The sequence below is a fragment of the Clostridium sp. AF32-7AC genome (assembly GCF_003477925.1).
Taxonomy (GTDB): Bacteria; Bacillota; Clostridia; order Lachnospirales; family Lachnospiraceae; genus Otoolea; species Otoolea fessa.
This window is the reverse complement of sequence record NZ_QUEG01000003.1, coordinates 78,255-135,925: the sequence shown is the minus strand read 5'-3', so window position 1 is coordinate 135,925 and position 57,671 is coordinate 78,255. Positions and strand designations below refer to the sequence as shown.

The 57,671-nt window shown below is 50.5% G+C and carries 55 protein-coding genes and 1 riboswitch (1 of these 56 only partly in view); of the genes, 50 read left to right on the top strand and 5 right to left on the bottom strand.

Features of this window, described 5'->3' with window-relative positions; translation table 11 throughout:
- The 7 genes from atpA to DWZ45_RS06270 form a co-directional block, all read left to right on the top strand.
- Positions 1-1,984: the 3' portion of a F0F1 ATP synthase subunit alpha gene (gene atpA / locus DWZ45_RS06300; RefSeq protein ID WP_118468164.1), read on the top strand. Its footprint begins 86 nt before the window's first position; only the last 1,984 of its 2,070 coding nucleotides appear in the window; its start codon lies off the left edge, out of view; its stop codon occupies positions 1,982-1,984.
- A gap of 14 nt (positions 1,985-1,998) precedes the next feature.
- Positions 1,999-2,901: an ATP synthase F1 subunit gamma gene (gene atpG, locus DWZ45_RS06295; RefSeq protein ID WP_107000517.1), complete on the top strand. Its 903-nt coding sequence runs from the start codon at positions 1,999-2,001 to the stop codon at positions 2,899-2,901.
- Positions 2,902-2,942: 41 nt separating this feature from the next.
- Positions 2,943-4,343 (top strand): F0F1 ATP synthase subunit beta, encoded by a 1,401-nt coding sequence (atpD, locus tag DWZ45_RS06290; RefSeq protein ID WP_117796308.1) that lies wholly within the window; start codon positions 2,943-2,945, stop codon positions 4,341-4,343.
- A gap of 6 nt (positions 4,344-4,349) precedes the next feature.
- Positions 4,350-4,763 (top strand): ATP synthase F1 subunit epsilon, encoded by a 414-nt coding sequence (gene atpC, locus DWZ45_RS06285; RefSeq protein ID WP_107000516.1) that lies wholly within the window; start codon positions 4,350-4,352, stop codon positions 4,761-4,763.
- A 94-nt stretch (positions 4,764-4,857) separates the two neighbouring features.
- Positions 4,858-5,817 (top strand): LysR family transcriptional regulator, encoded by a 960-nt coding sequence (locus tag DWZ45_RS06280; protein ID WP_118468162.1) that lies wholly within the window; start codon positions 4,858-4,860, stop codon positions 5,815-5,817.
- Between the two features lie 533 nt (positions 5,818-6,350).
- Positions 6,351-7,184 carry an RNA methyltransferase gene (locus tag DWZ45_RS06275; RefSeq protein WP_118468160.1) on the top strand — a complete coding sequence of 278 codons (834 nt, stop codon included), beginning with the start codon at positions 6,351-6,353 and terminating at the stop codon, positions 7,182-7,184.
- A 105-nt stretch (positions 7,185-7,289) separates the two neighbouring features.
- Positions 7,290-8,390: a zinc ribbon domain-containing protein gene (locus DWZ45_RS06270; RefSeq protein ID WP_118468158.1), complete on the top strand. Its 1,101-nt coding sequence runs from the start codon at positions 7,290-7,292 to the stop codon at positions 8,388-8,390.
- Positions 8,391-8,392: 2 nt separating this feature from the next.
- On the opposite strand, the gene DWZ45_RS06265 is transcribed toward DWZ45_RS06270, so the two are convergent.
- Positions 8,393-9,286 carry a polysaccharide deacetylase family protein gene (locus tag DWZ45_RS06265; RefSeq protein WP_243015233.1) on the bottom strand — a complete coding sequence of 298 codons (894 nt, stop codon included), beginning with the start codon at positions 9,284-9,286 and terminating at the stop codon, positions 8,393-8,395.
- A 296-nt stretch (positions 9,287-9,582) separates the two neighbouring features.
- Here DWZ45_RS06265 and DWZ45_RS06260 point away from each other — a divergent pair, with 296 nt between their 5' ends.
- From DWZ45_RS06260 to DWZ45_RS06160, 21 genes are all read left to right on the top strand, one after another.
- The gene (locus DWZ45_RS06260) at positions 9,583-10,869 is read left to right on the top strand and encodes an aminotransferase class I/II-fold pyridoxal phosphate-dependent enzyme (RefSeq protein ID WP_118468156.1); all 1,287 of its coding nucleotides are present in this window, start codon (positions 9,583-9,585) and stop codon (positions 10,867-10,869) included.
- A gap of 81 nt (positions 10,870-10,950) precedes the next feature.
- A complete protein-coding gene (locus DWZ45_RS06255; protein WP_118468332.1) occupies positions 10,951-11,388 on the top strand; it encodes a GtrA family protein in 438 nt (145 codons plus the stop codon).
- A 105-nt stretch (positions 11,389-11,493) separates the two neighbouring features.
- Positions 11,494-14,349, top strand: a complete 2,856-nt coding sequence (locus DWZ45_RS06250) for a YfhO family protein (protein WP_118468154.1) — start codon at positions 11,494-11,496, stop codon at positions 14,347-14,349.
- A 32-nt stretch (positions 14,350-14,381) separates the two neighbouring features.
- Positions 14,382-14,906, top strand: a complete 525-nt coding sequence (locus DWZ45_RS06245) for an adenine phosphoribosyltransferase (protein ID WP_022359322.1) — start codon at positions 14,382-14,384, stop codon at positions 14,904-14,906.
- Positions 14,907-15,183: 277 nt separating this feature from the next.
- Complete coding sequence (locus DWZ45_RS06240; RefSeq protein WP_022359323.1) at positions 15,184-17,469, top strand: bifunctional (p)ppGpp synthetase/guanosine-3',5'-bis(diphosphate) 3'-pyrophosphohydrolase; 2,286 nt, start codon at positions 15,184-15,186, stop codon at positions 17,467-17,469.
- 68 nt (positions 17,470-17,537) lie between these two features.
- A complete protein-coding gene (locus DWZ45_RS06235; protein WP_022359324.1) occupies positions 17,538-18,182 on the top strand; it encodes an MBL fold metallo-hydrolase in 645 nt (214 codons plus the stop codon).
- Positions 18,179-19,630 carry a coproporphyrinogen dehydrogenase HemZ gene (hemZ, locus tag DWZ45_RS06230; protein ID WP_118468152.1) on the top strand — a complete coding sequence of 484 codons (1,452 nt, stop codon included), beginning with the start codon at positions 18,179-18,181 and terminating at the stop codon, positions 19,628-19,630. The genes DWZ45_RS06235 and hemZ overlap by 4 nt, the downstream gene beginning before the upstream one ends.
- A gap of 148 nt (positions 19,631-19,778) precedes the next feature.
- A complete protein-coding gene (gene hisS, locus DWZ45_RS06225; protein ID WP_107000509.1) occupies positions 19,779-21,041 on the top strand; it encodes a histidine--tRNA ligase in 1,263 nt (420 codons plus the stop codon).
- A 53-nt stretch (positions 21,042-21,094) separates the two neighbouring features.
- Positions 21,095-22,903 carry an aspartate--tRNA ligase gene (gene aspS, locus DWZ45_RS06220; protein WP_107000508.1) on the top strand — a complete coding sequence of 603 codons (1,809 nt, stop codon included), beginning with the start codon at positions 21,095-21,097 and terminating at the stop codon, positions 22,901-22,903.
- 407 nt (positions 22,904-23,310) lie between these two features.
- Entirely contained in the window at positions 23,311-23,988 is a 678-nt protein-coding gene (locus DWZ45_RS06215) for a response regulator transcription factor (protein WP_022359328.1), read from the top strand.
- A complete protein-coding gene (locus tag DWZ45_RS06210; RefSeq protein WP_118468150.1) occupies positions 23,985-25,742 on the top strand; it encodes a HAMP domain-containing sensor histidine kinase in 1,758 nt (585 codons plus the stop codon). Before DWZ45_RS06215 ends, DWZ45_RS06210 begins: the two co-directional genes overlap by 4 nt.
- A gap of 384 nt (positions 25,743-26,126) precedes the next feature.
- On the top strand, positions 26,127-26,846 hold the full coding sequence (locus tag DWZ45_RS06205) for a C40 family peptidase (protein WP_022359330.1): 720 nt from the start codon (positions 26,127-26,129) through the stop codon (positions 26,844-26,846).
- 264 nt (positions 26,847-27,110) lie between these two features.
- Entirely contained in the window at positions 27,111-27,335 is a 225-nt protein-coding gene (locus tag DWZ45_RS06200) for a hypothetical protein (RefSeq protein ID WP_118468148.1), read from the top strand.
- Between the two features lie 343 nt (positions 27,336-27,678).
- Complete coding sequence (locus DWZ45_RS06195) at positions 27,679-27,990, top strand: rhodanese-like domain-containing protein (RefSeq protein ID WP_022359332.1); 312 nt, start codon at positions 27,679-27,681, stop codon at positions 27,988-27,990.
- A 141-nt stretch (positions 27,991-28,131) separates the two neighbouring features.
- A complete protein-coding gene (locus DWZ45_RS06190) occupies positions 28,132-29,298 on the top strand; it encodes a class I SAM-dependent RNA methyltransferase (RefSeq protein WP_118468146.1) in 1,167 nt (388 codons plus the stop codon).
- On the top strand, positions 29,288-31,003 hold the full coding sequence (locus DWZ45_RS06185) for a lectin like domain-containing protein (protein ID WP_118468144.1): 1,716 nt from the start codon (positions 29,288-29,290) through the stop codon (positions 31,001-31,003). Before DWZ45_RS06190 ends, DWZ45_RS06185 begins: the two co-directional genes overlap by 11 nt.
- Positions 31,004-31,112: 109 nt before the next feature.
- On the top strand, positions 31,113-31,715 hold the full coding sequence (gene rdgB / locus DWZ45_RS06180) for an RdgB/HAM1 family non-canonical purine NTP pyrophosphatase (RefSeq protein ID WP_107000503.1): 603 nt from the start codon (positions 31,113-31,115) through the stop codon (positions 31,713-31,715).
- Positions 31,712-32,209: a metallophosphoesterase gene (locus DWZ45_RS06175; protein WP_117796169.1), complete on the top strand. Its 498-nt coding sequence runs from the start codon at positions 31,712-31,714 to the stop codon at positions 32,207-32,209. Before rdgB ends, DWZ45_RS06175 begins: the two co-directional genes overlap by 4 nt.
- A 134-nt stretch (positions 32,210-32,343) precedes the next feature.
- The gene (locus DWZ45_RS06170) at positions 32,344-32,973 is read left to right on the top strand and encodes a DUF3877 family protein (protein WP_182426639.1); all 630 of its coding nucleotides are present in this window, start codon (positions 32,344-32,346) and stop codon (positions 32,971-32,973) included.
- A 16-nt stretch (positions 32,974-32,989) separates the two neighbouring features.
- On the top strand, positions 32,990-33,850 hold the full coding sequence (locus tag DWZ45_RS06165; RefSeq protein WP_118468140.1) for an SseB family protein: 861 nt from the start codon (positions 32,990-32,992) through the stop codon (positions 33,848-33,850).
- Positions 33,851-33,865: 15 nt separating this feature from the next.
- Positions 33,866-34,861 carry an aldo/keto reductase gene (locus tag DWZ45_RS06160; protein WP_107000500.1) on the top strand — a complete coding sequence of 332 codons (996 nt, stop codon included), beginning with the start codon at positions 33,866-33,868 and terminating at the stop codon, positions 34,859-34,861.
- Between the two features lie 69 nt (positions 34,862-34,930).
- Here DWZ45_RS06160 and DWZ45_RS06155 read toward each other — a convergent pair whose 3' ends face one another.
- Together DWZ45_RS06155 and DWZ45_RS06150 are read right to left on the bottom strand one after the other, a co-directional pair.
- Positions 34,931-35,275: a NusG domain II-containing protein gene (locus DWZ45_RS06155; RefSeq protein WP_181357182.1), complete on the bottom strand. Its 345-nt coding sequence runs from the start codon at positions 35,273-35,275 to the stop codon at positions 34,931-34,933.
- Positions 35,256-36,281, bottom strand: coding sequence for an FAD:protein FMN transferase (locus DWZ45_RS06150; RefSeq protein ID WP_118468138.1), 1,026 nt, complete (start codon positions 36,279-36,281; stop codon positions 35,256-35,258). The genes DWZ45_RS06155 and DWZ45_RS06150 overlap by 20 nt, the downstream gene beginning before the upstream one ends.
- Before the next feature lie 287 nt (positions 36,282-36,568).
- Between DWZ45_RS06150 and DWZ45_RS06145 the strand changes: the two genes are divergently transcribed.
- The 3 genes from DWZ45_RS06145 to DWZ45_RS06135 all read left to right on the top strand — a co-directional run bounded on the left by DWZ45_RS06145 (position 36,569) and on the right by DWZ45_RS06135 (position 39,640).
- A complete protein-coding gene (locus tag DWZ45_RS06145) occupies positions 36,569-37,102 on the top strand; it encodes a Gx transporter family protein (RefSeq protein ID WP_022359343.1) in 534 nt (177 codons plus the stop codon).
- Between the two features lie 167 nt (positions 37,103-37,269).
- Positions 37,270-38,775: a UDP-glucose--hexose-1-phosphate uridylyltransferase gene (galT, locus tag DWZ45_RS06140; protein ID WP_118468136.1), complete on the top strand. Its 1,506-nt coding sequence runs from the start codon at positions 37,270-37,272 to the stop codon at positions 38,773-38,775.
- A gap of 10 nt (positions 38,776-38,785) precedes the next feature.
- Complete coding sequence (locus tag DWZ45_RS06135) at positions 38,786-39,640, top strand: RelA/SpoT domain-containing protein (RefSeq protein ID WP_265104151.1); 855 nt, start codon at positions 38,786-38,788, stop codon at positions 39,638-39,640.
- A 222-nt stretch (positions 39,641-39,862) separates the two neighbouring features.
- Here the strand turns inward: DWZ45_RS06135 and DWZ45_RS06130 are convergent, their stop codons facing one another.
- The gene (locus DWZ45_RS06130) at positions 39,863-40,885 is read right to left on the bottom strand and encodes a PTS sugar transporter subunit IIC (RefSeq protein ID WP_022359346.1); all 1,023 of its coding nucleotides are present in this window, start codon (positions 40,883-40,885) and stop codon (positions 39,863-39,865) included.
- 236 nt (positions 40,886-41,121) lie between these two features.
- On the opposite strand from DWZ45_RS06130, the gene DWZ45_RS06125 reads away from it, so the two are divergent.
- From DWZ45_RS06125 to DWZ45_RS06080, 10 genes are all read left to right on the top strand, one after another.
- Complete coding sequence (locus tag DWZ45_RS06125) at positions 41,122-41,592, top strand: hypothetical protein (RefSeq protein WP_117796165.1); 471 nt, start codon at positions 41,122-41,124, stop codon at positions 41,590-41,592.
- 166 nt (positions 41,593-41,758) lie between these two features.
- Entirely contained in the window at positions 41,759-42,619 is an 861-nt protein-coding gene (gene metF, locus DWZ45_RS06120) for a methylenetetrahydrofolate reductase [NAD(P)H] (RefSeq protein WP_107000494.1), read from the top strand.
- Positions 42,619-43,272, top strand: a complete 654-nt coding sequence (locus DWZ45_RS06115; RefSeq protein WP_118468134.1) for a vitamin B12 dependent-methionine synthase activation domain-containing protein — start codon at positions 42,619-42,621, stop codon at positions 43,270-43,272. Before metF ends, DWZ45_RS06115 begins: the two co-directional genes overlap by 1 nt.
- 31 nt (positions 43,273-43,303) lie before the next feature.
- The gene (locus DWZ45_RS06110) at positions 43,304-45,781 is read left to right on the top strand and encodes a homocysteine S-methyltransferase family protein (RefSeq protein ID WP_118468133.1); all 2,478 of its coding nucleotides are present in this window, start codon (positions 43,304-43,306) and stop codon (positions 45,779-45,781) included.
- A gap of 74 nt (positions 45,782-45,855) precedes the next feature.
- Positions 45,856-46,131 carry an HPr family phosphocarrier protein gene (locus tag DWZ45_RS06105; RefSeq protein ID WP_022359351.1) on the top strand — a complete coding sequence of 92 codons (276 nt, stop codon included), beginning with the start codon at positions 45,856-45,858 and terminating at the stop codon, positions 46,129-46,131.
- 128 nt (positions 46,132-46,259) lie between these two features.
- Positions 46,260-46,694, top strand: a complete 435-nt coding sequence (locus DWZ45_RS06100) for an acyl-CoA thioesterase (RefSeq protein ID WP_107000491.1) — start codon at positions 46,260-46,262, stop codon at positions 46,692-46,694.
- A gap of 90 nt (positions 46,695-46,784) precedes the next feature.
- A riboswitch (THF riboswitch) is annotated at positions 46,785-46,889 on the top strand.
- 63 nt (positions 46,890-46,952) lie between these two features.
- Positions 46,953-47,516, top strand: coding sequence for a folate family ECF transporter S component (locus DWZ45_RS06095; RefSeq protein WP_022359353.1), 564 nt, complete (start codon positions 46,953-46,955; stop codon positions 47,514-47,516).
- Between the two features lie 127 nt (positions 47,517-47,643).
- Entirely contained in the window at positions 47,644-48,228 is a 585-nt protein-coding gene (locus tag DWZ45_RS06090) for a biotin transporter BioY (protein WP_022359354.1), read from the top strand.
- Between the two features lie 312 nt (positions 48,229-48,540).
- A complete protein-coding gene (locus tag DWZ45_RS06085) occupies positions 48,541-49,368 on the top strand; it encodes an Mrp/NBP35 family ATP-binding protein (protein WP_022359355.1) in 828 nt (275 codons plus the stop codon).
- Positions 49,369-49,405: 37 nt separating this feature from the next.
- On the top strand, positions 49,406-50,119 hold the full coding sequence (locus DWZ45_RS06080) for a GTP pyrophosphokinase family protein (protein WP_107000490.1): 714 nt from the start codon (positions 49,406-49,408) through the stop codon (positions 50,117-50,119).
- A gap of 65 nt (positions 50,120-50,184) precedes the next feature.
- Here the strand turns inward: DWZ45_RS06080 and DWZ45_RS06075 are convergent, their stop codons facing one another.
- Positions 50,185-51,066, bottom strand: a complete 882-nt coding sequence (locus tag DWZ45_RS06075) for a GNAT family N-acetyltransferase (RefSeq protein ID WP_181357181.1) — start codon at positions 51,064-51,066, stop codon at positions 50,185-50,187.
- Positions 51,067-51,346: 280 nt separating this feature from the next.
- Here DWZ45_RS06075 and DWZ45_RS06070 point away from each other — a divergent pair, with 280 nt between their 5' ends.
- The 9 genes from DWZ45_RS06070 (at position 51,347) to DWZ45_RS06035 (ending at position 57,645) form a co-directional block, all read left to right on the top strand.
- Positions 51,347-51,712 (top strand): CidA/LrgA family protein, encoded by a 366-nt coding sequence (locus tag DWZ45_RS06070; RefSeq protein WP_107000488.1) that lies wholly within the window; start codon positions 51,347-51,349, stop codon positions 51,710-51,712.
- Positions 51,709-52,401: an LrgB family protein gene (locus tag DWZ45_RS06065; protein WP_107000487.1), complete on the top strand. Its 693-nt coding sequence runs from the start codon at positions 51,709-51,711 to the stop codon at positions 52,399-52,401. The genes DWZ45_RS06070 and DWZ45_RS06065 overlap by 4 nt, the downstream gene beginning before the upstream one ends.
- 121 nt (positions 52,402-52,522) lie before the next feature.
- Entirely contained in the window at positions 52,523-53,287 is a 765-nt protein-coding gene (locus tag DWZ45_RS06060) for a nitroreductase family protein (protein WP_333489839.1), read from the top strand.
- Between the two features lie 276 nt (positions 53,288-53,563).
- The gene (gene pyrF / locus DWZ45_RS06055; RefSeq protein WP_022359361.1) at positions 53,564-54,481 is read left to right on the top strand and encodes an orotidine-5'-phosphate decarboxylase; all 918 of its coding nucleotides are present in this window, start codon (positions 53,564-53,566) and stop codon (positions 54,479-54,481) included.
- 10 nt (positions 54,482-54,491) lie between these two features.
- On the top strand, positions 54,492-55,256 hold the full coding sequence (locus DWZ45_RS06050) for a dihydroorotate dehydrogenase electron transfer subunit (RefSeq protein WP_107000486.1): 765 nt from the start codon (positions 54,492-54,494) through the stop codon (positions 55,254-55,256).
- The gene (locus DWZ45_RS06045; protein WP_022359363.1) at positions 55,253-56,158 is read left to right on the top strand and encodes a dihydroorotate dehydrogenase; all 906 of its coding nucleotides are present in this window, start codon (positions 55,253-55,255) and stop codon (positions 56,156-56,158) included. The genes DWZ45_RS06050 and DWZ45_RS06045 overlap by 4 nt, the downstream gene beginning before the upstream one ends.
- 14 nt (positions 56,159-56,172) lie before the next feature.
- Complete coding sequence (gene pyrE, locus DWZ45_RS06040) at positions 56,173-56,847, top strand: orotate phosphoribosyltransferase (RefSeq protein ID WP_107000484.1); 675 nt, start codon at positions 56,173-56,175, stop codon at positions 56,845-56,847.
- Positions 56,848-56,921: 74 nt separating this feature from the next.
- Complete coding sequence (locus DWZ45_RS14495) at positions 56,922-57,071, top strand: hypothetical protein (protein ID WP_022359365.1); 150 nt, start codon at positions 56,922-56,924, stop codon at positions 57,069-57,071.
- A gap of 106 nt (positions 57,072-57,177) precedes the next feature.
- Entirely contained in the window at positions 57,178-57,645 is a 468-nt protein-coding gene (locus DWZ45_RS06035; RefSeq protein WP_107000974.1) for a VanZ family protein, read from the top strand.
- The last annotated feature ends 26 nt before the right edge of the window (positions 57,646-57,671 follow it).

Here is a 57,671-nt window from a genome sequence, read left to right as displayed (position 1 = left end):
TGCGACACCGCAGCTTCCGGCAGAGCTTGAAAATCCGGATTTGACCCGTGAGAAGCGGGAAGATCTGGTTCGTAGCCTGTTTCCGCTGGCAGTCCGGGGAATCATCGAGGTGCTGGCACAGGATCAGACAATGAAAATGATGCCGGATCTGATTAAGGAAGCGGAGACGTTTGAAAAGCCGGATAAATATCTGCGCTGTGTGCTGGAATATGTCAAAGAGCCGGATGAAAAACAGGCAGCCGGAATCCGGAAATTTCTCTCGGAGAAATATCCGGGACGGGAACTCCGGATTGTGAAGGAAGAAAAGCCGGAGCTTGGAAGTGGTTTTATCCTCCGGGTCGGAAGTGAGGAATATGACTGGAGCACGGAGGGAAGAAAACGGGCACTGGCAGATAAATTAAAGAATCTGGTAAAAGAGCCGGATTCGGGTGATTTCCTTACCCAGAAGGGAATCATCGGGATTCTGAAAGGAAATCTGGATGGAATCGACATTTCAGCCCGTGAGATCGGTACGGTCAGCCGGGTGGGCGACGGCATCGCCTATGTGGATGGAATCGACCATGCGATGTACGGTGAGATTGTGGCGTTTGACGGCGATGTGAGAGGCATGGTACAGGATATCCGGTCGAAGGAGATCGGCTGCATCCTCTTTGGACATGCGAACACCATCGGAGAAGGAAGCCGCGCGATGCGGACCGGCAAGATGGCAGGTATCCCGGTTGGCGAGGGATTCTTAGGGCGTGTTGTAGATGCGCTGGGCAATCCGATCGACAATAAAGGGGAGATTGAGGCAGCCGGATACCGTCCGGTGGAATCACCGGCGCCGGGTATTATCGAGCGTCAGTCAGTTGATACCCCGATGGAGACCGGTATCCTCTCGATCGATTCGATGTTCCCGATCGGACGCGGACAGCGTGAGTTGATCATTGGTGACCGCCAGACCGGTAAGACCTCGATCGCGGTAGATACGATGCTGAACCAAAAGGGAAAAGACGTGATCTGCATCTATGTGGCGATCGGTCAGAAGGCTTCAACGGTATCGAGACTGGTTCATACACTGGAAAAACACGGGGCGATGGAGTACAGCATCGTGCTGGCAGCGACGGCGAGTGATCCGGCGTCCTTACAGTATATCGCGCCGTATGCAGGAACGGCGCTGGCAGAATATTTTATGCATCAGGGAAAAGATGTTCTGATTGTCTATGACGATTTATCGAAACACGCGGTTGCGTACCGTGCACTGTCTCTTCTGATGGAACGTTCCCCGGGACGTGAGGCATATCCGGGCGATGTATTCTATCTGCATTCCCGTCTGCTGGAGCGCTCGGCGCGGCTTTCGGATGAGCTGGGCGGTGGTTCAATCACAGCGCTGCCGATTGTCGAGACACAGGCGGGCGATGTGTCGGCGTATATCCCGACCAACGTTATTTCCATCACAGATGGACAGATTTTCCTGGAAAGTTCGCTGTTCTTCGAGGGCATGCGCCCGGCGGTCAATGTAGGGCTTTCGGTATCGCGTGTCGGCGGCGCAGCGCAGACCAAGGCTATGAAGAAGGCAGCCGGAAGCGTACGTATCGACCTGGCACAGTACCGCGAGATGGAAGTATTTACACAGTTTAGCTCCGATCTGGATCCGGCAACTAAGGCACAGCTTACCTACGGCAGCGGTCTGATGGAGCTGTTAAAACAGCCGCTTGAGCATCCGCTCTCGATGGAAGAACAGGTTGTGATTCTGTATGCGGCGACGAGCCATCTGCTGGTAGATATTCCGAAGGAAAAGCTGAAAGCATTCCAGGGCGGGCTCTACGAATATATGAGAAGTTTCTACCCGCAGGTGGGCGATGCACTCCGCACGACGAAGACACTCAGCGATGATATCCAGCGAGAGATTGCGAAGGCGGTGGGCGAGTACAAGGCAAAATTCCTGAAAGCACAGGGAAATGCGCCGGAGGCAGCAGCGGATGCAAAACCGGATAAGCAGTAAGGCGGTGATGGAAGATGGCAGGACTCAGAGAGATCCAGAACCGGATCCGGAGTATTCAGGATACGCGCAAGATCACGAATGCGATGTACCTGATATCTTCGACAAAATTAAAGAAAGCCAGAAAAGAACTGGCAGAGACGGAGCCGTATTTCTATGCATTGCAAAATGTCATCCGGCGTATCCAGAGGCATCTGCCAAACATGGAAAGCCCCTATTTTGAAAAAGAAGGACACCAGTCGAAAAAAACGGGGCTGCTGGTTATTTCCGGTGATAAAGGGCTGGCGGGTGCTTATAACCATAATATCATGAAGATGGCGGATACATTTTTAAAGGATCCTTCCCGCGAGGTACATCTGTTTGTCATCGGTGAGACGGGGCGGCAGTTTTTTGCCTCCCAGCACATCCCGATTGAAGAAAATTTCCAGTATACGGCGCAGGATCCGACGTTTAACCGGGCAAGGTGGATTGCTGGAATGCTTCTGGAACGATATTTGTCGGGTGATTTGGATGAGATCCATGTCCTGTATACAAGAATGGAAAATGTGATGCAGAGTGTGGCGAAGGATAAAAGAGTGCTTCCGATTACCAAGCCGGATATGCATGGAATGGCGATTCCGGTCGATGTGCGGCTGGAGGAGTTTTCCCTCCGGCCAACGCCGGAGGAAGCGATGAATGCGATCGTTCCGAACTATGTAGCCGGATTTATCTACGGCGCTCTGGTTGAGTCGTTCTGCAGCGAGCAGAATGCCCGTATGATGGCGATGGATGCGGCGACGGATAATGCGGATGCACTTTTAAAAGATTTGAATACGATGTACAACCGGGCGCGGCAGGCGGCGATCACACAGGAGATCACCGAAGTATGCGGCGGCGCGGCTGCACAGAGACGAGAACGAGAAGAGGAGATGAGAGTGTGATGGGAGAACAGGCGGCAAAGACAAAAAAGACCGAAACCAGCCTGCCGGAAGGCAAGATTGTCCAGGTTTCCGGTCCGGTTGTCGATGTGAAATTTGAGAGCGGTCCCCTTCCGGAGATCCGGGACGCGCTCACAGTAGAAAATCAGGGAAAGACGTGTGTGATGGAAGCTGCCAAGCACATGGGAAATAATATCGTCCGCTGCATCATGCTGTCGGCAAGCGAGGGCTTGAGCCGTGACATGAAGGTAACACCGACGGGAGAAGGCATTTCCGTTCCGGTTGGCGAAAAGACGCTTGGACGTTTGTTTAATGTTTTAGGTGAGACGGTAGATGGAGGACAAAAGCTGGATGGTGAGGAGCACTGGTGTATTCACCGGGATCCGCCGCCATTTGAGGATCAGAGCCCGGTCGCGGAGATTCTGGAGACGGGCATCAAGGTTATTGATCTTCTGGCGCCGTATTCCAAGGGCGGAAAAGTCGGTCTGTTTGGCGGCGCGGGCGTCGGAAAAACAGTCCTGATTCAGGAGCTGATCCGGAATATTGCGATGGAGCAGGGCGGTTATTCTATCTTTACGGGTGTCGGTGAGCGTTCCCGTGAGGGCAATGACCTCTGGAGTGAGATGAAGGCATCCGGTGTTCTGGAAAAGACAGCGCTCGTGTTTGGACAGATGAACGAGCCGCCGGGAGCTCGTATGAGAGTTGCAGAGACCGGGCTTACGATGGCAGAATATTTCCGTGACAAAATGCACCGGAATGTGTTACTATTTATCGATAATATTTTCCGCTATGTACAGGCAGGTTCGGAGGTTTCAGCGCTGCTTGGGCGTATGCCGTCGGCGGTTGGTTATCAGCCAACGTTAGCGAATGAGATGGGCGAGCTGCAGGAGCGGATTGCCTCGACGAAAGATGGTTCGGTCACTTCAATCCAGGCAGTCTATGTACCGGCGGATGATTTAACCGATCCGGCACCGGCGACTACCTTTACCCATCTGGATGCGACTACGGTTCTTTCCAGAAAGATCGTAGAACAGGGTATCTACCCGGCGGTCGATCCGCTGGAATCCTCGTCCCGTATTCTGGAACCGGATGTGGTCGGAGAAGAACACTATGAGACGGCCAGACGGGTGCAGGAGATTTTACAGAAATACAAGGAATTGCAGGATATCATTGCAATTCTGGGTATGGACGAGTTGTCTGAGGAAGATAAGCTGACCGTCGGTCGCGCAAGAAAGATACAGCGTTTCTTATCCCAGCCGTTCCACGTGGCGGAGAACTTTACCGGTGTACCGGGCAAGTATGTGCCGTTAAAGGATACCGTCAAGGGCTTTAAGGCAATTCTGGATGGTGAGATGGATGCGTACCCGGAGGCAGCATTCTTCAATGTCGGAACGATCGAGGATGTAGTGGCAAAGGCGAAGGCTTTAGAGAAACAGGAGGCGTAGGAACGGATGGCAGATTTTCATGTAAAAATCATATCCAGCAACCGGACATTCTATGAGGGAGTCTGCCACTGTCTGATCCTTCCGGCGGTGGACGGTGAGATGGCTGTCATGGCGCACCATGAGAGCGAGATCGTGGCAGTCAAAGCGGGAGAAATGCGTTTCCAGGTGACAGAGGACGGTCCGTGGGAGGCGGCAGTCGTCGGGCAGGGCTTCTGTGAGATCGCCAACAACCGTGTTATGTTGCTGGCAGATACGATCGAGAAACCGGAGGAGATCGACCGGATCCGGGCGCAGGAGGCATTAGAGCGTGCGAAAGAGCGGCTGCGCCAGAAACAGAGTATTTCCGAGTATTACAGCACCCGCGCGGCGATGGCGAGAGCGCTGGTTCGTCTGAAAGAGACGGAAAAATTTGTGGACTAGGTGCGTTAGAGGCGGATTTGAGCCTGATGTAATTTTGTGGCAGATGCGGTTCAGAAAGAAATGACAGAAAATCAGTAAGAATGGAGAACAGGGCATGACATTACTTCAGTTAAAATACGTGGTGGAGGTGGCGGCAGCCGGAACCATCAGCGGGGCGGCAAAAAAACTTTATATTGCACAGCCGAGCCTCACGGCGGCGATCAAGGAACTGGAGCATGAGATTGGATTTTCCCTGTTTACCCGCACGAACAAGGGCGTGGTGATTTCCCCGGACGGGGAAGAATTTCTGGGGTATGCGAGACAGGTGATCGAGCAGGCAAACCTGATCGAGGAGCGCTATTTTGGCGCTGTGCCGCAGAAACGCCAGTTCTGCGTCTCCACCCAGCACTATTCCTTTGCCGTTGAGGCGTTTGTCGATCTGATCCGCGAGTACGGCGGAGAAGAGTACGATTTCCGTATCCGCGAGACGCAGACGTATGAGCTGATTGAGGATGTGGCGAAGCTTAGGAGCGAGGTTGGCGTGCTGTATCTGAACCGTTTTAACGAGACGGTGATCCGCAAGACGCTGCGGGAACACGACCTCAAATTTACGCGGCTTTTTATGGCAAAACCGCATGTATTTATCGGTGCAGCCAATCCGCTTGCAAGCCGCAGTTCCATCACCCTGTCGGATTTGGAACCTTATCCGCGTCTGTCCTATGAGCAGGGCGAGCACAATTCCTTTTATTTCTCCGAGGAGATCCTAAGCACTCTGGACAGCCGCAAGGACATCCTGGTGTCCGACCGCGCGACCCTGTTTAATCTTCTGATCGGGCTGAATGGGTATACGATCTGCAGCGGTGTCATCAATGAGGAACTGAACGGACCGAATATTGTAGCGATTCCGCTTGATGTGGACGATTATATGGAGATCGGTTACATTACCCACAATCGCGTGACACCGGGACGGTTTGCGGGGCTATATATTGAGGCGTTGAAGCGGAGAGTGGGAGTGCCGGTTTCCAAAGTGTCTACCCGTGAACCAATAACCAGAATTCCTGTTTCCGACAGGTGATTTTTTGGTTTGACTTTTTTTAAAACAGGAAATATAATAATACCGAAACGAGTAGCAAACGAGCGTAAATCCAGTTTTTGCTGCTCTTTTTTTATTATTCCATAAAGAATGTGACAAGGTGCATTTTTTATTAAATTTCATAAAAATGCCATTAAAAAGTGTGTTGCAAAATAAATGCTTTTGAAATAAAGTCTTCCGGAATGGGAAAACATGAGTCAATCCGAGAGTCTTACAGAAAATATTCAAGGAATGTGCATAACCTATATTTGCTGTCACAGAAAGATGTGGGGAAAGAGGAAAATTTATTGTTGAAACCGTTTTATTTGATGCCATTTTTAACGTGACAAATCGAAATTTTTTGCCGAAGATAGATTTGTATGAAAATAGGAACGAAATCGGAAAGAGGATGATAGAATGCGGCAGAATAGAGGAATGATTTCATGTCAGCGTCCATAATCGGCACTTCCTTTTTGTAAGAAATGTGGTATACTCGATAGAACATGAAAACCATATTAAAAAAGGTGAAAAGCAGAATGAATCATATTTCAATTACAACCCTGGAAGCGCCAGAGCTGGATATCTACGCCCGGCTGAGCGAGGGGCAGTTATTTCATTATAATGAACCAAAGGAAGGTCTTTTCATTGCGGAAAGCCCTAAGGTCATCGGGCGGGCGCTCGACGCGGGATATGAGCCGGTTTCTTTTCTGATGGAAGAACGCCATATCGAGACAGAAGGGCGGGAGATTCTGGAACGCCCGGTGTGTGCGGGAGTGCCTGTGTTTACGGCACCATTTGATGTGCTGACGCGCCTGACCGGCTTTAAACTGACGCGCGGGATGCTGTGTGCGGTGAAACGGAAGAAAATGCCGGGGATCGAGGAAATCTGTGCAGGTGCCAGACGGATCGCGATTCTTGAGAATGTAGAAAATCCTACGAATGTGGGGGCGATTTTCCGGTCAGCGGCGGCGCTCTTTATGGATGCGGTGCTTCTGACACCGGGATGCAGTGACCCGATGTACCGCCGCGCAAGCCGTGTCAGTATGGGAACAGTGTTTCAGGTGCCGTGGACGTACATTCCGAAGGGCGACTGGGCGGAGAACAGTATGGAAACGCTTAAGAAGCTGGGATTTTGCACGGCGGCGATGGCGCTCAGTGACCGTTCCGTGAGTATCGCGGATCCGGCGCTTTCGCAGGAAGAAAAATTAGCAATCATTCTCGGAACCGAGGGTGACGGGTTGGCGGCATCGACGATCGCGGCGTGCGATTACACCGTGAAAATCCCGATGTCACACGGCGTGGATTCGCTCAACGTGGCAGCAGCGAGTGCAGTGGCGTTCTGGCAGCTGGGCATGGGAAACAGGAAATAAAGTTCTGGCTGTGTAAAAAATGTACATTGCTTAAATGTGTTTCAAATGCCAGAAATGAGTGCGGAAATGGATGGAAAGAATCGTTTGGAGGAAGGAGAAAATAGAATGAAGTGTCCAAAATGCGGACAGGAAGCAGTTGGAAATTTTTGCAGTAACTGCGGAACTCCGCTTGTAAATGATACAGTACGCCGAGAACAGGAAACGGTGGGAAGAAAGCTGGAAAATAGCTATGACGACGGTGATTCAGAACAGCGGAATCCAGCTCGGATGGAATCGGATGAGAAAAAGGCGGAATCTGGCTCTGGATCGAAACGAAACAGTCAGGAAAAGCGGAGCAGCCAGAGTCAGGACGCACAGAAGCGTGAGGAAGAGCGCCGCGACAATGAACGCTGCCAATCCCAGGCACAGGAGGATGCCCGCCGCGACCGTGAAGCGGCATCGCGCAGACGACAGGACGCGAGACGTTCTTCTTCCAGCGCGAAAGAGGATAAGCGGGATGCAAAACAGCAGAAGCAGATGGAAAAACGCCTTCATGCTCTGGAGTCGGAGCGGGAGCGCTCAGAGCGTCAGAAAAATCGGATGGAGCGCAGCCACCAGCGGGAACTGGAACGCCAGTCCCGGGAGGCAGAGCGCACCAGACGGGCGGCGGAGCGCAGTGAGGCGCATACGCAGAGTGACTCAAATGACGGTCCGTCCGTGCTGGATGTGACGGCAGCCGGAGTAACCGGCGTGGTTGTGCTGATGGCGCGCGTGATGCAGGCAGCCAGTTTTCTTCTGATGGCGGGAATCACCTGGGCGAATGCGAAGGCATTTCGGTATGGCGGCGACGATCTGGGCTATATCGGAACTATGATTACCGAGGAAAATTATGGTCTGGGGCTGTATGTAGGGATTGGCGTATTTCTGGTACTGATGGGCGCGATTTGGTGCCTGTGGATTCTTTCAGGCAAGCACGCGGGTGGTAAAGTACGGCTGCAAAAATACGATACGGGGCGCGGATTTATCCCGTTTATAATCATCCTTGTTCTGGTATTAGTAGCCGGTCCGGCAGCGTACCTGATGCCGAAGAATGCGGGCAGCTTACAGCCGATTGTGGACGGCGGCTATGCGGCGCTGGAGGCGATCAATGCGAACCACGGATTTCTGCTGTTCTGCAGCATCGGAGGCGCGATCCTTTCGTTTATCCGGAAAATGCTGCTGGTATAATTTTATAATTCATCTAATTGCCCGAACTGATACCCCATTTCCTCCCATTTTGCCAGAAGTTCATCGAGAATCTGAGCGTTGGTCTGCGAAGTGCTGTGCAGAAGGACGATCGCGCCGGGGTGGATGCGCGTCAGAAGCTTGGAAAATGCTTCTTCTTTGGATGGCTGCTGATCCTGCATCCAGTCCACATAGGCGAGACTCCAGAAAAAGGTCTTGTAGCCGAGCTCCTTTGCCATCTGCAGGTTCGATTCACTGTATTTGCCCTGTGGCGGACGGTAATATTTTTTCATTGTCTGCCCGGTGACGGACTGGTAGAGTGTTTCCAGGGCAGTCAGCTCCTTTTCAAATGCTGCTTTGTCGGAAATGCGGGACATATCGGGATGGTGATACGTGTGGTTGGCGACGGTGTGACCCTCTGCGATCATCTGTTTTACCAGTTCAGGACTGGTTTCGAGATAGTTGCCGACGACGAAAAAGGTTGCCGGGACATGGTGTTTTTTCAGTGCTTCCAGAATGGCAGGTGTGCAGCCGTTTTCATATCCGGCGTCGAAGGTCAGATAGATGACGGGCTTGGAGGTATCGCCTACATAGAAAGCATCAAAATTTTTTAAAGTGTCGGCGGAGGCATTGCCGACCGGTGTCTGCCCTGGACTGGGAAATCCAAGTCCCCAGTTTCCATCTGCGGAAACCGGAATCGAATCGGAATCAAAGGCAGGCGGGAGCGAGCCACAGGCGATAACAGGCGCTGAAACCGTGTGCCCGGATGGACGGCGCAGGAAATGTGCGGCAGTCTGCCCGGCGAAGAAAGAAATGGCAAACAGGGCGGGAACCAGCAGCGGGGAAATGATGTGCCGGAAACGTGATGGAACAAAATGCATGGGAAAATGAATGAACATGATGTGACCTGAAAGATATATTTTCATAAATATATGAAAGAAGGGGGAACATCATGTTTTTATTATAATTTGGTGTCCGTGAAATGCACCGAATCGGAAAAACCAAGCGGTACCATATAACAAATTTTATGTGCTGACATAACAAATTAATGCTTGTCATGCCCTTTGTACCTATGTTATTATTATAACGATGCTTAGATGAGATGCTCCGAACCCTTGAACAAGGGGAGCTGGATGAAAAGCAGATTATGAAATTATGATGAAATAAATAAGAGAAACAAGGAGGATGTTGAAGGATGAAGCCTTATAGCGAGATGACGAAAGAAGAACTTCTGGAGCTTAAGCGTGATCTGAGCGATCAGTACCGGGAGTTTCAGGGCAAGAATCTGACGCTGGATATGTCACGCGGTAAGCCAAGTGCAGAGCAGCTTGACTTATCGATGGGAATGATGGACGTACTGAGCAGCGACAGTGATCTGACCTGCGAAGATGGGACAGACTGCCGCAATTATGGCGGCCTGGACGGTATCAGCGAGGCGAAGGAGCTGTTAGCGGATATGATCGAGGTTCCGGCTGACAATATCATTATCTATGGAAACTCCAGCCTGAACGTAATGTACGACACCATCTCCCGTTCTATGACTCATGGCGTTATGGGAAATACCCCGTGGTGCAAGCTTGACAAGGTTAAATTCCTGTGCCCGGTACCGGGATATGACAGACATTTCTCCATTACTGAATATTTTGGTATCGAGATGATCAACATTCCGATGACCGCAGATGGTCCGGATATGGATCTGGTGGAGAAGTATGTGACCACCGACCCGACCGTAAAGGGAATCTGGTGTGTTCCAAAATACTCCAACCCGACCGGCAATTCCTACTCCGATCAGACGGTACGCCGTCTGGCACGCATGCATCCGGCAGCTCCGGACTTCCGTATTTACTGGGACAATGCTTATGGCATCCACCATTTATACGATGATGAGCAGGATCATGTGCTGGAGATTCTGGCAGAATGTAAGAAAGCCGGCAACCCGGATATGGTTTACAAATTCTCTTCAACCTCCAAGATTACGTTCCCGGGTTCCGGCATTGCGGCAATCGCAACCTCCCACAATAACCTGGATGATATCAAGAAGCAGTTAAAGATTCAGACTATCGGTCATGATAAAGTGAATCAGCTCCGCCACGTGCGTTTCTTCAAGGATATCCACGGCATGGTAGAGCACATGAGAAAGCATGCCAACATCCTGCGCCCGAAATTCGAGGCAGTTGAGAACATTCTCGACCGTGAGCTGGGCGGACTGGAGATCGGTACCTGGACAAAACCGCACGGCGGCTACTTCATTTCCTTTGATTCACTGAATGGCTGTGCGAAGGATATCGTTGCGAAGTGCAAGAAAGCAGGCGTTGTCATGACCGGAGCCGGTGCAACTTATCCATATGGCAAGGATCCGGAGGATCGCAACATCCGTATTGCTCCATCTTATCCGCCGCTGCAGGATCTGATCACTGCAACCGAGCTGTTTGCACTCTGCGTCAAGCTGGTCAGTGTCAACAAGTTGTTAGAGGAAATGTAATATTAAACCAAGAAGTACAGGAATTGTATGGGTATGTCGAAGGACCGCTGCCCATACAATTCTTTTTTCGGAGAAAAAGTGATGATAAAGGAAAAGTTATCCCTGATCTGGGGGAAGTTTGTAAACAGGGAGACGATATCGTATCTGATATTCGGCGTTCTGACGACGCTGGTGGACTGGATTTCCTATGCGGTTTTTCGCCACAACGGCATGAACTACCGTATGGCGACGATCTGCTGTCAGGCGGCGGCGATCCTGTTTGCATATGTGACAAACAAGATCTGGGTATTCCGAAGCTACAATTTCCACCCTGTATATCTTCTTAAGGAAATGGCTTCGTTTTTCTCCTGCCGTATTCTCACATCGGTGTTCACGTATGTGGCGATGATCGTGATGGTAGACGGCATGGGAATCAAACAGGATATGATCTGTAAGATTGTGGTATCAGCGATCTCGCTGGTGCTGAATTATATTTGCAGTAAATTATTTATTTTCAAAAAGAAAGAATCCTCGAAATAGGGCTGTGTGGAGAAATGACAGCGGAAATGGATGCTGTAGTCAGACCGGAAAAGCCGGAAAGAGTAGAGAAAACGCCGCCTGAACAGGATTCTGGATGGAGGGAAGATGGAGCAAAGAGAACGAGACGAAAGTTCCAGTAAACTGGAAGAAGCACTCAGGGAGCTTACGGGAGCGGAAACAACGGGGAAAATAGAGGAGTATGGGAACGAGCGGGAAGGTGCGGACGTGGATTCGGAGACCGCTTGTACAGATATGAGACGTGCTGAACGAATGCCGGCCTGGAGACAGGAAGAAGATGCCAGAAAATCTAAACTTTCAGAGTCCAGAGCAGATGTCATTAAAGAGTTGAATGATGATGACTGGGAGCAGGAAGAATTAGATGAATTAGATGAGTGGGATGAACCAGAGAAATCACCCCGCGGAATGGGCCGCCTGGCTGCGGTTTTCCGTCCGTCGGATGATCTCCTGGCGGCATTTTTCCTGCCGGTGGTGATTTTGATCCTGATTTTTGCATACCGCGGTATTTTCCCTTTTGGGCAGGAAAGCTTCCTGCGGACGGATATGTACCACCAGTATGCGCCATTTTTCTCGGAATTCCGGCATAAGCTTTTAAGTGGCGAGAGCCTGCTTTACAGCTGGGATGTCGGCATGGGCGTAAACTTTGCCGCGCTCTATGCGTACTATCTGGCGAGCCCGTTCAACTGGCTGCTGCTGTTATGCCCGTCGTCCCTGATTATCGAATTTATGACCTACATGATCGTGTTCAAGAGCGGTCTGGCGGGTCTTTCGATGGCGTGGTATCTGAAAAAGCACACGGGTTCGCAGAAGTTTGGAGCGTGCTATTTCGGCGTATTCTATGCGCTGTCCGGCTATATGGCGGCGTATAGCTGGAATATCATGTGGCTGGACTGCATCGTGCTGCTGCCGCTGATCCTGCACGGCCTGGAGCGGCTGGTGCGCGAAAAAAAAGGGCTTTTTTACTGCCTGATGCTGGGACTTTCAATCCTGTCCAACTACTATATATCAATTATGATATGTCTCTTCATGGTGATTTACTATGTGGCGCTCTTGTTTTTGGAGAAACGGCCGGGATGGAAAGATTGTCTGCACAGCTTTTTCCTGTTTGGTGTGTATTCGCTTCTGGCGGGTGCGCTGGCGGCTGCGGTGCTTCTTCCGGAGATTGCGGCGCTGCAGAGTACGGCGTCTGGCGATTTTAATTTTCCGACCACACTGGAAATCTACTTCCCGATCTTTGATATGATCGCGCGGCACATCGGAAATGTACAGGTGGAGACGGGACTCGACCATTGGCCGAACCTCTACTGCGGCGTGGCAGTCTACATTTTTATGGGGTTGTATTTTTTGAACCGCCGGATTGCGATCCGGGAAAAGGTTGTGTACGGTGTGCTGCTGCTCTTTTTCTATGCCAGCTTTTCGTTCAATGTGCTGAATTTTATCTGGCATGGCTTCCATTACCCGAACAGCCTGCCGTGCCGCCAGTCGTTTATCTATATCGCGCTGGTGCTGACGATGTGTTTCCGGGCGTATCTATATCTGGATGAAATATCCAAACGGCAGTTTGCCGGGGTGACATCCGCCACGATTGGCTACGTGATTCTGGCAGAAAAGCTGGTGACGGACGATGCGTTTGAGCCGGTTGTCTGGTATGTGGCAGTGGTGCTTCTGCTGCTGTATCTGGGCGTCTTTTATTTCTATCAAAATAAAGAACATTTCGCGTTCACGGCGGCGCTTCTGGCGATGGCGCTGGTAAGTGTGGAGGCGCTTGCCAATATGGCGGCAACGAGCATTCCGACGACGAGCCGGACTGATTATGTGGCAGACAATCAGGATGTTGCAGCGGTGACAGAGCCGCTCAAAAAGACGGAATTTTACCGGATTGATAAAACGAATGCGCGCACGAAAAATGATGGCGCGTGGATGCATTTTCCATCCGTATCACTGTTTTCATCGGTGGCAAATGCCGGGGTGACGGATTTCTTCAAACAGATGGGCTGCGAAGGTTCGACGAACGCATACAGCATCGTGGGAAGTACGCCGCTGGTGGATTCGTTATTTTCAATCAAATATGCACTCTATGAGGGCAAGCAGGACAATCCGCGCCTGTCGCTCTATGCATTTTCAGGTGACACGTACCTCTATGAGAATCCGTGGACGCTGCCGCTCGGCTTTATCCTGCCGGACATAGTAGAAACGGGCTGGAAGCGCGATCTTTCTTCGCCAGCGGATGTCCAGAATGATTTATCGGATGTGCTGGGCGTGCCGGAGTGCCTGATTTTCACGGACGGGGAGGAGCAGGGGAATCGTTTTTCCTTTACAGCACCGGAAGATGGGGAGTATTATATAAGTGTCGCAAACCGTCAGATTGATTCGGTTAAACTGGATGTCGGCGGGGAGAGCCGCAGCATTGATACGTTGAAACGCGGGTATCTGGTGGAAACCGGATATGTGAAGGCAGGCACATTGATTCTGCTGGAGAGCAATGACAGTGCCGGAAGCATGGACGCGAGCGCGTACCGCTTTGACGAAGCCGGGCTGCGTGCGCTCTATGAGCGCCTCAACCAGCATCCATTTGAACTGGAAACATTGGGCGAGGAGGCGATGAAGGGCACGATCGACGCGGGCGAGGGCGGAACGCTGTTCCTCACGATCCCGTATGACGAGGGCTGGACGGTCACGGTGGATGGAAAAGAAGCTATCACGCGTCCGGTCTGGAAGGCATTTACCGGCGTGGAACTGACGGCGGGAACCCATACGGTGGAACTCAGGTATTATCCGCAGGGACTGCATGAGGGACTGCTGATCAGCGGAGGTGCGCTGTTTGTGCTGGCGGTGATTGTGGCTTCTATGTATATAAGGAAGAAGAAGCAGGGGAAAACTTCTGCAAAAATGAGAAGAACGGTGGAAAAAGAGCCGGATGGAGATTTGAAACTGAGAAATTGAGATACAAAATTTATAGAAAAGAGGTTAAAATCATGAAAAAGCTGGAAGAATATGTAAGAAGCATTCCGGACTTCCCGGAGCCGGGTATTATTTTCCGCGATATTACTACGATTTTACAGGATGCAGACGGACTGCAGCTTGCGATCGACGGAATCCAGAAATCTTTAGAGGGCGTGGATTATGATATCGTGGTTGGTCCGGAGTCCCGCGGGTTTATTTTCGGCGTGCCGGTTGCATATGCGATGCACAAGGGATTCGTGCCGATCCGCAAGAAAGGCAAACTGCCGTGCAAGACGGTATCTGTAAGCTACGATCTGGAGTATGGCAGCGCGGTTCTGGAGATGCATGAGGATGCCATTAAACCGGGACAGAAGGTAGTTATCGTTGACGACCTGATCGCAACCGGCGGAACGACCGAGGCGATTGTCAAGCTCATCGAGAAGATGGGCGGCGAGGTTGTAAAAATCTGCTGCGTGATGGAGCTGGCAGGCTTAAAGGGACGCGAAAAACTGAACGGATATGCGGTGGATGCCCTAATTACCTATGAGGGGAAATAGATAACGGTTCACGGGTAGGCACTTTTGGAACCGAAAGTGCCGTAAGAAAACGTGGCGACAGCAGGAATTTGCCGTATTTAAATGCGAAGCCACGGCAAATTCCGTTACTGGGCATGTATGCGTGAACAGTAACAAAATAGTTTGCCGTTGCATTTTTTGTCAAATATTCGTATAATAGGTGTATTCTATATAATATTTTATTTCATTTGCGTGAACCGCTTTCCGGATTCCGAACGGCAGGCGTTTCAGTTATCTACGGAAGGGTCAGGAGGCATATATGGGAAATTTGGATAAAATAAAAAAGCTGGATCAGGAAATTGAAGCGCCGGCGGATTTTACGAGTCCGGAGGTACTGTATAATGAGTTGATTGCCGCCATTCGCAAGTACCATCCGTCGGATGACATCAGCATGATTGAGAAAGCGTACCAGATCGCGTATGACGCACACAAGGACCAGAGGCGTAAATCAGGTGAACCGTATATCATTCATCCGCTCTGTGTGGCGATCATTCTGGCGGATCTGGAGCTGGATAAAGAGACTCTGGTGGCAGGTATCCTGCACGATGTCGTGGAAGATACGGTCATGACAGAGGAGGAGATCACGGCGATCTTTGGCGAGGAGGTAGCACTTTTAGTAGACGGCGTTACCAAGCTGACCCAGATCTCGTGGACGATCGATAAAGTAGAGATTCAGGCGGAAAACCTGCGTAAGATGTTCTTAGCGATGGCGAAGGACATCCGGGTTATCCTGATTAAGCTGGCAGACCGTCTGCACAATATGCGGACGCTTCAATATATGAAGCCGGAAAAACAGAAAGAAAAGGCGCGTGAAACGATGGATATCTACGCGCCTATTGCTGATCGTCTCGGTATTTCCAAGATCAAGACCGAGCTGGATGATTTGTCTCTCAAATATCTCCAGCCGGAGGTTTACAAAGAATTGTCCGAAAAACTGGCGCTCCGTAAGGACACCAGGGAGGCGTTTATCCATAAGATTATGGATGAAGTCAAGAAACATATGGACGATGCGGGCATCGAAGCCAAGGTAGACGGCCGTGTGAAACATTTCTTCAGCATCTATAAAAAGATGGTAAACCAGGACAAGACGCTGGATCAGATCTATGATATTTTTGCGGTCCGGATTATCGTGGAGAGCGTGAAGGACTGTTATGCGGCGCTCGGTGTCATCCATGAGATGTACAAACCGATTCCGGGACGTTTTAAAGATTATATTGCCATGCCGAAACCGAATATGTACCAGTCGCTGCATACGACTCTGATTGGCAGCAGCGGACAGCCGTTTGAGATTCAGATCCGCACCTATGAGATGCACCGTACCGCTGAGTATGGTATCGCGGCACACTGGAAATATAAGGAGAGCGGCAGCAGCAAGGCGGCGATCGACAGCGCCGAGGCAAAGCTTTCCTGGCTGCGTGAGATCCTGGAATGGCAGCGGGATATGTCCGATAATAAAGAGTTCTTAAGTCTCTTAAAGAGTGATCTGGACCTCTTTACGGATGATGTATACTGCTTTACCCCGACGGGCGATGTCAAGAACCTGCCGAGCGGTTCCACCCCGATCGATTTTGCGTATTCGATCCACAGTGCGGTCGGCAACAAGATGGTTGGTGCCCGTGTCAACGGAAAACTGGTCAACATCGATTATGTCATTAAAAATGGTGACCGTGTCGAGATTATTACCTCCCAGAATTCCAAGGGACCGAGCCGCGACTGGCTGAAACTGGTTAAGAGCACACAGGCGAAGAATAAGATCAACCAGTGGTTCAAGAGCGAGCTGAAAGAGGACAATATTCTGCGCGGCCGTGCGCTTCTGGATAAATATTGTAAGGCGAAGGACATCAATTATTCAGAGTTAAATAAACCGGAATATATGGAAAAGGTCATGAAGCGCTATGCGTACCGTGACTGGGATTCCGTTCTGGCATCGATCGGACATGGCGCCCTCAAAGAGGGACAGGTCATCAACAAGATGCTGGATGAGCGCAACAAGAAGTTAAAGAAGGAAGTAACCGACACGACGATCCTCGATAACATGGCGTCGGATGGAAACAAGGTTCCGGTGATCGCAGCCGGGAAGTCGAAGAGCGGTATCGTTGTCAAGGGAATCCACGATCTGGCGGTTCGTTTTTCGAAGTGCTGCAGCCCGGTTCCGGGCGATGAGATCGTCGGATTTGTCACAAGGGGACGCGGTATCTCGATCCACCGGACGGACTGCATCAATGTGATGAATCTGCCGCAGGAAGAGCGTGAGCGCCTGATTGAAGCCGAGTGGCAGCAGCCGGAAGCACAGACGGGCACGGAAAAATACTCCACCGAAATCAAGATCTATGCGAACAACCGCATCGGCATGTTTGTGGATATTTCCAAGGTATTTACCGAGCGCCAGATCGACATTACCTCGATGAATGTGCGGACAAGTAAGCAGGGCAAGGCGACGATCGTCATGACGTTCGATATTCACGGAATTGAGGAATTAAATAAATTATCTGATAAACTCAGACAGATTGAAGGAGTATTAGATATAGAGAGAACTGCCGGATAAGCGGTTCTCTCTATATTTCACAGGTACTTACACCCTGTGAAAGTTTCACATATTATTAGGAGGAAAAGATGGAGATAAAACGGCTGATCGTGGGAATGGTCCAGACGAACTGTTATATTGCGGTGCATCCGGAGACGAAAGAAGCTGTGATTGTCGATCCGGGCGATGAGGCGGCGCGGATTGAGGATGCACTGGCGCAGACCGGAGCGAAGGCAAAGGCGATTCTGCTGACTCATGGACATTTTGACCATGTGACGGCGATGGAAGAGCTGAGACGGGATCTGGGCGTGCCGGTCTATGCCTGTGAGCAGGAGCAGGCGGTCTTGGCGGATCCGGATAAGAACCTGTCCGTCCAGTTTCAGGGCGGCGGTCTGCATCTGAAAGCGGATATGCTTTTGAAGGATGGAGAGACGTTCGAGGCAGCGGGCTACACGTTCCAGATGCTTCATACACCGGGACATACAGAAGGTTCCTGTTGTTATTATGTAAAATCAGAGAAGGTGCTGTTTTCGGGAGATACCTTATTTGAAGGTTCTTACGGACGCATCGATTTCCCGACTGGAAGCGGACGTCAGATGATTCATTCGGTGGCAGATATCCTTCTGAACCTGCCGGATGATACGAATGTATATCCGGGACACATGGGATATACGACGATCGCCGACGAAAAACAGTACAATCCGCTGGCGGGATACAGGGGGCGCGAAGCATGATAGCGATTTTGTTAAATGACGCGTCCTTTGAACAGGATATCCGTGAGCTCCTGATGGCATTTTATCCGGGCGAGACATTTACGCACAAGGAAGAGGAAGCCGGGGAGACGGAGCTGATTGTACGGGGAGTCCGGGACGGAAACTCGTTTTCACTGGATGTGACGCCGGTGAAGAAAGAAGCTGTTCACTTTGCTTTGATTTATCCGGATTTTTCCAACCGTTTTCAGACGAAAAATGAGATCAAACAGACGTTATACCGTCTTTTGAGTGCCCAGACCGGCAGAGAGCTTCCGTGGGGGACGCTTACCGGCATCCGTCCGACGAAGATTGCGCTCACGAAGCTGTATGATGGCTGGACGGACGAGCAGATCGAGACCTATATGCGCGAGACGTATTTCACCAGCAAGGAAAAGATCGATCTGAGCATCGACGTGGCGGAGCGCGAGAGACGCCTGCTGTCCACGATCGATTATGAGAATGGGTACAGCCTGTATGTGGGAATCCCGTTCTGTCCGACAACCTGCCTGTACTGTTCGTTTACGTCGTTTCCGATTGTGAAATGGGAAAAACGGATGGACCTCTACAAAGAGGCGCTTTTTAAGGAAATGGAATATGTGGCGGAGCAGATGAAGGATCGCCCGCTTTCGACCATCTATTTTGGAGGCGGCACACCGACCTCGTTAAATCCGCAGGATCTGGATGAGATCCTGACAAAGGTGGAAGAATTATTCCCGGTGGAACAGGCAGTTGAATTTACCGTTGAGTCGGGACGTCCGGACAGCATCACGCGCGAAAAGCTGCAGGTGCTCCGGAATCACGGCATTTCCCGTATTTCCATCAATCCGCAGACGATGAAGCAGGCGACGCTTGACCTCATCGGACGCCGTCATACGGTGGAGGATGTGAAGGAAAAATTCCTGCTGGCGCGGGAGTTGGGATTTGACAATATCAATATGGACCTGATCGTGGGTCTGCCGGAGGAGACGATCGACGATGTCCGCCAGACAATGGAGGAGATCAAGGCACTCAGACCGGACAGCGTGACGGTGCATTCGCTGGCGATCAAGCGCGCGGCGCGCCTGAATATCTATAAGGAGCGCTACGGAAATCTGAAGATTGTCAATACACAGGAGATGATTGACCTGACCGCGCAGTATGCCGAGGAGATGGGACTGAAACCGTACTATCTCTACCGCCAGAAAAATATGGCGGGCAATTTTGAAAATGTCGGTTATGCGGTTCCGGGCAAGGAATGTCTCTATAATATATTGATTATGGAAGAAAAACAGACGATCGCCGCCTGCGGTGCGGGAACGACCACCAAGGTTTATTTCCCGGCAGAAAACCGGATTGAGAGGGCGGAGAATGTCAAGGAAGTTGAGCAGTATATCGACCGGATCGATGAGATGATCGGGCGGAAAGAGAAGCTGCTTGGACGAAGAGAGTAAAAACGAAAAATTCACAGATACAGGGTGTCAGATGCAGAAAAACACTTTGTAACAGAGAAACATAAAAATCCAGTTTCCAGCATGGAAAAGTGAAGTTTCCTTTGCACAGGAAATATGGTTGCAGAAAGACATAGAAGGAGTTTGACACATGGCTTTAAAGAAAAAACCAGTTACAGGCATGAAGGACATTCTTCCGGGCGAGATGGAGATCCGGGATTATGTGCTGAATATCATCAAAGATACCTACCGCGGATACGGCTTCTCGGCGATCGAGACTCCGTGCGTGGAGCACATTGAGAACCTGACCAGCAAGCAGGGCGGCGACAATGAGAAGCTGATCTTCAAGATTTTAAAGAGAGGCGAGAAGCTGAACGTCGAGGCAGCACAGACAGAGGCAGATGTTGTAGACGGTGGTCTCCGCTATGACTTAACTCTGCCGCTCAGCCGTTATTATGCAAACAATTCTGCTAATTTATCAGCGCCGTTCAAGGCGCTGCAGGTCGGAAGCGTATGGCGTGCCGATCGTCCGCAGAAGGGACGTTTCCGTCAGTTTGTACAGTGTGATATCGATATTTTAGGTGATGCGACAAACCTGGCTGAGATCGAGGAGATTCTGGCGCTTACCAAGGCGCTGAAGCGCATCTGCCCGGACAAGGCATACACTGTCCGCGTCAATGACCGTGCGATCTTAAAGGGCATGGCAGATTACAGCGGATTCCCGGAAAATGAGACCGATAAGGTATTTATCATTCTCGATAAGATGGATAAGATCGGTCTGGACGGTGTCCGCGAAGAGCTGCTTGCAGAAGGTTATGCGCCAGAGGCGGTTGAGAAATACACCGGACTTCTGGCGGAGATTCAGAACGATGCGGCAGGCGTCCGCGCGCTGGGCGAGAAGCTCTCCGGCGTGATGGATCCGGCAAAGGCGGAGAATCTGGCAACGATCATGGAGACTGTTAAAGCGGTTGCAGACATCGAATTCGGTCTTGAATTTGACCCGACGCTGGTGCGCGGCATGGGCTACTATACCGGAACGATTTTTGAGGTTTCCATGGAAGGCTTCGGCGGCTCCGTTGCAGGCGGCGGACGTTACGACAAGCTGATCGGCAAATTTACCGGCGTCGATACACCGGCGTGTGGATTCTCCATCGGTTTTGAGCGTATCATCACGATCCTGATGGATTCCGGTTTCAAAGTACCGGAGGCAGCCGGCAAGAAAGCATTCCTGTATGAGAAAGGTTTAAGCGGCGAGCAGTTCCGTGCCGTCTTAAAGAAAGCACAGGAAGAGCGCGCTAACGGCACCCGCGTGGCAGTCGCACAGATGAACAAGAACAAGAAATTCCAGAAGGAGCAGCTGGCGAAGGACGGCTACGAGGAGATCGTGGAATTTTACAAAGACAGTTTGAAGTGATTCAGTTTTTGAATTTTTCAGATAAAACTATAATAAACGGAGGAAATATTATCATGGCAGAATCTATGGCAGGACTGAAACGTTCCCATCGCTGTACCGAGCTGGGAACTGCCAATATCGGTGAGAAAGTAACCGTTATGGGCTGGGTTCAGAAGAGCAGAAATAAAGGCGGCATTATTTTCGTGGATCTGCGGGATCGTTCCGGTATCCTGCAGCTGATCTTCGAGGAAGCTGACTGCGGCGCTGAGAGCTTTGCAAAGGCAGAAAAGCTGAGAAGCGAGTTCGTTATCGCCGTAACCGGACGCGTAGAGGCACGTTCCGGTGCAGTAAATGAAAACTTAAAGACAGGTGCGATTGAGATCCGCGCGGATTACCTCCGCATTCTGGCAGAGTCTGAGACACCGCCGTTCCCGATCGAGGAGAACTCCAAGACCAAAGAGGATCTTCGCCTGAAATACCGTTACCTGGATCTGAGACGTCCAGATATCCAGAGAAACCTGATGACAAGAAGCCGCGTGGCTATCCTGACCCGTGCATTCTTAGCAGAGGAAGGCTTCCTTGAGATTGAGACTCCGACTCTGATTAAAAGTACTCCGGAGGGCGCGAGAGACTACCTGGTACCGAGCCGTGTACATCCGGGCAGCTTCTATGCACTGCCGCAGTCTCCGCAGCTGTTAAAACAGCTTCTGATGTGTTCTGGATATGACCGCTACTTCCAGCTGGCACGCTGCTATCGTGACGAGGACTTAAGAGCCGATCGTCAGCCTGAGTTTACCCAGATCGATATGGAGCTTTCCTTCGTTGACGTTGAGGACGTTCTGGATGTCAATGAGCGTCTGTTAAAGAAGCTCTTCAAGGAGATCTGCAATTACGATCTGCAGCTTCCGATCCAGCGTATGACCTGGCGCGAGGCAATGGATCGTTTCGGTTCCGATAAGCCGGATCTGCGTTTCGGCATGGAGCTGAAAAACGTATCGGATGTAGTAAAAGACTGCGAGTTCGTTGTATTTAAGAGTGCACTGGAAAATGGCGGCTCTGTCCGCGGTATCAACGCAGAAGGACAGGGCGCTATGCCGAGAAAGAAGATCGATGCGCTGGTTGAGTACGCAAAAGGCTTTGGTGCAAAAGGTCTTGCATATCTGGCAATCCATGAGGACGGTACCTACAAGTGCTCCTTCTCCAAGTTCATGAAGCCGGAAGAGCTGGATGCACTGGTGGCTGCTATGGGCGGTAAGCCGGGCGATCTGCTTCTGTTCGCAGCTGACAAGGATAAAGTTGTATTTGATGTACTTGGAAACTTACGTCTGGAGATCGCTAGACAGCTTGACCTCTTAAAGAAGGATGATTTCAAGTTCCTGTGGGTAACCGAGTTCCCGCTGCTTGAATATTCAGAGGAAGAGGATCGCTACGTAGCTATGCACCATCCATTTACCATGCCGATGGAAGAGGATCTTCCGCTGATCGATACCGATCCGGGCAAGGTACGTGCAAAAGCATACGATATCGTCCTGAACGGTACCGAGATGGGCGGCGGTTCTGTCCGTATCCATCAGGCAGACATCCAGGAGAAGATGTTTGAGGTACTTGGATTCACGAAGGAGAAAGCACAGGAGCAGTTCGGCTTCCTGTTAGACGCATTCAAATACGGAGTACCGCCGCACGCTGGTCTGGCTTACGGTATGGACCGTATGGTTATGCTGATGGTCGGCGCAGACAGCATCCGCGACGTCATCGCATTCCCGAAGGTAAAAGATGCTTCCTGCCTGATGATGGAAGCACCGTCTCAGGTTGATCCGAAACAGCTTGAAGATCTTTCCATTGGTGTGGTCGAGAGCGATGAAGCGGAGAAGACCGAAGAATAAAATATAAGATATGGAACAGCCTGGGAAGACTGTGAAATAGAAAGCAAACAGGGCTGGATGAGAAATGCAGGGAAATACTGGATTTTGTCGGACAGTCCTGTTTTGCGTGTGAGATGAAAAAGTTCCATTTGTCCTTGGCAACTGAATATATAAATTGCTTGCATTGGGGAGCCCAGGAGGATGGAAAAGGATTTTGTCTACAGTCTGAGAATGTGCCAAGGCACATTCTTTTTTATAATAGGCGCTTTTCTATATGTGGCAGAAACTATGAATCTTTTGTGAACCTATGGAATCTCCCACCCGAATCTGCTAAAATACAGACAGATTGAGAATGTAATCAGGATATGACAGCGTGGAAAGAGGTTCTGTCATACACGGCAGAGTAAAATAAATGAGGTGAAGATTTTATGGATAAGATTAAAATACTGGTCGTGGACGATGAGGCGAGGATGCGGAAGCTGGTGAAGGACTTCCTTTCGATTAAAGGGTATCAGGTGCTGGAAGCCGGGGACGGCGAGGAGGCGGTGGATCTGTTTTTCCAGCAGAAGGACATTGCGCTGATTCTTCTGGATGTGATGATGCCGAAGATGGACGGCTGGGAGGTTGTGAAGACGATCCGCAAGTATTCGCAGGTGCCGATCATCATGCTGACGGCGAGAGGCGAGGAGAGCGACGAGCTGCAGGGCTTTAATCTGGGCGTGGATGAGTATATTTCCAAACCGTTCAGTCCGAAGATCCTGGTCGCACGTGTGGAGGCGATCCTGCGCCGCAGCAACGGCGGCAGCCAGGATGTGATCGATGTGGGCGGCATCCACATTGATAAGACGGCACATCAGGTCAGTGTGGATGGAAAACCGGTGGATTTAAGCTACAAGGAATTTGAGCTGATGACGTATTTTGCAGAGAATCAGGGAATTGCGCTTTCGAGAGAAAAAATTCTGAATAATGTATGGAATTATGATTATTTCGGCGATGCGCGGACGATCGATACGCATGTGAAGAAGCTTCGGAGTAAGCTGGGCGAGAAAGGCGAGTACATCAAGACGATCTGGGGCATGGGCTACAAATTTGAGGTAAGCGAATGAAACGTTCGGTCCGATGGAAATTTACAATCATATTTGCCGGGTTGATGACGGTTGCAATCGCGCTTATCTGGTGTATCAATAACTGGTTTCTGTCCGGATATTACCAGAATTATAAGATTCATACGCTGGAAAAGGGATATCGGGCGATTGACGCGATTATCCAGGATGAGGTCCGGAATGGCGAGAGTTCGCTGGAGGACGCACAGGCGGAGCTGAATTCGGGTTGGAAAGAGTACCAGAAGTCGAAAGATGGAAGTTCTGATATGGACAGTGCGGATGGCGGTTCGGCTCAGTCTGGTAAAAATGGAACCGGTGATAGGGCTGGCGATGAGACACAGGATGCGCTGGGTGAATATGCGGAAGGTGACACGGTGGTGCTGGAGGATGACTCGGAGGATGCATCGGCGGATGTACTGGATAGGGAGGAAGCTTCGAGCGGCGGTGTCCGGCTGGCAAATGTGATCCGCGAGCTGCGTGACCGGTCGAATATTTCCCTGCTTTTATATGACAGCGAGAGTGACCAGACACTCGTCTCCTCGGCGCGGGATGTGGAAGTCATGCGTGACCGGGTGCGGCGCTATATCGTCGGTCATGCGGGGGCGAAGCGGGATGTATTGCGGGAATATGACAACTACATGATTCAGAAGACGTTTGACCCGCTCAGCAAGACGTTTTATCTGGAAAGCTGGGGATTTTTCTCGGATAATGCGACCATTTTCATCATGACGATGCCGATGGAGAGCATCCATGAGAGCGCGGCTATCTCAAACCGGTTTCTGATGTTTGTTGGAATCGTGGTAATTCTGGCGGGAAGTATTCTGATTTATTTTATTACCCGGCACATTACAATGCCGATCAAACGGCTGTCGGAGCTGTCGGAAAAGATGTCGAACCTGGATTTTGATGCCCGCTATGAGACAAGCCGCCGCTCGACGGAGGAAATTGATACGCTTGGAAACAGCATGAATGTGCTTTCGGAGCGCCTCAAGACAACGATCGGGGAACTGAAAGAGGCGAATGCACAGCTTAAAAAGGATATTGACGAGAAAGTGCAGATCGATGAGATGCGGAAGGAGTTCATTGCGAATGTGTCGCATGAGTTAAAGACGCCGATCGCGCTGATTCAGGGCTATGCGGAAGGACTCGTCGAGGGCATGGCGGAGGACAAGGAGAACCGCGATTATTACTGCGGCGTTATCATGGACGAGGCTGGAAAAATGAATCGGATGGTGCGCCAACTTCTGACCTTGACGGCGCTGGAATTTGGGGGAGAACGGCTGTCTGTGGAGCGGTTTGACCTGACGGAGCTGATTGCCAGTGTGATTTCTTCTTCCGGTGTGCTGCTTAAGCAGAATGAGCTGACTGTGGATTTTGACGGGAAGGAACCAGTCTACGTCATGGGCGATGAATTTAAAATAGAGGAAGTCATCACCAATTACCTGACGAACGCGATTCATCATGTGGGTGGCAGGGAGAAGAAGATTCAGATTCGGATTGACCACCGGCGCGATGGAAAAGAGGTTTGCGTGGAAGTATTTAACACGGGAAATCCGATCCCGGACGAAGCGCTTCCGAACCTTTGGACGAAGTTTTACAAGGTAGATAAAGCGAGAACGCGGGAATATGGCGGCAGCGGCATCGGGCTTTCGATCGTCAAGGCGATCATGGAGATGCACCATAAGGCGTGCGGTGTGAAGAACCATGAGAACGGTGTGGAGTTCTGGTTTACGCTGGACACGGCTGGTGAAAAATGAAAATAAAATTTTGCCAGAGACAGAATCTTAGAATTATGAAATATGTTTCAGAATCGTGATTTGCATTATATATGAGATGATATAAAAAACACTTGAAAATACAGGGAATTTCGGCAGCCTGGGGCAAAAATATTTTGTCCCAATATGGTTGAAATTCCCTGTATTTTTGCGTTTTTTTGTCCGAAATTAAAATCTTAAATAAATATAAAAGATCCGTCATTTCCTTGACAACGAAAAGAAAAGAAAATATAATAATAACGTAACAAGATTTAATAATTATGTAACATTTCGACCGATAGATAACACCACAGCGATTGGGACTCGATTCTTTTGTTTCAGCAATATCTGCGGGAATCACAAAATCTAATTAAGGAGTTTTGAAGCATGAATTTAAATAGAACAAAGAAACTTTTCAGTATGGTATGCGTGTGCTCAATGCTGACCATTGGCAGCGCGCAGGCAGCTTTTGCGGGGCCGTCTACAGGTTATGAGAGCGACATGGTGGCAACCGTGGCAGCAGACCTTTCGATCTATGCGGATGAGGATGAAAACTCAGAAGTAGTAGCGATGGCTGAAAAGGGCGAGTCCTATGACGTAGTTGGAAAGGCAGATGACAGCTGGATCAAGGTAGCGGCCGGTGAGATGGAAGGCTATTTGAAGGTTCAGAGTAGCGTTATGCTCAGCAAGGCAGAGGAAGCAGCTGCAGTCGCAGATGCATTTGTCGCAGAGCAGAGCAATCTCTCGACCAGAGAGCAGTTAGTCAATTATGCACTGCAGTTTGTAGGTGGACGTTATAAATTTGGCGGCAGCGACCCGCACACAGGGGTTGACTGTTCTGGTTTTACGAAATATGTGATGCAGCACGGTGCCGGTGTGAGCCTGAACCGTTCTTCAACTTCCCAGTCCAAGCAGGGTACAGCAATCAGCGCTGACCAGATGCAGCCGGGCGACCTGATTTTCTACGGAAGCGGAAGAGGTATCAACCATGTAGCGATGTATATCGGCGACGGCAAAGTGGTACATGCTTCAACTGAAAGAACTGGCATCAAGACTTCCCCATGGAACTACCGCACACCGGTTAAGATTGTGAACGTGCTGGGTTAAGAATGAATTTACGAAACATCTGCATTGAACCTTTTCATGAAAAAAGGGTTGGATGCAGATGTTTTTTGATTTCATAGGAAATTGCGTCCGATGAAACAAAAAAATATTACTGGCATAAAAAGTAAGAATTACCCTGCATACTTTCGCAGTAAAATTCCATACTAAGACCTGTAACAAGAAAGTGACGGTTAAGCGGCTGTTCACAGGAAGCCGGAACCGACACGTAGAAAACCTGACAGGGCAGGAATTTAGGAGGAATGACTTATGTCAAGCAAAAACAGTTACAGCAACTATGATAACAGTGCCGAGAAAAACAGCACCAAAAATGCATCCAAGAACAGCTCTAATTATGGTTCCAACCAGAGCCAGAACCGCATGCAGAACCAGAGCCAGAACCGCATGCAGAACCAGAGCCAGAACCGTTCCAGAAATAGCTCTAAAAACCAGTATCAGGACAAGACAGAGGATGATTACAGCGATTGTGACTGATGAGATAGGCAGATAAGAGAAAAAATAGTGAATGCCGGGAATGCGGAATATCCACCGTTTCCCGGCATTTGTTCGTTTCATAGGAAATTACGTCCTATGAAACAAAAAACGCTCCGCTAGGATGTGCACTTGCGCAAAGCAGAAACATGTCGCAAGCGACCGCGCGAGACACCCGGATGTGCCAAGGCACAGTCTTTTGTACTTTCGTGCCAATGGAAGAGGCTGCCGCATCTCCTCCGACACCTGTCCGCCGGACAAAGCATATATTAATATTACATAGAGTTAAAAAAGAAATCGGGTTCTGTCAGAAACCGTTTTTGTATAAAATGAGGAGGGATGACGGATGTATCAGACCATACCGGTGCGGTATCTGGACGCGTGGCTGGAGCAAGGGTACACGGGACGGCTGATTGACCTTCGGACGCCGGAAGAATATAATGTGTCTCACCTCTGCGAGGCGGAAAATATTCCATTTTTATGGCTTCAGGATAACCGGCAGACACTTACAGGTGAACGTCCGCTTCTGTTTTACTGTGCGCGGGGGAGTGAAAGCCTTCTGGTGTGCGGCTGGTATGACCGGATGGGATATGAAGTTTATAATCTGGGCGGCGGTTACCGCTTTTATCAGGGGAAGTATCAGTGCAGCCTGAGATAGACACTTTTGCCGCGGCTTTTCATTGACAGATGCAGACCAGTCAACTAGAATAAAAATGGTGAAGACTGTAATGAAAATAAAAGGATTCTTTGCATGAAATGATTTGGCAATGAATCCACAGAGAGATAAGAGGAAAAAAGATTGGAACGATATGAACTGATTGCTCCCTGTCATTTTGGACTGGAAGCAGTGTTAAAAAAAGAGGTAGTGGATCTGGGCTATGAGGTTACCGAGGTGGAAAATGGTCGCGTAACCTTTATCGGCGATGCGGAGGCGATCTGCCGTGCGAATATTTTTCTGCGGACGGCGGAGCGCGTCCTTTTAAAAGTGGGAAGCTTCAAGGCAGTGACCTTTGACGAGCTGTTTGAGGCGACTCGTGCGATTCTGTGGGAGAAATATCTTCCGAAGGACGGTAAATGCTGGGTTAAAAAGGCGTCGTCTATTTCGAGTAAGCTGTTCAGCCCGTCGGATATCCAGAGAATTATGAAAAAGGCGATTGCCCGTCATATGCAGGAATATTACGATCTGGACCGGATGCCGGAGACGGGCAATGAATATCCGCTGCGCGTCTTTTTCTATAAGGATCAGGTGACAGTCGGTATCGATACGAGCGGCGAGTCGCTGCACAAGCGCGGTTACCGTCAGATGACGAGTAAGGCGCCGATCACGGAAACACTGGCAGCGGCGCTGATTCTTCTGACTCCGTGGAAAGCGGACCGGATTCTGGTCGATCCGTTCTGCGGAAGCGGTACTTTCCCAATCGAGGCGGCGATGATCGCGGCCAATATGGCACCGGGCATGAACCGTTCCTTCCTGTCGGAGAGCTGGACAAACCTGATTCCGAAGAAATGCTGGTACGACGCGATCGATGAAGCGACCGAGATGGTGGATGATACCGTAAAGGTAGACATTCAGGGCTACGATATTGACGGCGAGGTAATCAAGGCGGCGCGGGAAAATGCGGAGAGAGCCGGAGTGGATCACATGATTCATTTCCAGGAGCGCCCGGTGGCGCAGCTGAGCCATCCGAAGAAATATGGCTTTATTATCACAAACCCGCCTTACGGCGAGCGTATCGAGGAGAAAAAGAACCTTCCAGCGCTCTATAAGACGATCGGTGAACGGTTTAAGGCGCTGGATTCCTGGTCGATGTACCTGATTACCGCGTATGAGGACGCAGAGCGCTATATTGGCAGGAAAGCGGACAAGAACCGGAAAATCTACAATGGTATGATGAAGACGTATTATTATCAGTTTATGGGTCCGAAGCCGCCGAGAAGAAAAACGGGGGATCAGGTTGAAGCGTAATGTTTTCTATGGGGCGCTTCTGGTGCTTCTGCTGGGATTTCTGGTACGCGAGAACCGTCTGATTCATATTCCGAAGCAGGTGGAAAAGACGGAGGAGAGCGCCGAGTGGCAGCCGGAGTGGTATGAGCAGATGGCCGAGGAGATTAATGACAGCCCGATCACGCTGGAAGTCGATGGAACAATGGTCGATCCGCAGCTTGGAAGCTTGAGAATGTCGCAGGACGGGCAGTTTATGATACCGTATGGGATGCTGCCGGACGCGCTTTCCTGTGCGGCGCTTCTCTACGATGGAAACCGGCTTGTGATGGAGCGCGGCAATACTCATGCGGAGATGACGGTCGGAAGCCCGGAACTTTTGCTTGGGGAGGAGAGCCAGACGATTGCAGCACCCCCAGAGTGGGAAAATGGAATCCTGTATGTGCCGCTTGAGGCGGTGACGGAGGTATTTTCCTATGAAGAAAATTGGGATGCAGAGAACCGGAAAATGGAACTGACCGGGTCAGAGGATCCAGCCACGTTTTTGTCGGAATCCTATGATTACCGGAAGGCTGGCCGGGCACCGGCGGTTAAAAACCAGGGGAGTCTCGGAACGTGCTGGGCGTTTGCATCGGTAATGGCGCTGGAAAGTCGTGTCCGGCCGGAGTGGAATGTCAGCTTTTCGGAGGATCATATGTCCCTCCGGAACAGCTTCCATTTTTCACAGAATGCCGGGGGTGAGTATACGATGTCGATGGCGTATCTGCTGGCGTGGCAGGGGCCGGTGCTGGAAGAACAGGATCCATACGGCGACGGCTATTCGCCTGACGGTTTAAGCCCTGCTTGTCATGTGCAGGAGATACAGGTGTTGCCGGAGAAGGATTATGAGGCGGTTAAACGGGCGGTTTATCTGTACGGAGGCGTTCAGAGCTCCCTGTATACGGCGATGGTCAGTGACCGCGACGACACGCATTATTACCGGAAAGAGACAGGGGCGTACTGGTATAATGGCGATGAGAAGCCAAATCATGACGTTGTGATCATCGGCTGGGATGACCACTATTCGAGAGACAATTTTAACCAGCCGCCGGAGGGGGATGGCGCGTTTATCTGCGCCAACAGCTGGGGCGGCGAATTTGGGGACGATGGGTATTTTTACGTGTCCTACTATGATACAAATATTGGGATCCACAACATTCTCTATTCTGGAATCGAGTCGGCAGATAATTACGACCACATTTACCAGACAGATCTGTGCGGCTGGGTCGGGCAGCTCGGTTACGGAAAAGAATCGGCATTTTTTGCCAATATTTATACGGCAGAGGAGAAAGAAGAGCTGGAGGCAGTCGGTTTCTATGCAACCGGGGAAAATACATCGTATCAGGTATATACCGTGACGGACGCCGAGGGCAGCTCCCAGTTCGGGCGGCGCAGAAAGGTGGCTTCCGGGGAGGTTGTGAACGCCGGATATTATACGGTTTTGCTGGATAAGACGGTGACGCTGGAGGCAGGCGAACGGTTTGCCGTGATTGTCGAGATCACGACGCCGGGAGCGATTCATCCGGTGGCGATCGAGTACAGTTCGTCGGATAAGGGACTGACGGTCGATTTAAGCGACGGTGAAGGCTATATCAGTTACCGCGGTTCCTCCTGGGAGCGCGTGGAGGCGGAGCAAAACTGCAATGTGTGTTTGAAAGCGTATACGAGAAATGTGGATTCCTGGAATTGATTGCTGGTACGGATGTGAAGGTATGGCGGAAGCCGTTTTTGAAGAACGGTGATTCGGAATGTCGGGATATGAAAAGCCATGCTGTTTGAGGATAAAGGAGCGAGGAAAAGTGAGCGAGAAAATTATATTTGCGACGGGAAATGCGGGAAAGCTGAAAGAGATCCGTGAGATTTTAAAGGATTTAAACCGTGAGATTGTTACGATGCGCGAGGCTGGATTTGAAGGCGAGATCGAGGAAAATGGAACCACCTTCCGCGAGAATGCAGAGATCAAGGCGAAGGCAGTCTGGGAGAAGACGGGCGGCATTGTGCTGGCAGATGATTCTGGACTGGTGATAGATTATTTAAACGGCGAGCCGGGCGTTTATTCAGCGCGGTATTTAGGGGACACACCGTATGAGGAAAAGAACCGGATTTTGATTGAGCGCGTGAAGGATGCAAAAGGAAAAGAGCGGAGCGCCCGTTTTATGTGCAATATCGCGGCAGTGCTGCCGGATGGCAGAGTGCTTCACACAGAAGCGGCGATGGAGGGCGAGATTGCAAAGGAAGCGGCTGGAAACGGCGGATTTGGATATGATCCGATTCTCTGGCTGCCGGAGTACGGCAAAACGTCAGCAGAGCTCACGATGGAGGAGAAAAACCGTATCAGCCACCGGGGCAAGGCGCTGGAGCGGATGAAAGATGCGCTGAAGGAGGCGCTTGGCGAGAGATGAAAAAGATATTAATTACAAGCGACACCCACCGTCGGGATGGTAATCTGCTGGAAGTCATCCAGAATGAAGCACCGTTTGACATGTTCATTCATCTGGGTGACGCCGAGGGAAGTGAGGACATGATTACATCGTGGTGTAAGGAGCAGAACCCGGACTGCGAGGTCTATATGGTGCTGGGAAATAATGATTTTTTCTCCCATCTGGACCGTGAGAAGGAGATTTCGATTGGAAAATACCGCACATTTCTGACCCACGGTCATTTTTATAGCGTATCGGTTGGGACGGAGCGCCTGATCGATGAGGCACAGGATCGCGGCGTGCAGATTGCGATGTTTGGACATACCCACAAGCCGTATCTGGAGCGGCGCGGGGATCTGACTGTGTTGAATCCGGGCAGTCTTTCATTTCCGCGCCAGGAGGGCAGACGCCCGAGCTACATGCTCATGGATCTGGATGACGAGGGCGAGGCGCATTTTACGACCTGTTATTTGTAGAGGTCTGTTACTGGGCACATATGCGTGTCACTGTTCACGCATACGTGCCCAGTAACTATGCGTGAACAGAAACCGAAAAAGCAAATATCCGCATATTGACGCATTTTCGGTAAATTGTTATAATGAGAGAGATTGTGAAAAAGGTACTTATCAATGATTCAATCAACCCAATAAAGATGCCGGGGACGGAGGTTTCGTTTCCGAGGCAGGAGTATGACATGAAACTGGAAGCTTTAATTCAAAATATGACGGATCAGATCAAAGAGGCGCAGCTAAAACTTGGTTATGCCAGGGAGACGATGCGCCTTTATTATCCGCTTTCTTCCCTGAATGCGATGCTGGAGATGCAGGAGACGGATATCCGGGAGCTGGCGAAGAAGATACGGCATGAGCTGGAGGCGAAGAAGGAGAAAATGGGAGATACCCAGATTCGGATCCACGCCGATCGGATCGTCTTTACGATCCCGCCGGATTTTGTGGAGTATGTCCATGAGCAGGTGCCGGAACCGCCGTTTTTAAAAGAGCTGATTCAGTTGTTTCGGGAAAAGCACGCCTGCACAAAGGAAGAGATTACCGCTGTGTTTGAAAAATTCGGCGCGTATGAGTGCCGGCAGATGCCGGACGGCATGGATTTTGATTATGTCATTTATTTTACAGACAGCAGCATCGATGCATATGATTACTGCATCCGTGAGGAGATGGGGCACACGATTTACCACCGATTTGCACGGGCTGATTTTGAGGCATTGATGACGATTCAATAAAAAGGAGATTAGACGGATGGAAAACGAGACAAAGCAGACAAATACGAATGAACAGGAGCCGGATATCTTCGCACAGAAGTTAAGAGAGGCAGATTCCTTATATGCCATTCTTTCCGGATGTACGAAAGAGCCGTATGTATACTGTGATCCGGAAACAATGGATGATGCCATCCTGCTGTTTACGGACGAAGAGGGCGCAAAGGTAGGCGCACAGAAGCTGGCAGAGCAGCAGATTCCGGTAGGAATCGCGAAGGTAGACAGAAAGAGCCTTCTGCTTTTCTATACCAGCCTTTACACGATGGGTGTCAATGCTATCCAGGTACACGTGGGCGAGGAGCAGAAGATGATTCAGCTGACCGAGTTTGTAAGACGCAAAGACCCGGAGGAGAGCAAGAATGGAAAAGTCTGGGTGGAGAACCCGGAGCTGCACCTGACGATGCTTTACTATATGCAGGATCTGCGCCGTCATCCAAATCAGGAGATTACGCCGGAATTAAACGATTTACAGGAGGAGATCGGCGCGCACTTCACGAAGGGCCGCTATATCGTGCCGCTTCCAGAGGAAGGAAATGGCATTCCGCTGGTTAAATTAAAGAGCGGAGATATTTTCCAGCCGATCTTTACGGATGTGATCGAGTTCCAGCGTTTCAACCGTGAGAAGAAATTCCGCCCGGTTGTCGTAGATGCGCTCAAGCTGGCTCAGGTACTCCCGGAGGAGGCAAAGGGCATCGTTCTCAATCCGCTGGGCGTTAATATGCCGCTGACCGTACAGAAAGTAAAGAAGCAGCCGGAAGCACCGGTCCAGAAGCCGGTATCCGTAGAGGCACAGATCGACGCAGCTATCCGCGAGGTTCAGGCAGAGGCTGGACGGGAGTAGGAAAGGAAAGAGTATATGTATCAGGCAGCAGACGCAAGATATGATGGAATGACCTACAACCGCTGCGGCAGCAGCGGACTCAGGCTTCCGGCAGTTTCGCTGGGATTCTGGCATAATTTTGGCAGCACCGGCGTCTATGAGACAATGCGGAAGCTGTGTTTTACCGCTTTTGACAATGGCGTCACGCACTTTGACCTTGCCAACAATTATGGACCGGAGCCGGGAAGTGCTGAGGAAAATCTGGGACGGATTGTAAAGGAAAATTTCATGCCATATCGAGACGAGCTGATCATCAGCACGAAAGCCGGATACGAGATGTGGAACGGCCCTTATGGAAACTGGGGCAGCCGCAAATACCTGCTTGCAAGCCTCGATCAGAGCCTTACACGCCTGGGACTTCCGTATGTAGACATTTTCTATCATCACCGGATGGACCCGGAGACGCCCCTTGAGGAGACGATGGGAGCACTCGATCAGGCAGTTAAGAGCGGAAAAGCTCTCTATGCAGGACTTTCCAACTACAATGGACAAAAAATGCAGGAAGCCGCTGCGATCCTGCGTGATCTGAAATGCCCGTTCGTCATCAATCAGAACCGCTACAGCATCTTTGACCGCACGATCGAAAACAACGGCTTAAAAGAAGCCGCTGTCAAAGAAAAGAAAGGTCTGATTGCATTCAGCCCGCTTGCACAGGGAACCTTAACCGACCGTTATCTGTACGGCATCCCAGCCGACAGCCGCGTCATGACCGACGGCAGATTTCTCAAAAAAGACCAGCTCACCGAAGAAAAAATCAGCCAGATCCGCGCCCTCAACGAGATGGCTGGACAGAGAGGCGAAAAACTCTCCCAGATGGCGCTCAAATGGGTCATGAAGGATCCTGTGGTAACCAGCGTTCTCATCGGTGCGTCCAAACCGGAGCAGATATTAGATAATCTGAAAATGTTGGATGGGGCACCGTTGAGCGAGGAAGAGCTGCTTAAAATCGATCAAATTTGTGGAATAAAATAAACAGAAAACGCCCAGCGGCGCAATTATGCGTACCCGCTGGGCGTTTCCGTCCGTGTTGGCAAACCATATCTATTTAACCGCCACAACCACCCTATTCGGCAGGCAAACCAGCGATTCCCCACTCTCTGAAACGGTTCCCTGCTTCACACAGAGCTTGTCCGGGCAGTCTGCCTCTTCGATCCGGGCACATCCATCTTGAATCACCAGATGATTTTGTCCCCCCTGATACCCGTCGATCCAGGTGTCTATCTCCTCATCCAGCCGGTAGGTGGCGACGGTTGTTCCATTGACACTGACATCAACGGTAAAAGCATCCTTCTGGCGCTGCAAGCGCACAACCAGAAAACCGATGAGTATGACGGCTAGAAGAACCAGAATCAAAACAAAATCATTTCTATTTTTCTTTGATTTCATCAATAAATGCCTCCGCTCCATCCGAGTAAATCAGTTCATAATCATCCGTGATAAAATAAGCATAAATGCCATCCATCGAATTGATGAGTTCCAGACCCTTATCCAGTCCCATCGAGAAACAGGTCGTGCTGAGTACATCGCCGTCCATCGAACGCGGGGAGACGATCGTCACGGAGACCAGTCCGTTCTGGTACGGATAGCCTGTTTTCGGGTTTAACAGGTGATGGTAATTGACACCGTTTTTTTCAAAATGGCGCTCATAGACGCCGGAGGAGACAACGGACATGTCATCAATATTCAGATCGGCAAAGACCGTTGCATAGTCGGCAAACGGTTTCTGCAGCCCGATGCGGAACGGCTGGTGGTTTGTGCGCTCACCGACACAGAGTACGTTGCCGCCCAGGTTGATGATGGCGCTTTCGACGCCGGATTCGGTCAGATAGTCTTTCATGCGGTCGGCAATGTAGCCCTTGGCGATGGAGCCGAGGTCAATCGTCGTGTCCGGGGAGAGGAAGGTTAAAGTATTTCCGTCAAGTTTCACATTTTTCCAGTTGACGCGTTCTGCCGCCGCTGTTATGTCATCCTCCGCCGGGATCACGTGCTCGTCGCTGGTAAAATTCCAGAGAGAACTGAGCGGTTCGATCGTCAGGTCGTAGGCACCATGGGAAACCTCACTGTAATGCAGTCCTTCAGAAATCATCGCCGCCATATCGTCGGAGACGGTAAAAGTCGTCTCGTCGGCACTGCGGTGGTTTAACTTGTAAAGCTCGCTGCCCTCGATCGTCTTGCTGAAACGGTTTTCGTACTCCTGGCACATGTCCACACAGTGGTCAAGGATCGCTTCATCCTGCGAATCATAGAGTGTGATGTTGACAAATGTATTCAGCAGAAACGCGGAACGGCTGATCGGCTCCCGGCGGGATTTGCTGAAAAGAAGCGCCGCGCCGCAGCCAAAAAATACGACGGCAAGAAGTGTCAGAAGCGCGGATAAATCCTTTTTTTTCATAAAGAGCTCCATTCTTAAAAATATCGAAAATTCGGTTTGAAACTATGTTTGCAAAAATGTCTGCAACTACTCTAACAAAGGTTGATAGGAAAGTCAAGATTACGGCCCAGAAACTAAATGCACCGGCAGCCAGAACGTTACTGGGCACGTATGCGTGAACAGTAACGCCAGAACTGTATCGTACGGAATTTTTAGTTCAGAAAATTCCTATCTGTGAACCGTTACGCGCTTTACAAAACTAAAAATTTTTACTAATATATTTATAGAGGTATACAGAGGAGGAAGAAATGCAGAAAAAAGGACGAGCAGGCACATCCAGAGCCGGAAAAATCGCTTTATATGGAATGATGACAGCGCTGGCATTTCTGCTGAGCTATGTTGAGACCCTGATACCGATCAACCTGGGCGTTCCGGGGGTCAAGCTGGGATTGGCGAATCTGGCGTCGATCGTGAGCCTGTATCTGCTGGGAGCCGGTGCGGCAGCGGCGATTGCATTGGTGCGTATCGTGCTGGTAGGATTTACATTTGGAAACCTGTCGATGATGCTGTATAGTCTGGCAGGTGCTGCGGTCAGCCTTCTTCTGATGGTGGTGTTCCGCCGGTTGGACTGGTTCGGCGTGACCGGTGTCAGCATCCTGGGTGGTGCGGGACACAACATCGGGCAGCTTATCGTGGCGGCGCTGGTGGTGGAAAATGCGAGTCTGTTCTACTATCTTCCGGTGCTTCTGGCAGCCGGAACGGCAGCGGGGGCGCTGATTGGGCTTCTCGGAGGAATCCTGGTAAACCGCTTAAAATGTCTGGATTTGACAAAATTTATGTAAATGGAAGTCACAAGAGTAAGAGGATGTACAGTGACTGTTCATATGCAGGCATTTTTGGAACCGAAAATGCCATGAGATAAGGTGGCGCAATGGTATACGGGCAGCTAAAGTTATAAAAAGGATAAGAATGAAACAGCAAGGTTGTTTTTCAGTCAGGAGGATAGGGTATGGCAGTATATGAAGCAATCAGAAATTTAGTACAGTACGGAGTCAATACGGGGCTTCTTCAGGAGTCGGATCGCATTTACGCGACGAACCAGATTCTCGAGGTTCTGGGACTGGATGAATATGAAGAACCACAGGGCGCATGCAGGGAGATTTCACTGGAAGAGACGTTGGATGCCCTGCTTGATTATGCACATGAGACGGGCGTTTTGAAGGAGGACGGCGTGGTGTACCGCGATCTGTTCGACACGAAGCTGATGAACTGCCTGATGCCGCGCCCGAGCGAGGTGATTGGACATTTCTGGAAATTGTATGAGGAATCGCCGGAGGCGGCAACCAATTATTATTACAAATTGAGCCAGGATTCCAATTACATCCGCCGTTACCGTGTTTCCAAAGATATGAAATGGAAAACAGATACAAAATACGGGGAGCTGGACATCACGGTTAATTTATCTAAGCCGGAGAAAGATCCGAAGGCAATCGCGGCAGCCAAACTGGCAAAGCAGAGCGGTTATCCGAAATGCCTCTTATGCAAGGAAAATGAAGGCTATGCCGGACGTGTCAACCATCCGGCGCGCAATAACCACCGCATTATCCCGATCACGGTCAATGACAGCCAGTGGGGCTTTCAGTATTCGCCGTATGTGTATTACAATGAGCACTGCATCGTGTTCAACGGTGTGCACACGCCGATGAAGATCGAACGGGCAACGTTTGTCAAATTGTTTGATTTTGTGAAATTGTTCCCGCACTATTTTCTGGGGTCCAATGCGGATCTGCCGATCGTCGGCGGTTCGATTTTAAGTCACGACCATTTCCAGGGCGGACATTACACGTTTGCGATGGCAAAAGCGCCGATTGAACAGAAATTTGAGATGGAAGGCTTCGAGGATGTGGAAGCCGGAATCGTTAAATGGCCGATGTCAGTTCTGCGGACCCGTTCCAAGAATCCGGACCGCCTGATTGATCTTGGCGAAAAAGTGCTGTGTGCATGGCGCAGCTATACGGATGAGGATGCCTTTATTTATGCCGAGACGGACGGAGAACCGCACAACACGATCACGCCGATTGCCAGAAAGAATGGCGATTTCTATGAGCTGGATCTGGTGCTCCGCAATAACATCACGACGGATGAGTATCCGCTTGGTGTTTACCATCCGCACGCGAAGCTGCATCACATCAAGAAAGAAAATATCGGTCTGATCGAGGTCATGGGTCTGGCGGTGCTCCCGTCCAGATTGAAACAGGAGCTTGCCGATCTGGCGGAGGCGATCCTTTCCGGAGGCGATATCCGTTCCAATCCAGAGCTTGAAAAGCATGCGGACTGGGTGGATGAGTTCCTGCCGAAGTATGAGCATATAACAAGTGAAAATATAAACGAAATCCTGCAAAAAGAGGTAGGTCTTGTCTTTGAGCAGGTACTGGAAGACGCGGGCGTATATAAGTGTACGCCGGAAGGCAGGGAGGCATTTGCCCGGTTCCTGCGCTCAGTGGGCTTCCGATAAAGAGGAGATAATGGAGAGAGATTTATTTTTAAGAAAATATCGGATCGAACAGGAAGACTTTGACGCGGCGGGCGTTTCCTGGGAGGAATTGACTGCGATCGCGGATCATTATGCGACGATCGAGGGAAAGCTGCGGGAGATTGGCAAGGATTTTGTAGATAAGTATCTGTATGATATTGAAAAAGCGGGGATCCATTCCTACCGTTACCGTACCAAGGCACCGGGGCATCTGCTGGAGAAGATCATCCGCAAGAAAAAAGAGCAGCCGGAGAAATTTGCCCAGCTGGGAGTTGATAATTACTGGAAATACGTGACGGACCTTATCGGTATCCGTGTATTCTTCCTGTACCGTGAGGATTGGCGTCATTTCCATGAATACATCACATCGGCGTTTGAAAATGCCCCGGAGCAGTATGTAAAAGACCGTGAGCGCGATTTTGACAACGATGAGACACACTGCTACATTGCAGAGCGTCCGAAGGTATACCGCCGAAACGGGGACAGCCGGATCTACGATGAAAATGTGATCGAAATCAAGTCAGGCGGTATCTACCGTTCCCTTCACTACATCATCAAATACCGCGGTTACTACGTCGAGATTCAGGCGAGAACGCTGTTCGAGGAGGGATGGAGTGAGGTTGACCACGACATTGTTTATCCGTACCACAAGGACGACGTGATGCTGCGCGATTTCTCCCGCCTGTTAAACCGGCTCTCCGGCATGGCGGATGAAATGAGCTCGTATTTCCGCCGGATGAAGGTGGAGAAGGAGTTTGAAGAGGTCCTGCTCGGAGAATATAAGGAAGACAAAGAGGCGAAGCTGCTCGCAAGTATGCGGGAGCTGCTGGGGAAAGAAGAACGATAAGGAATAGGGAAAAGAAAAGATAACTGGATCAAAAAACAGGCATTGGAATGCTTGCTATCCACACAGTGGTGGATGAAGAGCATTTCAATGCCTGTTTTGCTGTCATAGGTCTATGAATCTGGCGTTACTGGGCACGTATGCGTGAACCGTGACAATCTGGCTGATTCTAAGGACAGATGCCAGATAGGAATGATGGATAATTGGAAGCACATGGAGCTATAATTATAGATCCAGCTTCAAATCGCCTTCCTTGATCCATCCGGCTTTCCGGCAAAGTGCGCCGAAGAACAGGGTCAAAACAGCCGGAAGCACGAAGCAGATGAGCAGGATGCCCGGCCACATCATCGAATTTCCACTTCCCTGCATGGCGGTGTAGATGCCGATCGGTCCGACGAGACCGCAGGTTCCCATGCCGGAACCGGCTGGAATATTTTCCAGATGGAAGACCATCGTGGAGAGCGGACCGGTGACCATCGAGGCGAGTGTCGGTGGAATCCAGATTTTCGGGTTCCGGACGATATTTCCCATCTGGAGCATCGAGGTTCCGAGTCCCTGTGCCAGAAGACCACCCCATTTATTTTCACAGAAGCTTAAAACGGCAAATCCGACCATCTGCGCGCAGCAGCCTGCGGTGGCGGCACCGCCTGCCAGACCGTCGAGGCTTAACATGATGCAGATTGCCGCACTGCTGATCGGAAGCGTCAGGGCGATGCCGATCAGGGCAGAAACCAGAATACCCATGAAAAGCGGCTGCATGACGGTCGCTGTCTTCACCAGATTTCCGAAAGCGGTCATGAATGCGGAGACGCCCGGACCGACAAACTGTGCGGCCAGGATGCCGGAGATGATGGTAACGCCCGGGGTGACGAGAATATCAACCGGTGTCTCTTTGGAGACGATTTTTCCAAGCTCGGCTGCGATGATGGTGGCAACGAGCGCGCCGACCGGACCGCCGAGTTCATTGCCCGCGATGCCGACGGTAGCGGCGGAGAAAAGGACGAGCGTCGGTGCCTTTAAGGCGTAGGCAATCGAGACGCCGAGCGCCGCACCGGTCGCGCTCTTGGCGTAGCCTGCGATCGTAGTAAAAATTACAACGCCTGTTTTTTCCCCCAGCGTGCCGAAAATGGTACCGATCAGAAGAGAAGCAAACAGACCAAATGCCATCGCGCCCAGCGCATCGATGAGATACGTCTGAACGGAGATGACAACCTGCTTCCGTTTCAGAAAAGCTTTCACACGTTCCATATTGATAGAACCTCCCAGAGTAAAATAATTGTGAACGGAATGAATCGTTTCAGCCATTCCGGTCAAATAAATGGCTTACACCTGTCTTGACAGGTGTAATGGACGTTTGTATTTTAACACGAAATGGAGAAAATACAAGAGAAAATATAGAAAAAAGTAAAAAAGTTATGATACAATAAAAAATAATTGACGAGGTGTTTTCGAAAAAGTATGTTCGATTCGAGGGGAGGTATTTCATGCAGAGACGAATTTGTCCGATTTGCGACCATCCGATCAAGTATGGTCATTATTGTTCTTTTTGTAAACAGTGGATCCGGAATCCTAACTATGTCAATGCAACTTATTATCTGAATGAGCGCCACCCGGCGCATGAGACGGACTGTGAGTACCACAATGCGGGATCTGCCTCGTGGGAAACGAGTGCAAGGGCAGGCACAGATGCCATCCGCACGCTTGCGGACCGGGCGAAGGTATATTCCCAGACGCAGAAAGCAGCAGGCGCAGGCAGACAGGCATCCGTCCGGACACAGAACCAGAACAGTATGTCGTATCAGACAACGCAGAGACGAAGCGCGGTGCAGCAAGGAAAAAATCAGAAAAAGAAGGGGAAAATGAGCCTTGTGCTGGTGATTTTGCTGATTTTGTTTGCTTTGTCTGGAATTAATTATCTGTATCGTATGTTTATGTATTTTATTTGGTTCCTATAGATTTTACCTATGGCAAGATATAGAAAATCAATCCAGAAGATAGCTGCCGGAAGTCTGGCGTTCATTGGGGAAATATGGTATACTGAGCAAAAATCATATAGAATACATAGGCAATAGAGGTCCGGGGCAGAACCGGACGAAATGATGAGAACAGGAGATAAATACGATGAAGATTAAGGATATTTTAGCCAAAGGACAGCCGACGCTTTCGTTTGAAGTGTTCCCGCCGAAGGAGGAGAGCAACTTCGCTTCCGTTGAGAAAGCGGCGCTTGAGATTGCAAAGTTAAATCCGTCATTTATGAGCGTGACCTACGGAGCAGGCGGCGGCACAAGCCAGTATACGGTCCAGATCGCATCGGATATCCAGAGCACCTGCCAGGTGCCGGCGCTGTCACATCTGACCTGCGTCTCCTCGACCCGTGAGAAGGTGCACAGTGTCCTGCGCGAGATTCAGGCACACGGAATTGAGAATGTCCTGGCACTTCGCGGCGATATTCCGAAAGACGGCAAGGTAGAAAAAGATTATCAGTACGCATCCCAGCTGATCCGCGAGATCCGTGAGACCTGCCCGGAGCTGTGCATCGGCGCAGCCTGCTATCCGGAGGGACATGTGGAATCGGTCAACAAGACGGTGGATATCGGGCATCTGAAAGAAAAAGTGGAAGCGGGCTGTGATTTTGTGACGACCCAGATGTTCTTTGACAATAATATCCTTTATAATTACCTGTACCGTATCCGAGAAAAAGGAATCACGGTTCCGGTTGTCGCAGGCATCATGCCGGTGACAAACATAAGTCAGATCAAGCGCATCTGCAGCATGTCCGGCACCTACCTTCCGGCACGCTTCAAGGCGATCGTAGATCGTTTTGGTGATAACCCGGCAGCGATGAAGCAGGCAGGTATCGCCTATGCAACTGAGCAGATCATCGATCTGATTGCGAACCATGTAAATGGAATCCATGTATATTCGATGAATAAACCGGATGTAGCGGCGCAGATTAAGAACAACCTGTCGGAGATTCTGTAATGGCAGAAGTCAATCGGAGAGAAATATATCGGTATTTAGGAATTAAAGGGCAGCAGGAGCCGGATCTGCAGACGAAAGATCTGGTGGAGGACTGTCTGGAAGAATTAGAGCGATCCGTCAACTGCCGGAGCTTTTACAGACGTTATCCGCTGACGCTGCTGCCAGATTCAGAACTTGATTTTACGTGTTTTAAAGTAAAAAGCCGGGCGCTCAGCCGCAATTTAAAGGACTGCCAGGAGGTCATCCTTTTTGCGGCGACGCTGGGGGCTGGTGTGGATCTGCTTCTGCGCCGATACAGCCGTCTTTCGATGAGCCGGGCGGTTGTCCTGCAGGCGTGCGCGGCGGCACGGATTGAGAGTTACTGCAATGAAATCAATGACAAATTAAAAGCGGAGGCAGCAGAAGAAGGACTCTATCTGCGTCCCCGCTTTTCGCCAGGTTATGGAGATCTGCCGCTTTCGTGCCAGCCGGATTTCTGCCGGGTACTGGAAGCGGAAAAGACGGTGGGGATTACATTGACGGAAAGTTTTTTGATGATGCCGTCCAAGTCGGTGACGGCGGTCATCGGAGTATCGAAGATAGCGGCGGGCTGTGTGAAAGAGGGCTGTGAGGTCTGTTCAAACAAAAACTGCCTGTACCGGAGAGATAAATAAGTAAGAAACAAAAAACAGAGAGGAAGCTGACATGGGTATACGGGAAGATTGGAACGATAAAATACTGGTATTTGACGGAGGAATGGGAAGTCTTTTACAGGGAGCCGGGCTGAAACCGGGCGAACTGCCGGAAACCTGGAATATCAAGCATCCGGAGGTTCTGGTAAAGATCCATGAGGATTATCTGAACGCGGGCGCGAATATTATTTTATCGAATACATTCGGCGCGAACCGCCTGAAATACAATGAGGCAGCCAAGTTTAATCTGGATGAGATCGTGGATGCGGCGATGAAAAATGCCCGGACAGCGGTAGAACACTGCGGCCGTGGTTATGTAGCGCTGGATCTGGGACCGACCGGACGCCTTTTAAAGCCAATGGGTGATCTGGACTTTGAGGAGGCGGTCTCCATCTATACCGAGGTGGTAAAGGCAGGCGTGCGAGGCGGCGCGGATCTGATTCTGATCGAGACGATGAGCGACACGTATGAACTCAAGGCAGCGGTTCTGGCGGCAAAGGAAAATTCCGATCTTCCAATCTTTGCAACCACAATTTTCGATGGAAAAGGCAAACTTTTAACCGGCGGAACACCGAAGTCCGTTGTGGCACTTTTGGAAGGTCTGGGCGTGGATGCGCTTGGAATCAATTGTGGATTAGGTCCGGTTCAGATGAAGCCGATTGTGGAAGAACTGCTTCGGTATGCGTCGATCCCGGTGGTTGTCAATCCAAATGCGGGACTTCCGCGAAGCGAGGGAGGAAAGACCGTATATGATATTGATCCGCCAGAATTTGTCGAGGAAATGAAAGGAATGCTGGAGATGGGCGTTTCGGCAGTCGGGGGCTGCTGTGGTACGACCCCGGAGCACATCCGTCTGCTGGCAGAGATGTGTAAGGGCAGAACGAGAAAGCCGATCGAGCCGAAAAATGACACTCTCATCACTTCCTACGCGTCGGTAGTTGAGATGGGAACCGATCCGGTCATTATTGGCGAGCGCATCAATCCGACCGGAAAATCAAAATTCAAACAGGCGCTGCGCGATCACAACCTGGAATATATCCTGCGCGAGGCGATCACCCAGCAGGAAAATGGCGCTGCGGTGCTTGACGTCAACGTGGGACTGCCGGAGATCGATGAAGTGGCGATGATGCGCGAGGTCGTACAGGAATTGCAGGCGGTGACCGAGCTTCCGCTGCAGATTGATACGACTGACACAGAGGCGATGGAACAGGCGCTGCGTATTTATAATGGAAAGGCACTGATTAACTCTGTCAATGGCAAACAGGAGGTCATGGACGCTGTATTTCCGCTGGTAAAACATTACGGCGGCACGGTGGTTGCGCTGACGATCGACGAGGAAGGCATTCCGGCGACGGCGGACGGACGTATGGCGATCGCGCGGAAAATCTGTGCGGAGGCGGAAAAGTATGGCATCCAGAAAAAAGACATCGTGATCGATGCGCTCTGTATGACGATCAGCTCCGAGCCGACCGGCGCGCTGGTGACACTGGAGACGGTGCGCCGTGTCCGCCAGGAACTTGGCTGCAATACGATTCTCGGCGTTTCAAATATTTCCTTCGGATTACCGCAGCGTGAGATTGTCAACTCCAATTTCTTTACGATGGCGATGCAGAGCGGTCTGACCGCGGCGATCATCAATCCAAATTCGGCGGCAATGATGCGTTCTTATTATAGCTACCGGGCCCTGGCAGCACTGGATGAACACTGCGGCGATTATATTGAGCAGGCAGCGCAGCTGGCGATTCCAAAGGCAGGTGCGGGCGGAGCTTCCGGCGCAGGTGCAGCAGGCAGCGCAGGTTCGGGTGCCCCGGCGGCAGGTGCAGCTGGAGCTTCCGGCAGTGCGGACACTGGCAGCCAGGCATCCGGTCCGGAGCATCAGCTTACGGTCAGTGTGGAGAGAGGTTTAAAAGAGCAGGCGGCATCGGCAGCCGGGGCACTCTTAAAGACCATGGATTCCCTGACCGTCATCAATTCCTGCATGATCCCGGCACTCGATAAGGTCGGAAAGGGTTTTGAGGCAGGCACCGTCTTTCTGCCGCAGCTTCTGATGAGTGCGGAGGCGGCAAAATCGGCGTTTGAGGTCATCAAAAACCAGATGGAGTCCTCCGGGGAAGCAGGAGAGAAGAAGGACAAGATCGTGCTGGCGACCGTCAAGGGCGATATTCATGACATTGGAAAAAATATCGTAAAAGTATTATTGGAGAATTACAGCTATGATGTGCTGGATTTAGGTAAGGACGTAGCTCCGGAGGCGATCGTGGAAGAGACGATCAAGAACCATGTAAGATTGGTCGGTCTGTCCGCCCTGATGACGACCACCGTGCCGAGCATGGAGAAGACGATCAAGCAGCTCCGCAAGGAAGCACCGTGGGCGAAAGTCATGGTCGGCGGCGCGGTTCTGACCCAGGAATACGCGGATATGATCGGAGCGGATGCGTATTGCCGCGATGCGATGGCGTCTGTTAATTACGCGCAGCAGGTGCTGGTCTAACGCTTGACAGTCTGCCCTACTTAGACTAAAATTAGAGTAATTAGAAACTAAGAATTGACGAGGGAGGGACAGCTATGGTATCGAAGAAAGTGAAAGTGGTTAATCCATCGGGACTTCACCTGCGGCCGGCTGGCGTGCTTTCGCAGACCGCGATGAAATTTAAGAGCCGGACTCTGATTGAGTGCGGGGAGAAACATATTGTGGCAAAGAGCGTGCTGAACGTGATGGCAGCGGGTATCAAGTGCGGCACCGAGATCACGGTTGCCTGCGACGGACCGGATGAGGAAGAAGCGCTGAAGACAATTACCGAGGCGATCGAGAGCGGACTCGGAGAAGAACTGGAACAGTAAGGTATCAGCCATTGCCTGCACAGTGTGCGGACGGTGACACACATATCAGAACCAGAGGGGGATATTGCAGAACGGCAGAAATTGCAGTTGTGCAGGTATCCCTTTTTAGATGGAAAAGAGGGGTTTTTATGGAACTGAAAATTTACGAACACAAAGCGCAGTATTATGAAACCGACCAGATGGGAATCATTCACCATGCAAATTACCTACACTGGTTTGAGGAAGCGCGGATCGACATGATGGAGCAGATGGGAATGGGATATGACATCATGGAAAAACAGGGGATCATAAGCCCGGTGCTGTCGGTTCACTGCGATTATAAGAGCATGGCGCGGTTTGGCGAGACGGTGCAGGTGCTGGTTCAGATGAAGGAATACAACGGCATCCGCATGACGCTGGAATACACGGTTTTTGACAAGGAAACGGGCGCAATCCGCTGCGTGGGCGAGAGCCGCCATTGTTTCCTGACCCGCGACGGAAAGCCGGTTTCCCTGAAACGCAACTATATCGAGATGGATCGTGCGTTTAGGGAATACAGCGAACAGAGCCAAAAAGAAGAGTAAATGCTGACTGGTTCGAAAATGACAGATGCGCTTATAAAGTGCTTGAAAAGCGGGAAAATTGTGGTATGATGTAAAAGATAAAAAAAGAAACGCAGAGTAGGAATACAGGCGTTAAGTGCCGGTTGAACAGGGAGTTGTCAGCCGGACGAAGAGACCTTCCGGGGTTTCGCGGTCAGTATTCCGCATCCCGCTGCATCGTTGATACAATCTATCTCCTGATGTGGTTCGAGAGATCTGCAGAAAAGGAGGTATTTTTTTATGAAAAAATTTGCAGTATGTTATCAGGCATCCTTTCAGGAACTGAAACACGTGAAAACACTCACGACTGCCGCCATGCTGATGGCTGTCTCCGTTGTTCTGGGATACTTCACGATTGAGGCTGGTCCGTATTTGAAAATCGGATTCGGCGGTGTGGTCAACCAGTTTGTCTACTACCTCTTCGGTCCGGTGGCTGGAGCGGTCTATGGCGGAGTCTTGGACCTGGTCAAATATGTCGTAAAGCCGACGGGGGCATTTTTTCCGGGATTTACGCTGAATGCGATGCTGGGCGGCGTGCTATATGGCACAATTCTGTATCGGAAACCGCTTACCTTCCGCCGGGCGCTCTGGGCGGATCTGGTGGTGGCGCTGATCTGCAACATATTTTTGAACACACTCTGGCTTAGCATGATGTCTGGAAAAGCAATGATGGTGCTTCTGCCGATGCGTGTGCTTAAGAATCTCATCAAGTGGCCGGTGGATGCAGCACTCTTTTATCTGATTGCAAAACGGATGGAGAGTCTTGGGCTTGTGCGGATGATCCGTAAATTCCAGGCGGAGTGATGCTGGAGGATTCGTTTTGAGCAAAAGGAAACATACATGGACAGCGAAAGTCTGCAGGCACGGTGGCTGCATGCCATGAAAGGAACCGTTTATGAAAAAATGCATCATGCATGATGGAGGAAAACAGATGAGAGAAAAAGCAGTTTCGCGGAGCCGGGAACATTCGAAGGATGTGGCGCTTTGCGGTCTGTTTGCGGCGCTGGTCGCCGTGGGGGCATTTATCAAGGTTGTCATTCCGACCGGCGCAGATACCATGAACTTCACCTTGCAGTGGTTTTTCGTGATGCTGGCAGCATTTCTGCTGGGCTCCAGACGGGCATTTACCAGTGTGGGTGTCTATTTGCTGATTGGACTTGCGGGCGTCCCGATCTTTGCACGCGGCGGCGGTCCGGCGTATCTGCTGCGCCCGACCTTTGGTTTTCTGCTGGGATTTCTCCTTGCGGCGTGGGTCATGGGAAAGGTCTGTGAATGTTTGAATTCCTGGAAAATGGGAGCGCTGATGACGGCGGCGACGGCTGGATATGTGGTATATTATGGAATGGGAATGGTTTATTTCTATCTGATTACCCATCTCGTAACCCTGCAGCCGATCGGCTGGAAAGCGATTGTGCTGGTTTACTGCCTGCCGGAGATGCCGGCGGATTATATTCTCTGCATTCTGGCGGCGATCATGGCAAGACGGCTGCGCCCGATGGTACAGGCGTATCTGTAGAGAAAAATGAATAGGATATAAAAAAGACAGACAGTCTGAATGCAGTGCAGCAAACGGGCTGTCTGTTTTTGTCTCATAGAAAACGTTACTGTTCACGCATACGTGTACAGTAACGGCACATTCTTTTGTAACGCTGCCAGTTGTGTTTGCCCCCTATCATTTTTGCAGAAAATATGGTAAAATGTACGGAGATTACGACAGGGGAGGATTTGGGCGTTACAGGTTTTTGGTCTTGGAAAACGTCTGAAGAGGATGCAAAAACGAAAACCAGCGAACGATCAGAATCCAACCTGATAAAAAGGAGAAGTATGTATGAGTGAGAATTGCAGTCATAATTGTTCAAGCTGCGGCGAAACGTGTGCCAGCCGGACGATGGAGAGTTTCCGGGTGCCGTTAAATCCACAGAGTTCAGTAAAAAAAGTAATTGGTGTAGTCAGCGGCAAGGGCGGCGTCGGAAAATCCCTGGTGACATCCCTGATGGCATGTAAGATGCGTGCGAGAAACAACCGCGTTGGCATTCTTGATGCAGATATTACAGGACCGTCGATCCCGAAGGCATTTGGCATTCACGGCATGGTAGGTGTGACAGCGGATCAGCTGATGCTGCCGCGCACGACCTCGACGGGGATAGAGATTCTTTCTTCGAACCTGATTCTGGAGCATGAGACGGATCCGGTAATTTGGCGTGGACCGGTTGTGGGCGGCGTGATTAAGCAGTTCTGGAGCGAGGCACTCTGGAAGGACATTGATTATATGTTTGTCGATATGCCTCCGGGAACCGGCGATGTGCCGCTGACTGTATTTCAGTCCCTGCCGCTGGCAGGTATTATCATTGTGACTTCCCCGCAGGAGCTGGTTTCGATGATCGTGGCAAAAGCGGTCAACATGGCGAAGAAGATGGATATTCCGATTCTGGGACTGGTTGAAAACATGAGTTATCTGGAATGTCCGGACTGCGGAAAGAAGATTTCTGTGTTCGGTGAAAGCCATATCGAGGAGACGGCAGACGAGTATGAGATTCCGGTGCTTGCGAAGATTCCGATCGATCCGTCGATTGCGTCCAAGGTGGACGAGGGGCTGGTTGAGTATGTGGAATCCCCATGGCTGGATGCGGCGGCTGACGCAGTGGAGAAGGCATAAAAGAATATAGATATATAGAAGAGGTGGAAGAATACAAATGAATATTGCTCAGAATCCCAACAGCGAGCTGAGCCATTTCGCGGTCAATACGCCTCAGGTGTTTGAGATTCCTGAGACATTCCGGGAGACGGCAAGGCAGTTTCAGGAAGCGATGATGCAGTACAGCTGCGCGATTCGAGAGTTTAAGACGAAGCTGGAAGTGCTCAACGATGAGCTTTCCATGCGGAATGCAAGAAACCCGATCGAGATGATCAAGGCGAGAGTGAAGAAGCCGAAGAGTATTGTAGAAAAACTGCAGCGGCGCGGACTTCCGCTTTCGATCGAATCGATGGAGTCCAACCTGGATGATATAGCGGGTGTCCGTGTGATATGTTCGTTTGTGGACGATATTTACGAGATCAGCCGGATGCTGGAACGCCAGGATGATGTGACCATCATTGCGATCAAGGATTATATCAAGGCGCCGAAGGAAAACGGCTACCGCAGCTACCACATGATCGTGGAAGTACCGGTATTCTTTTCAAGCAGTAAGAAAAATATCCGTGTGGAAGTCCAGATCCGCACGATCGCCATGGATTTCTGGGCGAGTCTGGATCACCAGCTCAAGTATAAAAAGCAGCTGGATGCCCAGGAAGCCGCAGAGATCGGTGCGGAGCTGAAAAAGTGCGCGGATGTCATCGCGGAGACAGATTGCAAGATGTTAAGCATCCGTCAGAAGATTGAGGAAAAACATCCGACGCAGGAAGAATAGTCGTGATGTAAACGAATAGCTCATGTATCGGGGTGCTTTTGGCGGCTGAAGCGCCTGCCATATCTTTAATACATAAAATAGGACAGGGTTTCGGTAATTCGGAACCCTGCTTTTTTATAGATCGAGAGTGCCGGATAATTGTCACTGCTGACGTGAAGAACAATTCGGGTGCAGCCGCGCGCGATCAGATCGTTTAAGACCAGACAGAAAGCAGCTTCACCGATTCCTAGTCCGCGGCAGAGGTCATGGACCCGGAAACCGTAGAAACAGGCATGAAATGTGCCGGGAACGTCCGAGACGGGCTGCATACGCGCCATGCACACGGCAGCCGGAGAGCACATCGGATCCGGCGGAGTCTCTAAAAATTCATAGGTCAGAATTGTAACGGCCGGATCTGGATCATCGGCGCTGTGGAAGCAGTCCCAGCAACTGTCGGGATCAACACTTTCGTTGACGTCACCTTCCGGTGCAGAAGTGCAGGTAAAGGTAAGCGGGCGTTTTTCAACCATGGGAGAGTCAAAGCGTTCGGCCGCCGGGTCAAAGTCCCATTTCATCTGATATTCCTGATCAACGCGGTCAGCGTGAATGGCTTTCATCGTGGCAGCCGTATCAGCAGATTCCGGGTCAACCGGAAATAGAATATCGTGCTCACCGGAGATGTCGCAGGCTTTTTCTAAGAGTGCGGCAAAATATCCGCGTCGGCGCAGGGAAGGGCGGGTGAAGGCGATGCATTCGACGGGTTCCTCGTCCGAAGAGCCATCCGGTGGAAGGATCATTCCCATGATGGCTGCAAGTGTCTCTGATTCATCCAGAAGAAGCAGGAAACAATTTCCGTCTTCAAATGGAAAAGAAATGTGGATCGGCTGCGTCTTCTGGCATTCATTCAACAGTGCCAGGATCTGTTCTGCCTGTCTGGCAGAGAGAGAGTTTGTCTGAATTAAATTCATAACTTCTAATCCTTTCTTTCTTGCAATACAAAGTGTACCAGCTACAAAAGCAGCTGAGAAGATAAGTCTTTCATAAAGATAAACGTATTTGCGGATAAAAACTTCACGTTTTTTGGATCGAAAATGTCTGGATTTTACGAATCGGAAAAGCTTACCTGTATCGTATAAAAAAGACGCAAAAAATTCAAGGAAATTGACAGAATTTATGCTAATTTTCATATTGTCCTATAAATTTGGGAGTGATAGAATAGAGGCATTAAATACGAAAGGTGAAGACATCATGAAGTACTTGAAAGAAGTGACAATTATTTTTGGCATCACAATGCTGGGAGAGTTTTTGAACTATCTGCTTCCGTTTCCGGTTCCGTCCGGCGTATACGGATTGTTCATTCTTCTGCTTCTGCTTTGCACAGGTGCATTACATACAGAAGATGTGGCGGAAGTGGGAGATTTCTTCCTGGATACGATGCCGATTATGTTTATACCGGCAGGTGTAGGTCTGCTTGACAGCGTGCAGGAGGCGGAGTCCATCCTGGTGCCGCTGACAGTGATTACCGTGATTTCGACGGTATTTGTTATGGTTGCGACCGGGTGCGTGGCGCAGAGCATCATCCGCAGAAAGAATAAAGGAGGTGCGAAAGCATGAATGGACTGATTCATTCTTCTCTTTATTTTGGAATGCTGGTCAGTGTTGGCGCGTATATGTTGGGCGTCTGGCTGAAAAAGAAGACCGGCTGGGCGATTTTAAATCCGCTGCTGGTTGCAATTATAGTTGTGATTGCATTTTTATCTGTTTTTCATATAGAATATAAGGAGTATAACCGCGGTGCGGTGTATCTGGGCTATTTCTTGACACCGGCAACGGTCTGTCTGGCGATTCCGCTGTATAAGCAGCTGGAGCTTTTGCGCCAGCACCTGATTGCGGTTGCTTCTGCAATTGTGGCAGGGGTAGCGGGAAGTGTCGGCAGTATCTATGTGATGTGCCGTTTCTTTCAACTGGAGCATACGCACTATGTGACATTGCTTCCGAAGTCCATTACGACGGCGATTGGCATGGGCGTCAGCGAGGAAGCGGGAGGTATCGTGACGCTGACGGTTATCAGCATTATAATTACAGGAATTTTGGGAAATATTATAGCCGACTGGCTGTTTCAGATATTTAAAATTGAAGAGCCAATCGCGAAGGGTCTGGCACTTGGAACAGCAGCCCATGCGATTGGAACGGCAAAGGCGCTGGAATTAGGCGAGATCGAGGGTGCGATGAGCAGCTTGTCAATTGCGGTCGCCGGTCTTTTGACCGTAGTGGTAGTACCACTGATGTCGGGACTGATTTAAAGGTGGTGCTGAAACGGTCAGAATTTGTATAGAAATTGGAATGCACATAGAGAGGCAGAGAAAAAGATACTGCGGGTCATGCGCATGATAACGGCAGCAAAAAGATAGGAGGGGAGCAGGTATGATGAATTTGTATGAGGCGATAGGATGTCGCCATTCAGTTCGAAAATACACCGATCGGGAGGTCACGGAGAAGCTGCGTGGGCAGATATTGTCCTATTTTGATAAGACCTCCCGGTTAAATGACCGGATCCGGGTTGAGGCAGTGATATTCGACAATACAAAGAAAAAAGCCGATGTCCACGGACTCTGGAAGGTGGATGCTCCCTACTATCTGGCGATTTATTCGGACCAGGAGGAAGGCTGCGAGCGCAATGCCGGTTATCTGATGGAGCAGATGGTGCTCTATATGACGGCAAAAGGGCTTGGAACCTGCTATTTGGGCAGCGTGCAGCCGGCGCAGAAGGTGCGCGGCGGCAAACGCTGCCTGATGATGGTCGCATTCGGCTACCCGGAGGGCAAGCTCTACCGTGAAAGCCCGCTGGCAAAGCGCCTCCCGCTCAATGAACTCTGTATTTTCAAGGAAGAAGCCGGAGAGCAGATGAAGACGATTCTCCGTGCGGCGCGTCTCGCACCGTCCGCGATGAACACCCAGCCGTGGCGCTTCATCGTCTATTCCGACCGAATCTATGTGTTCGCCCTAAAAACCCGCTTTCCGGGCAAGAGCTTCCATGCGATGCGCGAATTCAGCATCGGCATCATGCTCTCCCACATTATGCTCGCCGCCGAAGAACTCTGGATGGAACTTCAGACGGAGACGGAGGAACATTTTGCGGCTAAAAGTTACAAAAATGGAGATTATGTGGCGACGTTGACGCTGCATTAGATGCATTGATTCATTGTATTAAATGTTGAAATAGTTTATATTTGAGCAAGAAAAACTAATTTTGCAATTTTAAAACCAATTATTCAAAGAAACGATACACTCAAGAAAGAAGCGCGCCAGCCGTCCGATGCCGTGACAGCTGGCGCGCTTCTTTCGGGGCAATCAAAAGGGCATAAGCAAAAACCCTTTTTTCCTTGCTCCGTGCCCTTGAAAGCGCCCTCCACTTATGATAAAATAAGTTGATTATTTATGAGAGATACTCTGGAGGAGAACGTGATGGTTAGTAAATTGATTGAGAAGATTCAGAAGACAAAGGCACCGATCTGTGTAGGACTGGATCCGATGCTTGGATATATTCCGGAGCACGTGAAGGAAAAAGCATTTGCGGAGTTCGGAGAGACCCTGGAAGGAGCGGCAGAGGCGATCTGGCAGTTTAACTGTGCGATCGTGGATGCGACGGCTGATCTGATTCCGGCGGTCAAACCGCAGATTGCGATGTATGAGCAGTTTGGCATCGAAGGCCTGAAAGCGTATGACCGGACTGTCAAATACTGCCAGCAGAAGGGCTTAATTGTCATCGGAGACATCAAGCGCGGCGACATCGGTTCCACATCGGCTGCCTACGCAACTGGTCATCTCGGCAGCGTGAAGGTTGGAAATACGACCTGTTCCGCGTTCAATACCGAGTATGTGACGGTCAATCCGTATCTGGGAACCGACGGCGTGAAACCATTTGTGGACGAGTGCAACGCATCCGACCGCGGTATCTTTGTACTGGTAAAGACTTCTAACCCATCCAGTGGCGAGTTCCAGGATCGTCTGGTGGACGGCCGCCCGCTTTATGAGCTGGTAGCGGAGAAGGTCGTTGAGTGGGGGGAGGCTTCCATGGATGGCGACTACAGTAATGTAGGCGCAGTTGTGGGCGCAACTTACCCGGAGATGAGCAAGATTCTGCGTAAGCTGATGCCGAAGACTTACTTTCTGGTTCCGGGTTATGGCGCACAGGGCGGTACGGCAGAAGACTTAAAATACTGCTTCAACGAGGATGGACTGGGCGCGATCGTCAATTCTTCCCGCGGTATCATCGCAGCATACAAGAAAGACGCATACGCCAAATTCGGTCCGGAGCATTTTGCGGACGCATCGAGACAGGCTGTCATTGATATGATTGCGGACATTGGACGCGTACTGTAAGGAGGAGCTCATGGCACAGAAGAAAGAGACAGCAGTTGTATATAGTCAGGAAGAACTGGCACCTGGCATTTTCAGTATGTGGATCGTGACGGACATAGCGGACGAGGCAAGACCGGGGCAGTTTATCTCGGTCTACAGCCAGGACGGTTCCAGACTTCTTCCGCGCCCGATCAGTATCTGCGAGGCAGATCCGGATGAAGGACGCCTGCGGATCGTATACCGGATTGCCGGTAAAGGAACGGATGAATTTTCCAAATATGTTTCCGGAGACCCGATCGACATCATGGGACCTCTGGGAAATGGTTTCCCGCAGGAGGGCGAAAATGTATTTCTGATCGGCGGCGGTATCGGTGTTCCGCCGATGCTTGAGATGGCGAAACAGTTAAACTGCGAAAAACAGATCATTTTAGGATACCGGGATGAAAATCTCTTCCTCCGGGATGAATTTGAGGCATATGGAGAAGTCTTTGTGGCAACCGAGGACGGAAGCGTCGGCACGAAGGGCAATGTCCTGGACGCGATCCGGGAGCAGAACCTGACGGCGGATGTGATCTACGCCTGCGGACCGACCCCGATGCTGCGCGCCATCAAGGAGTATGCGGCAGAAAAGGGAATCAAGTGCTATATTTCCCTGGAGGAGAAGATGGCATGTGGAATCGGCGCCTGTCTGGCATGTGTCTGCCAGTCGAAGGATGTAGACCACCACAGCAATGTACACAACAAGCGGATCTGCAAGGATGGTCCCGTATTTTTAGCCGAGGAGGTAGAATTATGAGACAGATGGCAGTCAATCTTGCGGGTGTAGAGCTTAAAAACCCGGTCATGACGGCATCCGGAACCTTTGGTTCAGGGGCAGAGTACGGCGAGATGGTCGATTTGAACAAGCTCGGCGCGGTTGTGACCAAGGGTGTGGCAAATGTGCCGTGGCCAGGCAATCCGACCCCGCGTATTGCGGAGGTGTACGGCGGCATGATCAACGCGATCGGCTTACAGAATCCGGGGTATGATTTATTTGCATCGAGGGATATCCCGTTTTTACGTCAGTATGATACGAAGATTATCGTCAATGTATGTGGAAAAACGACGGAAGATTACGTCGATGTAGTGGAAAAACTGGCGAGCCAACCGGTCGATATGCTGGAGATCAACATTTCCTGCCCGAACGTCAAGGAGGGCGGCATCGCATTTGGACAGGATCCGAAAGCAGTGGAGGCGATCACCCGCGAGGTAAAACGCCATGCGAAACAGCCGATTATCATGAAGCTCAGCCCGAATGTTACCGACATCACGGAGATGGCGAAGGCAGCCGAGGCAGGCGGTGCGGATGTGCTGTCCCTGATCAACACACTGACTGGCATGAAGATCGATATTAACCGGAGAACCTTTGCGGTAGCCAACCGTACCGGCGGTCTGTCCGGTCCGGCAGTGAAACCAGTGGCAGTCCGCATGGTTTACCAGGTGGCGCAGGCGGTCAAGCTTCCGATCATCGGCATGGGCGGTATCATGAATGCGGACGATGCGATCGAATTTATTCTGGCAGGCGCAAGCGCGGTGGCAGTCGGTACGGCGAATTTCCATAATCCGTATGCGACGGAGGAGATCGTGAAGGGCATCGACGCCTACATGGAAAAATATGGCATTGAAGATATACATGAACTGATTGGTGCGGTTCGGTAAGATAGGAGAGTATGATGGAACAGTATAAGCAGGAATTTATCAATTTCATGGTAGAGAGCGAAGTGCTCAAGTTTGGCGAATTTACCTTAAAGAGCGGACGTAAATCTCCGTTCTTCATGAACGCGGGTGCATATGTAACCGGTACGCAGCTGCGCCGTCTGGGCGAGTATTACGCAAAGGCGATTCATGACAACTATGGTCTGGATTTCGATGTCCTGTTTGGACCGGCTTACAAGGGAATCCCGCTGGCAGTTGCCACCTCGATGGCGATCAGTGAGCTGTACGGCAAAGAAGTACGTTACTGCTCCAACCGGAAAGAGGTCAAGGATCACGGCGATACCGGCATCCTTCTGGGAAGCAAGTTAAAGGACGGCGACCGCGTCGTTATCATCGAGGATGTAACCACTTCCGGTAAATCCATCGAGGAGACCTTCCCGATCCTCAAATCCCAGGCAGATGTGGAGATCAAAGGCCTGATGGTATCTTTAAACCGTATGGAGCGCGGCAAGGGAGAAAAGTGTGCGCTGGATGAGATCAAGGAACTGTACGGCTTCCCAACCGCAGCGATCGTATCGATGTCAGATGTCGTAGAGTGCCTGTACAACAAGGAGTGCCAGGGCAAGGTCGTGATCGATGATACACTGAAAGCAGCGATCGACGCATACTATGAGCAGTACGGTGCAAAATAGAGATTTGGTTCACGGAGCGGCATGCTTGAAATGGGAAATGCCATGCGACGGAGTGTAAGAAGGAGCGGATCGATATGGAAAAGATCTACAAAACGATGCAGGGAACCGGTGTGATTAATATCGTGATTGGAAGCGTGATCATCACGGTAGGGTTGGCAGCCGGTGTGATGGCGATCGTCAGCGGTGCGTTTTTACTGAAACGCAAATCAGATATTACATTCTAAAAATTGGATTTGAAACAGGGCAGATATGCCCAGTCGAAAGAGAAAAACCGTATGACCGGGGACGGTGTACGGTTTTTCTCATTTCTGGCAGTTTATGTGGGGAATTATGTGGAAACGGACAAAAACGCATCAGAAGGTGTGCTGGATATTCTTTGTCGCATACCTGGTGCTTCTTATATATTTTATGTTTTTTTCGGACGGATTCGGGCGCGCGCCGCATGTGGAGTATGCCTATAATCTCGTTTTATTTAAGGAAATCAAACGGTTTTATATTTATCGTGATATAGTGGGGACGGAAGCGTTCCTGTTAAATACGGCTGGCAACGTGGTGTGCTTCATGCCGTTTGGATTTTTCCTGCCGATCATCAGTCCGAGATTTGGAAAATGGTACCTGATGTTGATTCTGAGCTTCCTTCTGACTTTGAGCATCGAGACGATTCAGCTCGTATTCAAGGTGGGAAGTTTTGATGTGGATGATATGTTTTTAAATACGTTAGGTGGAATTGCTGGCTACCTCTGCCAGTGGATTACACGTGCAATTGGGAGGTGTCTGCATGGGACGTCAAACAGATAACCGGATTTCTTATATCCGCAAGCCGA

Bases quoted from the DNA above. Each gene is read 5' to 3' on its own strand.
- metF (WP_107000494.1), top strand. From the start codon at position 41,759: ATGAAGATTAAGGATATTTTAGCCAAAGGACAGCCGACGCTTTCGTTT.
- DWZ45_RS06035 (WP_107000974.1), top strand. From the start codon at position 57,178: ATGTGGAAACGGACAAAAACGCATCAGAAGGTGTGCTGGATATTCTTT.
- DWZ45_RS06070 (WP_107000488.1), top strand. From the start codon at position 51,347: ATGAAGTACTTGAAAGAAGTGACAATTATTTTTGGCATCACAATGCTG.
- DWZ45_RS06060 (WP_333489839.1), top strand. From the start codon at position 52,523: ATGATGAATTTGTATGAGGCGATAGGATGTCGCCATTCAGTTCGAAAA.
- DWZ45_RS06110 (WP_118468133.1), top strand. From the start codon at position 43,304: ATGGGTATACGGGAAGATTGGAACGATAAAATACTGGTATTTGACGGA.
- DWZ45_RS06080 (WP_107000490.1), top strand. From the start codon at position 49,406: ATGAATATTGCTCAGAATCCCAACAGCGAGCTGAGCCATTTCGCGGTC.
- DWZ45_RS06175 (WP_117796169.1), top strand. From the start codon at position 31,712: ATGAAAAAGATATTAATTACAAGCGACACCCACCGTCGGGATGGTAAT.
- DWZ45_RS06205 (WP_022359330.1), top strand. From the start codon at position 26,127: ATGAATTTAAATAGAACAAAGAAACTTTTCAGTATGGTATGCGTGTGC.
- DWZ45_RS06095 (WP_022359353.1), top strand. From the start codon at position 46,953: ATGAAAAAATTTGCAGTATGTTATCAGGCATCCTTTCAGGAACTGAAA.
- DWZ45_RS06255 (WP_118468332.1), top strand. From the start codon at position 10,951: ATGATAAAGGAAAAGTTATCCCTGATCTGGGGGAAGTTTGTAAACAGG.
- DWZ45_RS06130 (WP_022359346.1), bottom strand. From the start codon at position 40,885: ATGGAACGTGTGAAAGCTTTTCTGAAACGGAAGCAGGTTGTCATCTCC.
- DWZ45_RS06150 (WP_118468138.1), bottom strand. From the start codon at position 36,281: ATGAAAAAAAAGGATTTATCCGCGCTTCTGACACTTCTTGCCGTCGTA.
- hisS (WP_107000509.1), top strand. From the start codon at position 19,779: ATGGCTTTAAAGAAAAAACCAGTTACAGGCATGAAGGACATTCTTCCG.
- DWZ45_RS06125 (WP_117796165.1), top strand. From the start codon at position 41,122: ATGCAGAGACGAATTTGTCCGATTTGCGACCATCCGATCAAGTATGGT.
- DWZ45_RS06265 (WP_243015233.1), bottom strand. From the start codon at position 9,286: ATGTTCATTCATTTTCCCATGCATTTTGTTCCATCACGTTTCCGGCAC.
- DWZ45_RS06245 (WP_022359322.1), top strand. From the start codon at position 14,382: ATGAAAAAGCTGGAAGAATATGTAAGAAGCATTCCGGACTTCCCGGAG.
- DWZ45_RS06240 (WP_022359323.1), top strand. From the start codon at position 15,184: ATGGGAAATTTGGATAAAATAAAAAAGCTGGATCAGGAAATTGAAGCG.
- DWZ45_RS06105 (WP_022359351.1), top strand. From the start codon at position 45,856: ATGGTATCGAAGAAAGTGAAAGTGGTTAATCCATCGGGACTTCACCTG.
- DWZ45_RS06100 (WP_107000491.1), top strand. From the start codon at position 46,260: ATGGAACTGAAAATTTACGAACACAAAGCGCAGTATTATGAAACCGAC.
- DWZ45_RS14495 (WP_022359365.1), top strand. From the start codon at position 56,922: ATGGAAAAGATCTACAAAACGATGCAGGGAACCGGTGTGATTAATATC.
- DWZ45_RS06045 (WP_022359363.1), top strand. From the start codon at position 55,253: ATGAGACAGATGGCAGTCAATCTTGCGGGTGTAGAGCTTAAAAACCCG.
- galT (WP_118468136.1), top strand. From the start codon at position 37,270: ATGGCAGTATATGAAGCAATCAGAAATTTAGTACAGTACGGAGTCAAT.
- DWZ45_RS06280 (WP_118468162.1), top strand. From the start codon at position 4,858: ATGACATTACTTCAGTTAAAATACGTGGTGGAGGTGGCGGCAGCCGGA.
- DWZ45_RS06250 (WP_118468154.1), top strand. From the start codon at position 11,494: ATGGAGCAAAGAGAACGAGACGAAAGTTCCAGTAAACTGGAAGAAGCA.
- DWZ45_RS06090 (WP_022359354.1), top strand. From the start codon at position 47,644: ATGAGAGAAAAAGCAGTTTCGCGGAGCCGGGAACATTCGAAGGATGTG.
- DWZ45_RS06165 (WP_118468140.1), top strand. From the start codon at position 32,990: ATGGAAAACGAGACAAAGCAGACAAATACGAATGAACAGGAGCCGGAT.
- DWZ45_RS06075 (WP_181357181.1), bottom strand. From the start codon at position 51,066: ATGAATTTAATTCAGACAAACTCTCTCTCTGCCAGACAGGCAGAACAG.
- hemZ (WP_118468152.1), top strand. From the start codon at position 18,179: ATGATAGCGATTTTGTTAAATGACGCGTCCTTTGAACAGGATATCCGT.
- pyrE (WP_107000484.1), top strand. From the start codon at position 56,173: ATGGAACAGTATAAGCAGGAATTTATCAATTTCATGGTAGAGAGCGAA.
- atpC (WP_107000516.1), top strand. From the start codon at position 4,350: ATGGCAGATTTTCATGTAAAAATCATATCCAGCAACCGGACATTCTAT.
- DWZ45_RS06210 (WP_118468150.1), top strand. From the start codon at position 23,985: ATGAAACGTTCGGTCCGATGGAAATTTACAATCATATTTGCCGGGTTG.
- DWZ45_RS06115 (WP_118468134.1), top strand. From the start codon at position 42,619: ATGGCAGAAGTCAATCGGAGAGAAATATATCGGTATTTAGGAATTAAA.
- DWZ45_RS06085 (WP_022359355.1), top strand. From the start codon at position 48,541: ATGAGTGAGAATTGCAGTCATAATTGTTCAAGCTGCGGCGAAACGTGT.
- DWZ45_RS06160 (WP_107000500.1), top strand. From the start codon at position 33,866: ATGTATCAGGCAGCAGACGCAAGATATGATGGAATGACCTACAACCGC.
- DWZ45_RS06235 (WP_022359324.1), top strand. From the start codon at position 17,538: ATGGAGATAAAACGGCTGATCGTGGGAATGGTCCAGACGAACTGTTAT.
- DWZ45_RS06155 (WP_181357182.1), bottom strand. From the start codon at position 35,275: ATGAAATCAAAGAAAAATAGAAATGATTTTGTTTTGATTCTGGTTCTT.
- DWZ45_RS06065 (WP_107000487.1), top strand. From the start codon at position 51,709: ATGAATGGACTGATTCATTCTTCTCTTTATTTTGGAATGCTGGTCAGT.
- DWZ45_RS06050 (WP_107000486.1), top strand. From the start codon at position 54,492: ATGGCACAGAAGAAAGAGACAGCAGTTGTATATAGTCAGGAAGAACTG.
- aspS (WP_107000508.1), top strand. From the start codon at position 21,095: ATGGCAGAATCTATGGCAGGACTGAAACGTTCCCATCGCTGTACCGAG.
- DWZ45_RS06145 (WP_022359343.1), top strand. From the start codon at position 36,569: ATGCAGAAAAAAGGACGAGCAGGCACATCCAGAGCCGGAAAAATCGCT.
- DWZ45_RS06135 (WP_265104151.1), top strand. From the start codon at position 38,786: ATGGAGAGAGATTTATTTTTAAGAAAATATCGGATCGAACAGGAAGAC.
- DWZ45_RS06260 (WP_118468156.1), top strand. From the start codon at position 9,583: ATGAAGCCTTATAGCGAGATGACGAAAGAAGAACTTCTGGAGCTTAAG.
- DWZ45_RS06215 (WP_022359328.1), top strand. From the start codon at position 23,311: ATGGATAAGATTAAAATACTGGTCGTGGACGATGAGGCGAGGATGCGG.
- DWZ45_RS06275 (WP_118468160.1), top strand. From the start codon at position 6,351: ATGAATCATATTTCAATTACAACCCTGGAAGCGCCAGAGCTGGATATC.
- DWZ45_RS06195 (WP_022359332.1), top strand. From the start codon at position 27,679: ATGTATCAGACCATACCGGTGCGGTATCTGGACGCGTGGCTGGAGCAA.
- DWZ45_RS06270 (WP_118468158.1), top strand. From the start codon at position 7,290: ATGAAGTGTCCAAAATGCGGACAGGAAGCAGTTGGAAATTTTTGCAGT.
- pyrF (WP_022359361.1), top strand. From the start codon at position 53,564: ATGGTTAGTAAATTGATTGAGAAGATTCAGAAGACAAAGGCACCGATC.
- DWZ45_RS06200 (WP_118468148.1), top strand. From the start codon at position 27,111: ATGTCAAGCAAAAACAGTTACAGCAACTATGATAACAGTGCCGAGAAA.
- atpG (WP_107000517.1), top strand. From the start codon at position 1,999: ATGGCAGGACTCAGAGAGATCCAGAACCGGATCCGGAGTATTCAGGAT.